The organism is Arthrobacter sp. NPDC080031 (assembly GCF_040702485.1).
GTDB lineage: Bacteria > Actinomycetota > Actinomycetes > Actinomycetales > Micrococcaceae > Arthrobacter.
The window spans coordinates 171,790-224,492 of sequence record NZ_JBFBLA010000004.1; the positions used below are offsets into that span (position 1 = coordinate 171,790).

General features: G+C 61.3%; 61 protein-coding genes. 43 read left to right on the forward strand and 18 right to left on the reverse strand.

Translation table 11 applies throughout. The features are described 5' to 3' along the window. Positions 1-67 precede the first annotated feature (67 nt). From fusA to AB0323_RS05045, 3 genes are all read left to right on the forward strand, one after another. Positions 68-2,182, forward strand: a complete 2,115-nt coding sequence (fusA, locus tag AB0323_RS05035; protein WP_236812282.1) for an elongation factor G — start codon at positions 68-70, stop codon at positions 2,180-2,182. 235 nt (positions 2,183-2,417) lie between these two features. Beyond that, positions 2,418-3,608, forward strand: coding sequence for an elongation factor Tu (gene tuf / locus AB0323_RS05040; protein ID WP_364535082.1), 1,191 nt, complete (start codon positions 2,418-2,420; stop codon positions 3,606-3,608). A 200-nt stretch (positions 3,609-3,808) separates the two neighbouring features. Then, positions 3,809-3,934, forward strand: a complete 126-nt coding sequence (locus AB0323_RS05045) for a hypothetical protein (protein ID WP_364535079.1) — start codon at positions 3,809-3,811, stop codon at positions 3,932-3,934. 36 nt (positions 3,935-3,970) lie between these two features. On the opposite strand, the gene AB0323_RS05050 is transcribed toward AB0323_RS05045, so the two are convergent. Next, positions 3,971-5,398, reverse strand: coding sequence for a GH1 family beta-glucosidase (locus tag AB0323_RS05050; protein ID WP_366176383.1), 1,428 nt, complete (start codon positions 5,396-5,398; stop codon positions 3,971-3,973). 389 nt (positions 5,399-5,787) lie between these two features. Here AB0323_RS05050 and rpsJ point away from each other — a divergent pair, with 389 nt between their 5' ends. From rpsJ to map, 23 genes are all read left to right on the forward strand, one after another. Continuing rightward, entirely contained in the window at positions 5,788-6,096 is a 309-nt protein-coding gene (rpsJ, locus tag AB0323_RS05055; protein ID WP_003803825.1) for a 30S ribosomal protein S10, read from the forward strand. Between the two features lie 18 nt (positions 6,097-6,114). After that, positions 6,115-6,765: a 50S ribosomal protein L3 gene (rplC, locus tag AB0323_RS05060; protein ID WP_306863871.1), complete on the forward strand. Its 651-nt coding sequence runs from the start codon at positions 6,115-6,117 to the stop codon at positions 6,763-6,765. Between the two features lie 4 nt (positions 6,766-6,769). Beyond that, on the forward strand, positions 6,770-7,387 hold the full coding sequence (rplD, locus tag AB0323_RS05065; protein ID WP_364535073.1) for a 50S ribosomal protein L4: 618 nt from the start codon (positions 6,770-6,772) through the stop codon (positions 7,385-7,387). Then, positions 7,384-7,689, forward strand: coding sequence for a 50S ribosomal protein L23 (gene rplW / locus AB0323_RS05070; RefSeq protein WP_059387362.1), 306 nt, complete (start codon positions 7,384-7,386; stop codon positions 7,687-7,689). The genes rplD and rplW overlap by 4 nt, the downstream gene beginning before the upstream one ends. 29 nt (positions 7,690-7,718) lie before the next feature. Further along, positions 7,719-8,558 (forward strand): 50S ribosomal protein L2, encoded by an 840-nt coding sequence (rplB, locus tag AB0323_RS05075; RefSeq protein WP_028265104.1) that lies wholly within the window; start codon positions 7,719-7,721, stop codon positions 8,556-8,558. 12 nt (positions 8,559-8,570) lie between these two features. Further along, positions 8,571-8,852, forward strand: a complete 282-nt coding sequence (rpsS, locus tag AB0323_RS05080) for a 30S ribosomal protein S19 (protein ID WP_018773666.1) — start codon at positions 8,571-8,573, stop codon at positions 8,850-8,852. A gap of 38 nt (positions 8,853-8,890) precedes the next feature. Next, positions 8,891-9,256 (forward strand): 50S ribosomal protein L22, encoded by a 366-nt coding sequence (gene rplV / locus AB0323_RS05085; RefSeq protein WP_028265103.1) that lies wholly within the window; start codon positions 8,891-8,893, stop codon positions 9,254-9,256. Further along, positions 9,257-10,105, forward strand: a complete 849-nt coding sequence (gene rpsC / locus AB0323_RS05090) for a 30S ribosomal protein S3 (RefSeq protein ID WP_306863854.1) — start codon at positions 9,257-9,259, stop codon at positions 10,103-10,105. It begins immediately after the preceding gene. Beyond that, positions 10,106-10,522 carry a 50S ribosomal protein L16 gene (gene rplP / locus AB0323_RS05095; RefSeq protein ID WP_028265101.1) on the forward strand — a complete coding sequence of 139 codons (417 nt, stop codon included), beginning with the start codon at positions 10,106-10,108 and terminating at the stop codon, positions 10,520-10,522. Positions 10,523-10,524: 2 nt separating this feature from the next. Further along, positions 10,525-10,848: a 50S ribosomal protein L29 gene (gene rpmC, locus AB0323_RS05100; RefSeq protein ID WP_059387364.1), complete on the forward strand. Its 324-nt coding sequence runs from the start codon at positions 10,525-10,527 to the stop codon at positions 10,846-10,848. Further along, entirely contained in the window at positions 10,845-11,144 is a 300-nt protein-coding gene (gene rpsQ / locus AB0323_RS05105; RefSeq protein WP_364535066.1) for a 30S ribosomal protein S17, read from the forward strand. Before rpmC ends, rpsQ begins: the two co-directional genes overlap by 4 nt. A 350-nt stretch (positions 11,145-11,494) precedes the next feature. Next, positions 11,495-11,863: a 50S ribosomal protein L14 gene (gene rplN / locus AB0323_RS05110; protein WP_003803789.1), complete on the forward strand. Its 369-nt coding sequence runs from the start codon at positions 11,495-11,497 to the stop codon at positions 11,861-11,863. A 3-nt stretch (positions 11,864-11,866) separates the two neighbouring features. After that, on the forward strand, positions 11,867-12,226 hold the full coding sequence (gene rplX / locus AB0323_RS05115; RefSeq protein ID WP_364535063.1) for a 50S ribosomal protein L24: 360 nt from the start codon (positions 11,867-11,869) through the stop codon (positions 12,224-12,226). Beyond that, a complete protein-coding gene (gene rplE, locus AB0323_RS05120; protein WP_059387367.1) occupies positions 12,226-12,804 on the forward strand; it encodes a 50S ribosomal protein L5 in 579 nt (192 codons plus the stop codon). Before rplX ends, rplE begins: the two co-directional genes overlap by 1 nt. A 77-nt stretch (positions 12,805-12,881) precedes the next feature. Continuing rightward, on the forward strand, positions 12,882-13,280 hold the full coding sequence (gene rpsH, locus AB0323_RS05125; RefSeq protein WP_028265096.1) for a 30S ribosomal protein S8: 399 nt from the start codon (positions 12,882-12,884) through the stop codon (positions 13,278-13,280). 18 nt (positions 13,281-13,298) lie between these two features. Beyond that, the gene (rplF, locus tag AB0323_RS05130) at positions 13,299-13,835 is read left to right on the forward strand and encodes a 50S ribosomal protein L6 (RefSeq protein ID WP_059387368.1); all 537 of its coding nucleotides are present in this window, start codon (positions 13,299-13,301) and stop codon (positions 13,833-13,835) included. Positions 13,836-13,838: 3 nt separating this feature from the next. After that, on the forward strand, positions 13,839-14,222 hold the full coding sequence (rplR, locus tag AB0323_RS05135; protein WP_236812276.1) for a 50S ribosomal protein L18: 384 nt from the start codon (positions 13,839-13,841) through the stop codon (positions 14,220-14,222). Positions 14,223-14,251: 29 nt separating this feature from the next. After that, a complete protein-coding gene (gene rpsE / locus AB0323_RS05140) occupies positions 14,252-14,923 on the forward strand; it encodes a 30S ribosomal protein S5 (protein WP_364535058.1) in 672 nt (223 codons plus the stop codon). A 2-nt stretch (positions 14,924-14,925) separates the two neighbouring features. Beyond that, positions 14,926-15,132 (forward strand): 50S ribosomal protein L30, encoded by a 207-nt coding sequence (gene rpmD / locus AB0323_RS05145; RefSeq protein ID WP_059387371.1) that lies wholly within the window; start codon positions 14,926-14,928, stop codon positions 15,130-15,132. Continuing rightward, positions 15,132-15,620 (forward strand): 50S ribosomal protein L15, encoded by a 489-nt coding sequence (rplO, locus tag AB0323_RS05150; RefSeq protein WP_364535054.1) that lies wholly within the window; start codon positions 15,132-15,134, stop codon positions 15,618-15,620. Before rpmD ends, rplO begins: the two co-directional genes overlap by 1 nt. 188 nt (positions 15,621-15,808) lie before the next feature. Then, complete coding sequence (secY, locus tag AB0323_RS05155) at positions 15,809-17,119, forward strand: preprotein translocase subunit SecY (RefSeq protein ID WP_059387373.1); 1,311 nt, start codon at positions 15,809-15,811, stop codon at positions 17,117-17,119. 5 nt (positions 17,120-17,124) lie between these two features. Further along, positions 17,125-17,694 (forward strand): adenylate kinase, encoded by a 570-nt coding sequence (locus AB0323_RS05160; RefSeq protein ID WP_366176409.1) that lies wholly within the window; start codon positions 17,125-17,127, stop codon positions 17,692-17,694. 233 nt (positions 17,695-17,927) lie between these two features. Next, positions 17,928-18,755 (forward strand): type I methionyl aminopeptidase, encoded by an 828-nt coding sequence (gene map, locus AB0323_RS05165; protein ID WP_366176410.1) that lies wholly within the window; start codon positions 17,928-17,930, stop codon positions 18,753-18,755. A gap of 108 nt (positions 18,756-18,863) precedes the next feature. On the opposite strand, the gene AB0323_RS05170 is transcribed toward map, so the two are convergent. From AB0323_RS05170 to AB0323_RS05180, 3 genes are read right to left on the reverse strand one after another with little or no spacing between them, the layout of a single operon-like run. Then, positions 18,864-20,210 carry an ABC transporter substrate-binding protein gene (locus AB0323_RS05170; RefSeq protein WP_366176384.1) on the reverse strand — a complete coding sequence of 449 codons (1,347 nt, stop codon included), beginning with the start codon at positions 20,208-20,210 and terminating at the stop codon, positions 18,864-18,866. Between the two features lie 58 nt (positions 20,211-20,268). Continuing rightward, on the reverse strand, positions 20,269-21,207 hold the full coding sequence (locus tag AB0323_RS05175) for a carbohydrate ABC transporter permease (RefSeq protein ID WP_366176385.1): 939 nt from the start codon (positions 21,205-21,207) through the stop codon (positions 20,269-20,271). Further along, entirely contained in the window at positions 21,204-22,154 is a 951-nt protein-coding gene (locus AB0323_RS05180; protein WP_366176386.1) for a sugar ABC transporter permease, read from the reverse strand. The genes AB0323_RS05175 and AB0323_RS05180 overlap by 4 nt, the downstream gene beginning before the upstream one ends. 339 nt (positions 22,155-22,493) lie before the next feature. On the opposite strand from AB0323_RS05180, the gene AB0323_RS05185 reads away from it, so the two are divergent. The 8 genes from AB0323_RS05185 (at position 22,494) to AB0323_RS05220 (ending at position 27,829) form a co-directional block, all read left to right on the forward strand. After that, positions 22,494-23,444, forward strand: coding sequence for a P1 family peptidase (locus AB0323_RS05185; RefSeq protein ID WP_366176387.1), 951 nt, complete (start codon positions 22,494-22,496; stop codon positions 23,442-23,444). A gap of 256 nt (positions 23,445-23,700) precedes the next feature. Then, a complete protein-coding gene (gene infA / locus AB0323_RS05190) occupies positions 23,701-23,922 on the forward strand; it encodes a translation initiation factor IF-1 (protein WP_009358723.1) in 222 nt (73 codons plus the stop codon). A gap of 75 nt (positions 23,923-23,997) precedes the next feature. After that, positions 23,998-24,111, forward strand: a complete 114-nt coding sequence (rpmJ, locus tag AB0323_RS05195; protein ID WP_011775570.1) for a 50S ribosomal protein L36 — start codon at positions 23,998-24,000, stop codon at positions 24,109-24,111. Between the two features lie 190 nt (positions 24,112-24,301). Further along, a complete protein-coding gene (gene rpsM / locus AB0323_RS05200) occupies positions 24,302-24,679 on the forward strand; it encodes a 30S ribosomal protein S13 (protein ID WP_011775569.1) in 378 nt (125 codons plus the stop codon). 45 nt (positions 24,680-24,724) lie between these two features. Further along, complete coding sequence (gene rpsK / locus AB0323_RS05205; protein WP_028265083.1) at positions 24,725-25,126, forward strand: 30S ribosomal protein S11; 402 nt, start codon at positions 24,725-24,727, stop codon at positions 25,124-25,126. Positions 25,127-25,268: 142 nt separating this feature from the next. Next, a complete protein-coding gene (locus AB0323_RS05210) occupies positions 25,269-26,279 on the forward strand; it encodes a DNA-directed RNA polymerase subunit alpha (protein ID WP_011692778.1) in 1,011 nt (336 codons plus the stop codon). A gap of 66 nt (positions 26,280-26,345) precedes the next feature. Beyond that, a complete protein-coding gene (gene rplQ, locus AB0323_RS05215; RefSeq protein ID WP_366176388.1) occupies positions 26,346-26,906 on the forward strand; it encodes a 50S ribosomal protein L17 in 561 nt (186 codons plus the stop codon). 32 nt (positions 26,907-26,938) lie between these two features. Further along, positions 26,939-27,829 carry a tRNA pseudouridine synthase A gene (locus AB0323_RS05220; RefSeq protein ID WP_366176389.1) on the forward strand — a complete coding sequence of 297 codons (891 nt, stop codon included), beginning with the start codon at positions 26,939-26,941 and terminating at the stop codon, positions 27,827-27,829. A 183-nt stretch (positions 27,830-28,012) separates the two neighbouring features. Here AB0323_RS05220 and AB0323_RS05225 read toward each other — a convergent pair whose 3' ends face one another. The 8 genes from AB0323_RS05225 to AB0323_RS05260 all read right to left on the reverse strand — a co-directional run bounded on the left by AB0323_RS05225 (position 28,013) and on the right by AB0323_RS05260 (position 35,105). Beyond that, positions 28,013-28,891 (reverse strand): type II secretion system F family protein, encoded by an 879-nt coding sequence (locus tag AB0323_RS05225; protein ID WP_366176390.1) that lies wholly within the window; start codon positions 28,889-28,891, stop codon positions 28,013-28,015. Between the two features lie 11 nt (positions 28,892-28,902). Further along, positions 28,903-29,844 (reverse strand): type II secretion system F family protein, encoded by a 942-nt coding sequence (locus AB0323_RS05230; RefSeq protein WP_366176391.1) that lies wholly within the window; start codon positions 29,842-29,844, stop codon positions 28,903-28,905. 2 nt (positions 29,845-29,846) lie between these two features. Next, entirely contained in the window at positions 29,847-31,325 is a 1,479-nt protein-coding gene (locus AB0323_RS05235) for a CpaF family protein (RefSeq protein ID WP_366176392.1), read from the reverse strand. Next, positions 31,322-32,521, reverse strand: a complete 1,200-nt coding sequence (locus tag AB0323_RS05240; RefSeq protein ID WP_366176393.1) for an AAA family ATPase — start codon at positions 32,519-32,521, stop codon at positions 31,322-31,324. The genes AB0323_RS05235 and AB0323_RS05240 overlap by 4 nt, the downstream gene beginning before the upstream one ends. After that, complete coding sequence (locus AB0323_RS05245) at positions 32,521-33,282, reverse strand: RcpC/CpaB family pilus assembly protein (RefSeq protein WP_366176394.1); 762 nt, start codon at positions 33,280-33,282, stop codon at positions 32,521-32,523. Before AB0323_RS05245 ends, AB0323_RS05240 begins: the two co-directional genes overlap by 1 nt. A 59-nt stretch (positions 33,283-33,341) precedes the next feature. Beyond that, the gene (locus AB0323_RS05250; protein ID WP_366176411.1) at positions 33,342-34,382 is read right to left on the reverse strand and encodes a pilus assembly protein TadG-related protein; all 1,041 of its coding nucleotides are present in this window, start codon (positions 34,380-34,382) and stop codon (positions 33,342-33,344) included. Beyond that, positions 34,379-34,786 (reverse strand): TadE/TadG family type IV pilus assembly protein, encoded by a 408-nt coding sequence (locus AB0323_RS05255; protein WP_366176395.1) that lies wholly within the window; start codon positions 34,784-34,786, stop codon positions 34,379-34,381. The genes AB0323_RS05250 and AB0323_RS05255 overlap by 4 nt, the downstream gene beginning before the upstream one ends. A gap of 127 nt (positions 34,787-34,913) precedes the next feature. Next, positions 34,914-35,105: a Flp family type IVb pilin gene (locus AB0323_RS05260; RefSeq protein ID WP_366176396.1), complete on the reverse strand. Its 192-nt coding sequence runs from the start codon at positions 35,103-35,105 to the stop codon at positions 34,914-34,916. A 1,090-nt stretch (positions 35,106-36,195) separates the two neighbouring features. Between AB0323_RS05260 and AB0323_RS05265 the strand changes: the two genes are divergently transcribed. Together AB0323_RS05265 and AB0323_RS05270 are read left to right on the forward strand one after the other, a co-directional pair. Continuing rightward, a complete protein-coding gene (locus tag AB0323_RS05265) occupies positions 36,196-36,933 on the forward strand; it encodes an IS3 family transposase (RefSeq protein WP_366176412.1) in 738 nt (245 codons plus the stop codon). Between the two features lie 277 nt (positions 36,934-37,210). After that, positions 37,211-37,630, forward strand: a complete 420-nt coding sequence (locus AB0323_RS05270) for a hypothetical protein (RefSeq protein ID WP_366176397.1) — start codon at positions 37,211-37,213, stop codon at positions 37,628-37,630. 672 nt (positions 37,631-38,302) lie between these two features. Here the strand turns inward: AB0323_RS05270 and AB0323_RS05275 are convergent. After that, positions 38,303-38,482: a Flp family type IVb pilin gene (locus AB0323_RS05275; RefSeq protein ID WP_366176398.1), complete on the reverse strand. Its 180-nt coding sequence runs from the start codon at positions 38,480-38,482 to the stop codon at positions 38,303-38,305. 279 nt (positions 38,483-38,761) lie between these two features. Then, complete coding sequence (locus AB0323_RS05280) at positions 38,762-39,415, reverse strand: prepilin peptidase (RefSeq protein WP_366176399.1); 654 nt, start codon at positions 39,413-39,415, stop codon at positions 38,762-38,764. Between the two features lie 295 nt (positions 39,416-39,710). On the opposite strand from AB0323_RS05280, the gene rplM reads away from it, so the two are divergent. Next, positions 39,711-40,154, forward strand: coding sequence for a 50S ribosomal protein L13 (rplM, locus tag AB0323_RS05285; RefSeq protein WP_024817563.1), 444 nt, complete (start codon positions 39,711-39,713; stop codon positions 40,152-40,154). Between the two features lie 36 nt (positions 40,155-40,190). Then, positions 40,191-40,697 (forward strand): 30S ribosomal protein S9, encoded by a 507-nt coding sequence (rpsI, locus tag AB0323_RS05290; RefSeq protein WP_366176400.1) that lies wholly within the window; start codon positions 40,191-40,193, stop codon positions 40,695-40,697. Positions 40,698-40,775: 78 nt separating this feature from the next. On the opposite strand, the gene AB0323_RS05295 is transcribed toward rpsI, so the two are convergent. Then, the gene (locus AB0323_RS05295) at positions 40,776-42,488 is read right to left on the reverse strand and encodes a glycosyltransferase family 39 protein (protein ID WP_366176413.1); all 1,713 of its coding nucleotides are present in this window, start codon (positions 42,486-42,488) and stop codon (positions 40,776-40,778) included. 212 nt (positions 42,489-42,700) lie between these two features. Further along, positions 42,701-43,930, reverse strand: a complete 1,230-nt coding sequence (locus AB0323_RS05300) for a bifunctional glycosyltransferase family 2/GtrA family protein (protein WP_366176401.1) — start codon at positions 43,928-43,930, stop codon at positions 42,701-42,703. A gap of 158 nt (positions 43,931-44,088) precedes the next feature. Here AB0323_RS05300 and glmM point away from each other — a divergent pair, with 158 nt between their 5' ends. Further along, positions 44,089-45,453, forward strand: a complete 1,365-nt coding sequence (gene glmM / locus AB0323_RS05305; RefSeq protein ID WP_366176402.1) for a phosphoglucosamine mutase — start codon at positions 44,089-44,091, stop codon at positions 45,451-45,453. A gap of 207 nt (positions 45,454-45,660) precedes the next feature. Here glmM and AB0323_RS05310 read toward each other — a convergent pair whose 3' ends face one another. After that, positions 45,661-46,521 carry a M15 family metallopeptidase gene (locus tag AB0323_RS05310; RefSeq protein WP_366176403.1) on the reverse strand — a complete coding sequence of 287 codons (861 nt, stop codon included), beginning with the start codon at positions 46,519-46,521 and terminating at the stop codon, positions 45,661-45,663. A gap of 5 nt (positions 46,522-46,526) precedes the next feature. Beyond that, positions 46,527-47,537 (reverse strand): type I pantothenate kinase, encoded by a 1,011-nt coding sequence (gene coaA / locus AB0323_RS05315; RefSeq protein WP_364534983.1) that lies wholly within the window; start codon positions 47,535-47,537, stop codon positions 46,527-46,529. A gap of 134 nt (positions 47,538-47,671) precedes the next feature. On the opposite strand from coaA, the gene glmS reads away from it, so the two are divergent. The 4 genes from glmS to AB0323_RS05335 all read left to right on the forward strand — a co-directional run. After that, positions 47,672-49,564, forward strand: a complete 1,893-nt coding sequence (gene glmS, locus AB0323_RS05320; protein ID WP_364534980.1) for a glutamine--fructose-6-phosphate transaminase (isomerizing) — start codon at positions 47,672-47,674, stop codon at positions 49,562-49,564. 4 nt (positions 49,565-49,568) lie between these two features. Next, positions 49,569-49,916: a holo-ACP synthase gene (locus tag AB0323_RS05325; RefSeq protein WP_364534977.1), complete on the forward strand. Its 348-nt coding sequence runs from the start codon at positions 49,569-49,571 to the stop codon at positions 49,914-49,916. A gap of 14 nt (positions 49,917-49,930) precedes the next feature. Next, positions 49,931-51,475 (forward strand): NAD(P)H-hydrate epimerase, encoded by a 1,545-nt coding sequence (locus AB0323_RS05330; protein WP_366176404.1) that lies wholly within the window; start codon positions 49,931-49,933, stop codon positions 51,473-51,475. Between the two features lie 74 nt (positions 51,476-51,549). After that, a partial coding sequence (locus AB0323_RS05335; protein ID WP_366176405.1) for an alpha-amylase family glycosyl hydrolase occupies positions 51,550-52,703 on the forward strand: 1,154 nt, incomplete at its 3' end.

Here is a 52,703-nt window from a genome sequence, read left to right on the forward strand (position 1 = left end):
CTTCCCGTACGCCGCCGGCTCCGACGAGCCGGCGGCGAACGTGTAGTCCATCCGAAAGGGAGACACCGTGGCACAGGACGTGCTTACCGACCTTAGCAAGGTCCGCAACATCGGCATCATGGCCCACATCGATGCCGGCAAGACCACCACCACCGAGCGCATCCTGTTCTACACGGGTGTGAACCACAAGATCGGCGAAACGCACGACGGCGCTTCGACGACCGACTGGATGGAACAGGAAAAGGAACGCGGCATCACCATCACGTCTGCCGCCGTGACCTGCTTCTGGGACAAGAACCAGATCAACATCATTGACACCCCGGGCCACGTGGACTTCACGGTTGAGGTCGAGCGCTCGCTGCGCGTCCTCGACGGTGCCGTTGCCGTCTTCGATGGCAAGGAAGGCGTCGAGCCGCAGTCCGAGACTGTTTGGCGCCAGGCCGACAAGTACAACGTGCCGCGTATCTGCTTCGTCAACAAGATGGACAAGCTCGGCGCTGACTTCTACTTCACCGTAGACACCATCATCAGCCGCCTCGGTGCCAAGCCGCTGGTTCTCCAGCTGCCGATCGGTGCAGAGAACGACTTCATCGGCGTCGTGGATCTCCTTGAGATGCGCGCCCTGGTGTGGCCGGGCGATGCCAAGGGTGACGTCACCATGGGTGCCAAGTACGAGGTCCAGGAGATCCCCGCCGATCTCCAGGCCAAGGCTGAGGAATACCGTGCACAGCTCGTTGAGACTGTTGCCGAGGCTTCCGAAGAACTCATGGAGAAGTACCTCGAAGGTGAAGAACTCACTGTCGAGGAGCTCAAGGCCGGCATCCGCAAGATGACCATCAACTCCGAGCTCTACCCGGTTCTCTGTGGTTCTGCCTTCAAGAACCGCGGCGTACAGCCGATGCTGGATGCTGTCGTTGACTTCCTGCCGAACCCGCTCGACGTCCCGCCCATGGTCGGTCACGACCCGCGCGACGAAGAGAAGGAGCTCACCCGCAAGCCTTCTGCCGAAGAGCCGTTCTCGGCCCTGGCGTTCAAGATTGCCGCGCACCCGTTCTTCGGCCAGCTCACCTTCATTCGCGTGTACTCCGGTCACGTAGAAGCAGGTGCCCAGGTGGTCAACTCCACCAAGGGCAAGAAGGAGCGCATCGGCAAGCTGTTCCAGATGCACGCCAACAAGGAAATGCCTGTTGAAGGCGCTACTGCGGGCCACATCTACGCAGCAATCGGTCTGAAGGACACGACGACGGGCGACACCCTGTGCGACGCGAACAACCAGATCGTGCTCGAGTCCATGAGCTTCCCGGAGCCCGTGATCTCGGTTGCCATCGAGCCGAACACCAAGGGTGACCAGGAGAAGCTCTCCACGGCCATCCAGAAGCTCTCCGCTGAGGACCCGACCTTCCAGGTCTCCCTCAACGAGGACACCGGTCAGACCATCATCGCTGGCATGGGCGAGCTCCACCTGGACATCCTGGTGGACCGCATGCGCCGCGAATTCAAGGTCGAGGCAAACGTCGGCAAGCCGCAGGTTGCTTACCGCGAGACCATCAAGCGCGCTGTAGAGCGTCACGACTACACGCACAAGAAGCAGACCGGTGGTTCGGGTCAGTTCGCTAAGATCCAGATCGCCATCGAGCCGATGGACACCGCCGACGGCGAGCTCTACGCGTTCGAGAACAAGGTCACCGGTGGCCGCGTGCCCCGCGAGTACATCCCGTCCGTTGACGCGGGTATCCAGGATGCACTCAACGACGGCGTTCTGGCCGGCTACCCGGTTGTCGGCATCAAGGCCACGCTGATTGACGGCGCGTACCACGATGTTGACTCCTCGGAAATGGCGTTCAAGATCGCCGGCCGTATGGCTTTCAAGGAAGCCGCACGCAAGGCGAACCCGGTTCTGCTCGAACCGCTGATGGATGTTGAGGTCCGCACCCCTGAGGAATACATGGGTGAAGTAATTGGTGACCTGAACTCCCGCCGTGGCCAGATGCAGTCCATGGAAGATGCCGCTGGCGTCAAGGTGATCCGTGCGCACGTTCCGCTGTCCGGCATGTTCGGCTACATCGGTGACCTGCGTTCGAAGACCCAGGGCCGTGCTGTGTACTCCATGACGTTCAACAGCTACGCCGAGGTCCCGAAGGCAGTTGCCGACGAGATCATCCAGAAGAACCGCGGCGAGTAATCACCGACGGATAAACCAGGATGCTGGCCCGTTCCGGGAAAGCATTCAGTGCAGGCGCCGGGCTGTGGCCCAGGCCGCAGTCCGGTCCCTGCACGAACAGACTCCAGGCACCAGCATTGGTCCCTGAATCTGCAATTTCACCAAATCCAAAGCCCCCAAGTAGACTTGCTGGAGTTTCTGCCGCGAAAAGCGCGGCCGAGGAGCAACTCACTTGAAATCGTTCTAGGAGGAACCTGTGGCAAAGGCAAAGTTCGAGCGGACTAAGCCGCACGTCAACATCGGCACCATTGGTCACGTTGACCACGGTAAGACGACGCTGACTGCCGCCATTTCCAAGGTGCTGTACGACAAGTACCCCACTCTCAACGAGCAGCGCGACTTCGCGTCGATTGACTCTGCTCCGGAAGAGCGCCAGCGTGGTATCACCATCAACATCTCCCACGTTGAGTACCAGACCGAGAAGCGCCACTACGCACACGTAGACGCTCCGGGTCACGCTGACTACATCAAGAACATGATCACCGGTGCTGCCCAGATGGACGGTGCGATCCTCGTGGTTGCCGCCACTGACGGCCCGATGGCTCAGACCCGCGAGCACGTTCTGCTCGCCCGCCAGGTTGGCGTTCCCTACCTGCTGGTCGCGCTGAACAAGTCCGACATGGTCGAGGACGAAGAGCTTCTCGACCTCGTTGAAATGGAAGTTCGCGAGCTGCTCAGCGCTCAGGGCTTCGATGGCGACGACGCTCCGGTTGTGCGTGTTTCCGGCCTCAAGGCACTCGAAGGCGACCCGGTTTGGGTCAAGTCCGTCGAGGACCTCATGGAAGCTGTCGACAACTCGGTTCCGGACCCCGTTCGTGACCGCGACAAGCCGTTCCTGATGCCGATCGAAGACGTCTTCACGATCACCGGTCGTGGCACCGTTGTTACGGGTCGCGCCGAGCGCGGTACCCTCGCGATCAACTCTGAAGTTGAAATCGTTGGTATCCGTCCGGTCCAGAAGACCACCGTTACCGGTATCGAGATGTTCCACAAGCAGCTCGACGAAGCATGGGCCGGCGAGAACTGTGGCCTCCTGCTCCGCGGTCTGAAGCGCGACGACGTCGAGCGTGGCCAGGTTGTCGTCAAGCCGGGTTCCATCACCCCGCACACCGACTTCGAGGCCAACGTCTACATCCTTTCCAAGGACGAAGGCGGACGTCACAACCCGTTCTACTCGAACTACCGCCCGCAGTTCTACTTCCGTACCACGGACGTAACCGGCGTTATCACCCTGCCGGAAGGCACGGAAATGGTTATGCCTGGCGACAACACTGAGATGACCGTTGAGCTCATCCAGCCGATCGCTATGGAAGAGGGCCTCGGCTTCGCAATCCGTGAAGGTGGCCGCACCGTTGGTTCGGGACGTGTCACCAAGATCCTCAAGTAGTTCCTACTTGTAGATCGGTGAAGGACCGGGCGCCTGGCGCCCGGTAGCAAACCAAAGAAGAACCCCGTCACTATCGTGGCGGGGTTCTTCTTTGCTGCCCAAGGTGCCGTCTCGGACTCAAGCGCCCAGCCGGGGGTGCACGCCTGCACTGCCGGATGCGGAGCACGCCCTGATAGCGTTGCCTCAAAGGAGGATGCTGAATGGGAACGCTGATTTTCCTGGTCCTGGTGGTTGTGGTGGTAGCTGGCGTGATGTGGGGAAGGAAATACTTCCGCCGCGAGATCGAGCGGGCGAAGCGCATCAAACGTGCGAACAGGAAAGACTGATTTAGCACGATCGGTCCACAAAAGGGGGACTCCGAATCAGCTCCGGCGCGCCTTGCTCAAGGACTGGTACCAGTAGTAGGAGTCCTTGGGGGTTCTTTCCAGCGTGTCGAAATCAACGTGCACCAGCCCGAATCGCTGTGAATATCCGGCAGCCCATTCGAAGTTGTCCAGGAGCGTCCAGACGTAGTAGCCCAGAAGTTCGACGTCGTGGGCGATCCCGCCAGGCGCCGTGGCCCTCAAGGCCTGGCCAAGGTGCGAAGCAAGGTAACTGATGCGGTCGGCGTCGTGCACTGGACCCCGGGTGTGGTCCGGCTCCGGGAAACTGGCGCCGCTCTCCGTGATGAAGAGGGGAGGCAGCGCTGGCCCGTACCGGTCTTTGAGTTCCCGCAGCAGGATTCCGAGGTGCTCGGGAGCCACAGGCCAACCAAATCCTGTTGTTTCGTATTCCGGGAAGGCCGCCAGGTGGAACGGCAGCTTGGCCATCATCTCCGGGTTGCTGACAGGGGTGTCCCCGTCGCCGCGGCCCGAGGCTACCTTGACGGGGTAGTAGTAGTTCAAGCCGTAGAAATCCAACGGCTGGTGGATGGTCTTCAGATCCTCGTCCCGGACCTTGCCCAAAGCCCGGAACCAGGGCCTCACCTGCAGTGGAGGCTTCGGGTACCGCCCCAGGAGGATGGGATCGGCATAGACCCGGTTGAAGATGAGGTCGAAGGCCTTGGCCATGAGGACGTCGGCCAAGCGTTTAGTTGCGGGCATGACCGGCGAATGGACATTGGCTACGCCAATAGTTCCCGCCACCCCGGCAGCGCGCAGGGCCTGGACGGCCAGGCCGTGCCCCAACAACTGGTGGTGGGCAGCCGGCAACGCATCGAAAAGCAGCCGCCTGCCGGGAGCGTGGACACCGAGCGCATATCCTTGCAACGCGACCGAAACGGGTTCGTTGAGGGTGACCCATTGCGCAACGCGGTCACCGAAGCGGTGTGCGGCCGCAGCGGAGTATTCGGCGAACCGTTCCGCCGTCGCCCTGTTCAGCCAGCCGCCGTCGTGCTCCAAGGGCAGGGGAGTGTCCCAATGGAACAAGGTCACCATGGGGGAGACCCCGGCCTTGAGGAGCTTGTCGATCAGACGGTCGTAGAAGTCCAGGCCCTGTTGGTTGATGGGTCCCTTGCCGCCGGGCTGGATCCGTGGCCAGGAGAGGGAGAACCGGTAGGAATCCACGCCCAGCTCATGGATGAGGGCAATGTCCTCATCCGTCCGGTTGTAGTGGTCGCACGCGACCGCGGGGGAGTGCCCGTCGACGATCGCTCCCGGTTTCTCGGCAAATGCATCCCAGCTTGATGGTCCGCGTCCATCCGCCGTAAGCGAGCCCTCGATCTGAAAGGCGGCCGCGGCGACCCCCAGGGTGAAGTCCGGCCTGATGCGGTTTGCAAGATCCCCCACAGTGGCAGTATCTTGGACGGTCATGCCCCCATCATCCCGAGCGCGGGAGCCGATGGCAATGGTCGGACGAGGTCCGATTGGCGTATGCCGGAGAATTCCGGCATACTAGGTGAGTTGTTCAAGCGCTTCTTCGCGTCCCGATCCGGATAATGCCGGGTGCCAGGGTCCAAGCTGAAGCCCAAACATAACCCAGATCCCCAAAGGAATGCGGACGTGCGTGCGTGGAAATCGCGACACGCCCGACCGCGGGGGTCGGTTACACCGGCAAGTTGAGGAACCCGGATCCCTCCGGATTCAGCTTGTGCGGCGGGTGGTAGTACTACTTCAAATGCTTCGGCAGCCACATGCAACACGTAAGTGAACAGGGCAGCCTTTAATCGAGGGCCGCACAGACTGAAAGAGAGTCAGGCGACATGGCGGGACAAAAAATCCGCATCCGGCTGAAGTCATATGACCACGAGGTCATTGATGTTTCAGCGCGGAAGATCGTTGAGACGGTCACGCGCGCAGGCGCAACGGTAGTAGGCCCCGTGCCGCTGCCGACGGAGAAGAACGTGTACTGCGTTATCCGCTCTCCCCACAAGTACAAGGACAGCCGTGAGCACTTTGAAATGCGTACTCACAAGCGTCTGATCGACATCATCGACCCCACGCCGAAGGCTGTTGACTCGCTTATGCGTCTCGACCTGCCGGCCGACGTGAACATCGAAATCAAGCTGTAGGGAGGTGCTGAGAAAACTATGACCGCAACCCGTAACGTAAAGGGCCTGCTGGGCACGAAGCTCGGCATGACCCAGGTCTGGGACGAGAACAACAAGCTCATCCCGGTAACTGTCGTCCAGGCTGACTCCAACGTCATCACCCAGCTGCGCAATGCAGAGACTGATGGCTATGTCGCCGTTCAGATCGGCTACGGCCAGATCGATCCCCGCAAGGTCACCAAGCCGCTGGCTGGTCACTTTGAAAAGGCTGGCGTAACTCCTCGCCGCCACGTCGTCGAACTGCGCACTGCAGACGCCGCGTCTTACGAACTGGGCCAGGAGCTTTCTGTTGAGCTCTTCGAAGCCGGCCAGAAGATCGACGTCGTCGGCACCAGCAAGGGTAAGGGCTTCGCCGGTGTGATGAAGCGCCACGGCTTCCACGGCGTTGGAGCCTCCCACGGTGCGCACAAGAACCACCGCAAGCCCGGTTCCATCGGTGGCGCATCCACCCCGAGCCGCGTCTTCAAGGGTCTGAAAATGGCCGGCCGCATGGGCGCAGTACGTCACACCACGCTGAACCTTACGGTTCACGCTGTTGACGCCGAGAAGTCGCTGCTCCTTATCAAGGGTGCCGTCCCCGGTGCCCGCGGCCAGGTCGTCCTCGTACGCACCGCCGTGAAGGGAGCCTAGTTCAATGACTAGCACTGTCAAGGTAGACCTGCCTGCAGAGATCTTCGACGTCCAGACCAACGTGCCGTTGCTGCACCAGGTCGTCGTCGCACAGCTCGCTGCTGCTCGCCAGGGTACCCACAAGACCAAGACCCGCGCCGAAGTTTCCGGTGCAGGCCGCAAGCCGTTCAAGCAGAAGGGCACCGGCCGCGCCCGTCAGGGTTCCATCCGTGCTCCTCACATGACCGGTGGTGGCATCGTCCACGGCCCGACGCCGCGCGACTACAGCCAGCGGACCCCCAAGAAGATGAAGGCTGCTGCCCTGCGCGGCGCCCTGTCTGACCGCGCCCGTAACGGCCGCATCCACGTCGTTGATGAATTGGTCGCCGGCTCCAAGCCGTCCTCCAAGGCAGCACTGGCCGCGTTGCGTGCAGTCTCCGAGCGCAAGAACCTGCTCGTTGTCATCGAGCGCGCCAACGACGTTGCAGCACTGTCCGTGCGCAACCTCGCAGATGTTCACGTTCTGTACGCAGACCAGCTGAACACCTACGACGTGCTGGTTTCCGACGACGTGGTCTTCACCAAGGCTGCTTTCGAGGCTTTCATCGCTGACAAGGCAAAGAACGAGGAGGATGCCAAGTGAGTGCAGCCACCATCAAAGACCCGCGCGACGTCGTCATTGCACCCGTCGTTTCGGAAAAGAGCTACGGCCTGATCGATGAGGGCAAGTACACCTTCCTGGTGGACCCCCGCTCGAACAAGACCGAGATCAAGCTGGCCGTGGAGAAGATTTTCTCCGTCAAGGTCGAATCGATCAACACCATCAACCGTGCCGGTAAGCGCAAGCGGACCAAATTCGGCTGGGGACAGCGCAAGAGCACCAAGCGTGCAATTGTCACCCTCAAAGAAGGCACAATCGACATCTTCGGCGGTCCGCTCGCGTAGCGGAGACCACTTTAACGAGGAAATGAATTATGGGAATCCGTAAATACAAGCCGACTACCCCGGGCCGTCGCGGCTCGAGCGTAGCCGACTTCTCCGAAATCACGCGATCGACTCCGGAAAAGTCGTTGCTGCGTCCGCTGCACAAGACTGGCGGCCGTAACAACACCGGTAAGATCACTACCCGTCACAAGGGTGGTGGCCACAAGCGCCAGTACCGTCTGATCGACTTCCGTCGTCACGACAAGGACGGCGTCAACGCCCGCGTTGCCGAAATCGAGTACGATCCGAACCGTACGGCTCGCATCGCCCTCCTGCACTACGTTGATGGCACCAAGCGTTACATCATCGCCCCGAACAAGCTGTCCCAGGGTGACTTCGTCGAGGCTGGTCCCGACGCTGACATCAAGCCGGGCAACAACCTGCCGTTGCGCAACATCCCGGTCGGTACCACCATCCACGCAGTTGAACTGCGTCCGGGTGGCGGCGCCAAGATGGCCCGTTCCGCAGGTGCTTCGGTTCAGCTCGTCGCCAAGGAAGGCCGTTTCGCCCAGCTGCGTCTGCCGTCCGGTGAAATCCGCAACGTCGACGTGCGCTGCCGCGCAACGGTCGGCGAGGTCGGCAACGCCGAGCAGTCGAACATCAACTGGGGCAAGGCCGGCCGTATGCGCTGGAAGGGCGTTCGCCCGACCGTCCGTGGTGTCGCGATGAACCCGGTCGACCACCCGCACGGTGGTGGCGAGGGTAAGACGTCCGGTGGACGTCACCCCGTCAACCCGAACGGTAAGCGTGAAGGCCGCACCCGCCGCCCCAACAAAGAGAGCGACAAGCTTATTGTTCGTCGCCGTCGTACTGGCAAGAACAAGCGATAGGAGCCTGGACACATGCCACGCAGCCTGAAAAAAGGTCCTTTCGTTGACCAGCACCTCTTTGTAAAGGTAGCCAGGGAAAACGAAAAGGGCACCAAGAACGTCATCAAGACCTGGTCCCGCCGTTCGATGATCGTCCCCGACATGCTCGGCCACACGATCGCCGTGCACGACGGACGCAAGCACATTCCGGTGTTTGTCACCGAGTCGATGGTCGGGCACAAGCTCGGCGAATTCGCTCCCACGCGGACATTCCGCGGCCATGTCAAGGACGACCGTAAGGGCAAGCGCCGCTAGGCGCCTGCACTTACGTCAAAGACGAGAGAAGGAAAGCAATGGAAGCCAAGGCTATTGCGCGTCACATCCGCGTAACGCCTATGAAGGCCCGGCGCGTCGTCAACCTTGTTCGTGGTAAGCAAGCGAATGAGGCTCTGGCAATTCTGAAGTTCGCCGAACAGGCAGCTTCGGAGCCGGTATTCAAGGTAGTTCAGTCGGCAATGGCAAACGCACGGGTCCTCGCGGACCGCGACGGCGTTGCCTTTGACGAAGGAGACCTCTACATCAGCGAAGCGTTTGTTGATGAAGGCCCGACCATGAAGCGGTTCCAGCCGCGTGCCCAGGGTCGCGCATTTCAGATCAAGAAGCGCACGAGCCACATCACCGTGGTAGTCGCTACCCCGGAGAAAGAGGAGGCTCGCTAAGTGGGACAGAAAGTAAACCCGCACGGGTTCCGACTCGGCATCACCACCGATCACGTATCGCACTGGTTTGCTGACAGCACGAAGGCCGGCCAGCGGTACAAGGACTTCGTTCGCGAAGACATCCGCATCCGCCAGCTCATGTCCACGGGCATGGAGCGCGCTGGTATCGCCAAGGTCGAAATCGAGCGCACCCGTGACCGTGTCCGCGTGGACATCCACACGGCCCGCCCGGGTATCGTCATCGGCCGCCGCGGTGCAGAAGCGGACCGCATTCGCGGCGAGCTCGAAAAGCTCACCGGCAAGCAGGTCCAGCTGAACATCCTCGAGGTCAAGAACCCCGAGATGGAAGCCCAGCTTGTTGCCCAGGGCGTCGCTGAGCAGCTGACTTCCCGCGTGGCTTTCCGCCGTGCGATGAAGAAGGCCATGCAGTCCGCACAGCGTGCGGGTGCCAAGGGTATCCGTATTGCTTGCTCCGGTCGACTGGGTGGCGCAGAAATGTCCCGCTCGGAGTTCTACCGCGAAGGCCGTGTGCCCCTGCACACCCTGCGTGCGAACATCGACTACGGCTTCTACGAGGCCAAGACCACCTTCGGCCGCATCGGCGTGAAGGTCTGGATCTACAAGGGCGACGTCACCGCCAAGGAACTGGCTCAGCAGGCAGCTGCTGCTCCGTCCCGCGGCCGCGGTGCCAGCGACCGTCCGGGCCGCCCGGGTGGCGCCGACCGTGGTGACCGCCGTCGTCGTACCGACCGTCCGGCAGCTGACGCGGCACCTGTTGCTGCAGAGGCTCCGGCAGCTGAAGCCGCTACCGCAGGTTCGGCACAGGCAGCAGAAGGAGGACAGGCTTAAATGCTTATCCCACGTCGAGTCAAGCACCGTAAGCAGCACCACCCGGGTCGTTCCGGCGCTGCAACGGGCGGCACCAAGGTCACTTTCGGTGAGTACGGCATCCAGGCGCTGAGCCCGGCCTACGTCACGAACCGTCAGATCGAGTCTGCCCGTATCGCGATGACCCGCCACATCAAGCGTGGCGGCAAGGTCTGGATCAACATTTATCCGGACCGTCCGCTGACGAAGAAGCCGGCCGAAACCCGCATGGGTTCCGGTAAGGGTTCTCCGGAATGGTGGGTCGCAAACGTCAAGCCGGGCCGCGTTCTCTTCGAACTCGCCGGTGTCAATGAAGAGGTAGCTCGCGAGGCACTGCGCCTGGCAATCCACAAGCTGCCGTTGAAGGCACGCATTGTGCGTCGCGAAGGTGGTGAATAGAAATGGCAGTAGGGTCGAAGGATCTCGCACCCGCACAGCTGGACGGTTTCGACAACGAGCGTCTCGTTGAAGAACTCCGCAAGTCCAAGGAAGAGCTGTTCAACCTGCGTTTCCAGTCCGCCACCGGACAGCTGGAGAACCACGGTCGTCTGCGCGCGGTAAAGAAGGACATCGCACGCATCTACACCGTTCTCCGTGAGCGCGAGCTGGGCATTCGTGCCGAGGTTGCCGCACCGGTTGTGGAAGCCAAGGAAGAAAAGAAGTCCAAGAAGGCAGAAGCCAAGGCTGAAAAGGCCGAAGCTGAGGCTGGAGAGGACGCCAAGTGAGCGAACAGAAGGAAACTGTGACGGAAGCAGCAGCCAGCGCTACACAGCGCGGTTACCGTAAGACGCGTCGCGGCTACGTTGTCTCTGACAAGATGGAAAAGACCATCGTTGTTCAGGTTGAAGACCGCGTGAAGCACGCTCTGTACGGCAAGGTTATTCGCCGCACCTCGAAGGTCAAGGCTCACGATGAGCAGAACACCGCCGGCATCGGCGACCTCGTTCTCATCGCCGAGACCCGTCCGCTGTCCGCCACCAAGAACTGGCGGCTCGTGGAGATCCTCGAAAAGGCTAAGTAGTCCCGCGCCTGGCCTTGCGCCCGGCAGCGACATGGATTGGCAGGAAGGCCCGTATCCCGTAAGGGATGCGGGCCTTTCCGCGTTTCGGTGCTTTGCATAAATCGTGCTAGGATATTGAGTTTGTATGGCGTCAGTTGTGCGCCAACAACCACCTCGTAAACAATCGTGCCGCGGCATACTGCCCCGCGCAGTTATTTCCGCAAGGGAAGCTGATGCTGGCGGCACGGGAGTTTAGGCCTGCACTGGCAAAATCCAGGCAGGTCAAGAGACACCCCGATCAACCGTTCCGCAAGGCTCATTCCGTATGCTCCATTTCGGTCTGAGAACCGGCGCGACGCAAGGAGTAAAAATTGATTCAGCAGGAGTCGCGACTGAAGGTCGCCGACAACACGGGTGCTAAGGAAATCCTTACCATTCGCGTTCTCGGTGGATCCGGCCGTCGCTACGCAGGCATTGGCGACGTCATTGTCGCAACCGTCAAGGACGCTATCCCGGGCGGCAACGTAAAGAAGGGTGACGTCGTCAAGGCTGTCATCGTTCGTACCAAGAAGGAACGCCGCCGTGCGGATGGTTCCTACATCAAGTTTGACGAGAACGCAGCTGTGATTCTGAAGAACGACGGCGACCCCCGCGGTACCCGTATCTTCGGCCCGGTTGGTCGTGAACTCCGTGACAAGAAGTTCATGAAGATCGTCTCCCTGGCCCCGGAGGTGCTTTAGTCCATGGCTAAAATCAAGAAGGGTGACCTCGTTCAGGTCATCACCGGAGCCAAGCAGGAGCGCGGCGGCGACCGCGGCAAGCAGGGCAAGGTTTTGCGCGTTTACCCGGATGCCAACCGCGTTCTGGTAGAAGGCATCAACCGCGTCACCAAGCACACCAAGGTCGGTCAGTCGCAGCGCGGCACCAAGACCGGTGGCATCGAGGTCGTTGAGGCCCCGATCCACGTCTCCAACGTTGCTCTTGTTGACCCCTCGACCAAGAAGCCGACCCGCGTTGGTTTCCGTCTCGAGACCGTTGAGAAGGACGGCGTCTCCAAGACCGTCCGTGTCCGCGTGTCCAAGGCATCCGGGAAGGACATCTAATGACTGAGACTCTCGAGACTCCAGCGAAGATCGTTCCGCGTCTGAAGACGAAGTACGCCGATTCCATCAAGCAGACCCTGGTTGAGGAATTCAAGTACGAGAACGTGAACCAGGTTCCCCGCCTGGTGAAGGTTGTAGTGAACATGGGTGTTGGAGATGCCGCCAAGGACTCCAAGCTGATCGACGGCGCTGTCCGCGACCTCACCCTGATCACCGGCCAGAAGCCGCAGGTAACCAAGGCCCGCAAGTCCATCGCCCAGTTCAAGCTGCGCGAAGGCATGCCCATCGGTGCACACGCAACTCTGCGTGGGGACCGTATGTGGGAATTCGTGGACCGCCTCGTGACCCTCGCCCTGCCCCGTATCCGCGACTTCCGCGGCCTCAACGGCAAGCAGTTCGACGGCAACGGCAACTACACCTTCGGTCTGACCGAACAGGTTATGTTCCACGAAATCGACCAGGACTCCATCGACCGCGTTCGCGGTATGGACATCACGGTCGTCACCACTGCAAAGACCGATGACGAAGGCCGTGCGCTGCTCAAGGCACTTGGCTTCCCGTTCAAATCCGAAGACTAACAACTACGTAGTAGGTCCGGCCGCGGCTGCTTTGTAGCCAACGCGGAAACCATTACGAGGAAGGGCAAGAGCCCACAATGACTATGACAGATCCTGTCGCAGACATGCTTACGCGTCTGCGCAACGCCAACTCGGCATACCACGACACCGTGAGCATGCCGTACAGCAAGCTCAAGGCACGCGTTGCCGACATCCTGAAGGCAGAAGGCTACATTGCTGCCTGGAAGGAAGAGGAAGCCGAAGTCGGCAAGAAGCTGACCATCGACCTCAAGTTCGGCCCGAACCGCGAGCGTTCGATCGCTGGTGTCCGCCGCATTTCCAAGCCTGGTCTCCGCGTTTACGCGAAGTCCACCAACCTGCCTCACGTGCTGGGTGGCCTGGGTATCGCAATCCTGTCCACCTCTTCCGGCCTCCTGACTGACAAGCAGGCCGGCAAGAAGGGCGTGGGCGGCGAAGTCCTCGCGTACGTCTGGTAACGGGAAAGGAAGAGAATAATGTCACGTATTGGACGTCTCCCCATCACCGTTCCTGCCGGCGTTGAAGTTAAGGTTGATGGCTCTGTCATCAACGTCAAGGGCACCAAAGGCGAGCTGAGCCACACTGTAGCCAGCCCGATCGAGGTCACCCTGGACGAAAGCACCTTGACTGTCACCCGCCCGAACGACGAGCGCGCTTCGCGTTCCCTGCACGGCCTGACCCGCACCCTGATCGCCAACATGATCGAGGGCGTCACCAAGGGCTACGAAAAGAAGCTTGAAATCGTTGGTACCGGTTACCGCGTTCAGGCCAAGGGTTCTGACCTTGAGTTCGCTCTTGGCTTCAGCCACCCGGTCAATGTCTCCGCTCCCGAAGGCATCACCTTCACGGTGGAGGGGCCGACCAAGCTCTCCGTCGCTGGTATCTCCAAGCAGCAGGTCGGCGAGGTTGCTGCCAACATTCGCAAGCTGCGCAAGCCCGACCCCTACAAGGGCAAGGGTGTCCGTTACGCCGGCGAAGTTATCCGCCGCAAGGTCGGAAAGGCTGGTAAGTAAACCATGGCCATCGCAATTAACAAGAAGCGTACGAACAAGAGCAAGTCTGCTGCACGCAGCCGTCGCCAGCTTCGTATCCGCAAGCGCATCACCGGCACGGCTGCTCGTCCTCGTCTGGTCGTCAACCGCTCCGCACGCCACATCTTCGTCCAGGTTGTCGATGACAGCAAGGGTGTAACCGTGGCTTACGCTTCCACTCTGGAAGCTGACCTTCGTGCATTCGACGGCGACAAGACTGCCAAGGCCAAGCGCGTCGGCGAGCTCGTTGCCGGGCGTGCCAAGGCTGCAGGCATCGAAGCAGTTGTCTTCGACCGCGGTGGTAACAAGTACCACGGCCGGATCGCCGCCGTCGCTGACGGCGCACGTGAAGGTGGGCTGGCACTGTGACCGTTGAGAATAACGAAAAGGACATTCAGGTGACTGAAGCTGCAGCTGCTGAGGCAACTGAGACTGCTGCTGCCACCGACGACCGCCGCGGCGGCCGTCGTGGCGAGCGTGGTGACCGTGGCCAGGGCCGCGGCGACCGTGGTGGCCGTGGTGGCCGCGACGGCGGTCGCGAGGCCGAGAAGAGCCAGTTCGTAGAGCGCGTTGTAACCATCAACCGTGTTGCCAAGGTCGTCAAGGGTGGTCGTCGCTTCAGCTTCACCGCACTCGTCGTCGTCGGTGACGGCAACGGCCTGGTTGGCGTCGGCTACGGCAAGGCCAAGGAAGTTCCGGCAGCTATCGCAAAGGGCGTTGAAGAGGCTAAGAAGTCCTTCTTCCGCGTTCCCCGCGTTGGCAACACCATCCCGCACCGCGTGCAGGGTGAAGCCGCAGCAGGCGTTGTCATGCTGCGTCCGGCTTCCCCGGGTACCGGTGTTATCGCCGGCGGTCCGGTCCGCGCGGTACTGGAATGCGTCGGTATCCACGACGTTCTCTCCAAGTCGCTCGGTTCCTCGAACGCCATCAACATCGTTCACGCGACTGTTGACGCCCTGAAGCGACTGGAAGAGCCCGCTTCCGTGGCAGCCCGCCGTGGCCTGCCGCTGGACGAGATCGCTCCTGCTGCTCTGGTGCGCGCACTCCAGAACCAGAAGGCAGGTGTCTAGTCATGGCTAAGAACCTGACTCCCTCCGACGCTCAGTTGGAGATCACCCAGATCAAGGGCGTCATCGGCGCCAAGCAGAACCAGCGTGAGACCCTGCGGTCCCTCGGCCTCAAGCGCATCGGACACACCGTTGTCCGTACCGCTGATGCCGTGACCGTCGGAATGCTCAACACGGTTCCGCACCTCGTGAATGTAGAGGAGGCGAAGTAATGGCTGAGAACAAGACCGCCGATAAGGCAGAGGCTGCCGACAAGCAGAACACTCTGAAGGTCCACCACCTGCGTCCCGCCCCCGGTGCCAAGACTGCCAAGACCCGTGTTGGTCGTGGTGAAGGCTCCAAGGGTAAGACCGCCGGTCGCGGTACCAAGGGTACGAAGGCCCGCTACCAGGTCAAGGCTGGCTTTGCCGGCGGCCAGCTGCCGCTGCACATGCGCCTGCCGAAGCTTCGCGGCTTCAAGAACCCGTTCCGGGTTGAGTTCCAGGTTGTGAACCTGGACAAGCTCAACGAGCTGTTCCCGGAAGGTGGCGCTGTCACTGTCGAGTCCCTGGTTGAGAAGGGTGCCGTTCGCAAGAACCAGCCCGTCAAGGTGCTGGGCACCGGCGACATCACCGTCAAGGTTGACGTCACCGCCCACGCTTTCTCCTCCAGCGCAGCTGAGAAGATCGCAGCAGCAGGCGGAACCACCACTGCCCTCTAAAGGGCTCCGGGGCGTTCGCCCGCTGTAAAAAGACTCCCGGTGCGGAGGGCTTCGGCCCCTCGCGCCGGGAGTTTTTTCGCATGGCGCACACCCTCGATTGTTCGCATGGCGCATCAAACCGTTAGACTCGGGTGTTGGGTTTCAATGACCCCTTTCGACACCCTTGGACTTTTAACTCAGGAGGACGCTTGCTAAGCGCATTCGGCCGGGCATTTCGTACGCCTGATCTGCGACGCAAGTTGTTGTTCACGCTGGGAATCATCACAATCTTCCGCTTGGGAGCTTTTATCCCCTCGCCTGGTGTGAGCTACCAAAATGTTCAGCAATGTTTGTCAAGCAATCAGGACCAGGGCGGTCTCTACCAGCTCGTCAACCTGTTCAGCGGTGGTGCACTGCTGCAGGTTTCGATCTTTGCCCTGGGGATCATGCCGTACATCACGGCCAGCATCATCGTGCAGCTGCTCCGCGTGGTCATTCCGCGGTTCCAGCAGCTGTACGACGAAGGTGCCTCCGGCCAGTCGAAGCTGACGCAGTACACGCGTTATCTGACCATTGCGCTTGGCCTGCTGAACGCAACCACTTTGGTGTCCCTGGCACGCTCGGGCCAGTTGCTGCCTAACTGCCAGCTGCCGATCATCCCCGACACCAGCATCATCGCCACGATTCTTGTGGTGATCACCTTGACGGCCGGTACGGGCCTCATCATGTGGATGGGCGAACTGGTTACCGAGAAGGGCGTGGGCAACGGCATGTCCCTGCTCATCTTCACCTCCATCGCCGCAGGCTTCCCAACCTCGCTTGGTGCCATCTGGAACTCCAAGGGACCGGGCACCTTCTTCACGGTGTTGGCGATCGGCCTCGTGACCGTCGCACTCGTTGTCTTCGTGGAGCAGTCGCAGCGGCGCATTCCGGTCCAGTATGCCAAGCGTATGATCGGCCGGCGCACCGTGGGCGGCACCAGCACCTACATCCCCATCAAGGTGAACATGGCCGGCGTCGTGCCCGTCATCTTCGCTTCCTCCATGCTCTACCTGCCCGGGCTGATTGCACAGTTCAACCAGCCGAAGGCCGGAGAGTCCATTGCCCCGTGGGTTGAGTGGATCAACAACAACCTCACCAAGGGCGACCACCCCATCTACATGGCGCTGTACTTCGTCATGATTGTGTTCTTCACCTACTTCTACGTCGCGATCACCTTCAACCCCGAAGAGGTCTCGGACAACATGAAGAAGTACGGCGGGTTCATTCCGGGCATCCGGGCGGGTAAACCGACCGCGGACTACCTGCAGTACGTGCTTTCCAGGATCACCCTCCCCGGCGCCTTTTACCTGGGCTTCGTGGCGTTGATTCCACTGGTCGCACTCGTCCTGATCAGTGCCAACCAGAACTTCCCGTTCGGTGGCACGTCAATTCTGATCATGGTGGGCGTGGGCCTGGAAACCGTCAAGCAGATTGATGCGCAGCTACAACAACGTCACTACGAAGGGCTTTTGCGATGACGAGAATGCTGATCATTGGACCCCCGGGTTCGGGCAAGGGAACCCAGGCTGAGCGGATTTCCGAGCGCCTGGGCGTAGTCGCCATCTCCACCGGCGACATCTTCCGTGCAAACGTCAAGGGCGAAACCCCGCTGGGTATCGAAGCCAAGAAGTACATGGACGCCGGCGACTTCGTTCCGGACAGCGTCACCAACAAGATGGTCCGTGACCGCCTGAGCGAGGCCGACGTCGAGAACGGCTTCCTGCTCGACGGATACCCGCGCACCACCGCCCAGGTGGAATACCTGGACCAGATCCTCGCCGACACGGACGAGAAGCTCGACGTCGTGCTTCAGCTGACCGCCGACGACGAGGAACTTGTCAAACGTTTGCTGGGCCGTGCCAAGGAGACCGGGCGCTCGGATGACAACGAAGGTGTCATCCGCCACCGCCTGGACCTCTACCACGAGCAGACCGAGGCCGTCGTGGCCAAATATGCCGAACGCGGCATCCTGACCCAGGTCGATGGCATTGGCGACATCGACGAGGTCACGGATCGCGTCCTGTTGGCCATCGAGGCAGCCAAGGCAGTCTAGTCGCCGCACGACTGTTGAAAGGGTGTGTCCCGCCCCGGAGTGAACTGCTCCCGCGCGGGACACGCCCTTTTCTGTTCCCCTTCGGGGGGCCCGGACCTTGGACAGTTGCCGGGACCGTTTCGGGGCGTTCGCGGCTCCGGTTTCGGGCAGGACCGCCGATGCGGGAAAATAGAGGATCAAAGGGTGATCTGGTTCCGCAGCCCACCACGAGCAGCACACGACAAGAGGAGACCATGGCGTTCGGCCAGCCCCGCATCGAATACAAGACCAATGAGCAAATGCGCAAGATGCACGAGGCCGGATTGGTCCTCAGCAGAGCGCTCGACGCGGCCGTTGAAGCTGCGAAGCCGGGCGTGACCACGCGTGAGATCGACGCCGTGTTCGCGGCGGTCCTCATCGACGCCGGAGCGAAGTCGAATTTCCTCGGGTACCACGGCTTCCCGGCCACCATCTGTACGTCCGTCAACGAGGAAGTGGTCCACGGCATCCCCGGTGACCGGGTCCTCCAGGACGGGGACATCATTTCGATTGATGGCGGAGCGATCGTTGACGGTTGGCACTCCGACTCCGCGCGAACAGTGATAGTCGGTGCGGCTGATCCTGAAGACCGGCGGCTCTCCGATGTCACCCAGGCAGCCATGTGGCGTGGAATTGCCGCCTTGGCCAAGGGCAAGTTTGTGGGCGACATCGGCAACGCCGTGGATGACTATGTCTCGTCCGTACCGGGAAAGCCGCTGGGCATCCTGGAAGACTACGTAGGCCACGGCATCGGTTCCGAGATGCACATGGCCCCCGATGTGTTGAACTATCGCACTACGCACCGCGGCCCGAAGATCAGGCCGGGACTGTGCCTTGCCATTGAGCCCATGCTCGTCCGCGGCGGCATCGAAACAGCGACCCTCGACGACGACTGGACCGTGGTGACCACCGACGGCAAGCGTTCGTGCCAGTGGGAGCATTCGGTTGCCGTCCACGAAAAGGGCATCTGGGTCCTTTCCGCGCCCGACGGCGGTGCAGAGCAGCTGGTGCCGCTCGGCGTCGTGCCCGTTCCGATTCCCTGAACAGACGCGGCTGCCCAACTAGCTCGCATTAGATGTCGTTCTGACCCGTCAAAACGACATTAACTTCGAGCTAGTTGGGCAGCGGGATCGCACTCGGCGCGCAGAGCCCTAGCTTTTGAGCTTGGGCTTGACGTCCTTGGTGTAAATACCGTCGAGGGTTGCCTTGAGGTCCGTCATGGTGGCCTTCACGTCGCCCTGCTGCGTGAGGATCTTCGCGGCAGCCTTGGCCATCTCCTGATCGGCGCCGGGCAGGAATACGCGGGCATTGTCCTGCACCTTGGTCACGGCGAGCTGGTCCATGGCCGTCTTGATCTGGGGAGTCTTGGCGAGGACTGCAGTCATGTCCGCCGAGACGCGGGTGGGCATGTAGCCGGTCGCAGCGGAGAAGGCCGCGGTGTTCTCCGGCTCGGTCATGAACTTCAGGAAGGTCGCGGCTGCGAGCTGGACTTCCTTGCTGACACCGCTGGGAATCCCGAGTCCGGCGCCGCCGGTGGGGCAGACGTTGGTCTCGGCCTTGGGCCCGCCCGGCAGGAAGCCGACGCCGACGTTGAACTTGGCGGACTTCAACACGCCCAACAGGTCCCCGGTGGAGGAGATCGTGGTGGACGTGATGCCTGCGGAGAAGTCGTCCGCGGCGTTCTTGGAGGAGACGCCGGCCCACTTGTCCTTGTAGATGGAGTCCTGTGCCCACTGCAGGGCCGTGACGGACCCGGCGGAATCGCAGTTGAAGGTCCAGCCGTTGGACCAGCTGCCGCCCCAGCCCCACAGGTTGTTCTGCAGGGTCCAGCCGGCGTATCCGGCGAGGGCCGGGTAGATGTAGGCGTACTTCGCGCCCGAGCTGGCCTGGAGTTTGGGCGCCCACTCGGCGAACTCCTGCCAGGTCTTGGGAGCCCGGTCCGGAAGGCCCGCGGCCTTGAAGTGGTCCTTGTTGTAGTAGAAGAGCGGCGTGGAGCGGCCGTAGGGGAGCGCCCACTGCTTGTTGGCGTATTGGTAGTCCGCTACGAGGGACTTCTGGAAGTCGTCGATTTTGACGTCCAGCTGCTTGATGAGTCCGTCCAACGGAATGATGTTGCCGTTGGTGTAGTAGCGGAACCACCAGACGTCGGAGAGCACTACGAGGCCGGGGAGGGCCGACTTCGCGGCCTGGGAGGTCTGGAACTTCTGGGCGATTTCCTCGTAGTTGGCGCCGGCGGTCACGAGGTTCACCTTGATGTCCGGGAACTTCGCCTGGAACTTGTCGATGATGGATTGCTCGACGGCCTGGGACTGTCCGGGGTGGCTGGTCCAAAAGTCGAACGAGCCGGCCGGCTTGACGCCCGTGAAGTCGATGTCTGAAGGGCTGCTGCTCGCAGCGCTGCCGCTGGTCGACGGACCGCCGCACGCTGCCAGGGCGGCGGCGCCGACTCCAAGTCCGGCGAGCCCGAGGAAGTTTCTACGATCAAGATTCATTGCCATGGTTGGTCCTCTCAAGGATGCAAAAGTGGTGAAGGGGTGTGTGGAAGGTGCGGGGTTGCTAGCCGGTGACGCTGCCCTGGGTGAGCCCGGCAACGATGTACCGTTGCAGCGCTGCGAAGACCAGGAGGATGGGGATGATCACCAGGACGGCCCCGGCCATCAGGATTCCCCAGCCGGCGCCGTTTCCTTCAGAGTTCTGGAGCAGGGTCAGGCCGACCGGGAGGGTCATGGTTTCAGGCCGGTCCGTGATGATCAGCGGCCAGATGTAGTCGTTCCACTCGCTGACCACGGTGACGAGGGCAACGGTGGCGATGGAGGGGAGGGACACGGGGACAACTACTTGCCACAACCTGCGCCAATGGCCCGCACCGTCGATTTCCGCGGCTTCGAGGATGGACCCCGGGAGCGTCTTGAAATGCTGACGGAGGAGGAAGGTTCCAAAGGCCGTGCCGAGTCCCGGAAGAATGATTCCCCAGAGGGTGTTCTTCCCGCCGATTCCAGCGATCAGGATGTAGTTGGGGAGGATCGACACCTGCGGCGGCACCATCAGGGCCACGAGGATCACCACGAAGATGATGTTCTTGAACGGGAAACGGACAAAAACCAGGGCGTATGCCGTCAGGATGGCCAGGATCACCTTGACCGTGGAACCGACCACGGTGACGATCAGGCTGTTCAGGAAGAACCGCGCGAACGGCACCGTGGTCATGGCCGTGTGGTAGTTCTCCAGGTTCAGGCCCTGCGGCAGGATCTTGAGATCCGTGGTGACGATCTCGCCGGGCTGTTTGAAGGAACTGAGCAACATCCACAGCAGGGGGAGGACCACCACGAGCGTGGCCACGATCAGCGGGATATAGCCTCCGGCGAGTGTCTGGACGAGGTTTGCGCGGGAGAACGGCTTGTCGCGCCGCGCTGGGAGCTCCGGACCGCCGTCGGGAGCTTTCAGGTTCACGGCGCCGCTTGGGGGGGTGGGGCTGACGGGAGAGAGCGTGCTCATGAGTAGTGCACCTTCCGTTCGACGAACCGCAACTGGAGCACGGTGATGATGAGCAGGATGGCGAAGAGCACCACTGAGATCGCGGCGGAGTAGCCTGCGCGGTTGTAGGCGCCGAAGGCCTGCAGGTAGGCCTCGTAGATCAGCGTGCTGGTGCCGTTGCCCAGCGGGGTCATGATGCGGATCAGGTCAAAGGCCTGCAGTGAGCTGATCATCGTGGTGATCAGAAGGAAGAACGTGGTGGGCGAGAGCAGGGGAACGGAGATGCTCATGAAGCGGCGGAAGCCGTTGGCGCCGTCCAGCGAAGCTGCCTCCATGACGTCCTTCGGGAGCGACTGGAGCCCGGCGAGGTAGACGACGGCGCAGTAGCCCAGGTTCTTCCAGACGTAGACGATGATGACCATCACGAGGGAGAGCTGCGGATCGTTGATCCATTGGGGGCTTTGCTGGCCGATGCCCCGGAGCAGCCATGACAGCACTCCGTATCCGGGGTCGAAGATGAACAGCCACACGAGGCCAACGCCTACGCCGCTGAGGACGTAGGGGGCGAAGACGGCCGATCGCGCAAAGGTGGTGCCGCGGACTTTCGCGTTCAAGGCCAGGGCCACCAGGAGGCCCAGCACCATGGAACCGCCGACAGTGACCACTGTGAAAATGAGGGTGGTGCCAAGTACTTGCGGGGCATCGGAGCTGGTGAAGAAGGTGAGGTAGTTCTCGATGCCCACGACGGTGGCTGAGGTGGAGCCCAAGGTCCAGTCAAGGGTGGAGTAATACATGTTGTTGATCAACGGCAGGTAGGTGAACACCGCGATCAGCGCCAAGTTCGGCAAGGCCAGTGCCAGGAACACAAAGAAGTCTCGTCGGGTTCGGCCGGACCAGCGTCCCCGGCGCCGAGGGGCCGGGACGGCCTGCGCGGTGGCCGCGGGGCTGCCTGTCAGTTGTCTTGTCATGGAGGTCTCTAACGGTTCGCAGATATCGGGGCGCGCCGGACCCGAACTAATGGGTCAAAGAGGGCGGCTAGTTTTAGCTCACCACACGGGAATACCTGTCAAGTCAAAAAGAGGGCTGCTCGCGGGATTGTTGGACAAGCCTTCTGCGCGTGTTTACTCGATGTTTCGTGGCGGATGGGCCCGTGTTTACATTCGAGGCACGACTACCGTTTTGTTCGGAATGCCGGGGTGCTCACGAAATCCTGGGCACGACCAAGTAACTCGAAGTTGTTGTCGTTTAGACGGCTGATAACGACAACAACTGCGAGCTAGTTGGGTAGCGAGGAGCAGAATAGGCACATGACTTCCAAGATCACCGATGTGCCAGGAATCCGGGTGGGACATGTCCAGCGGGTCGGCGAGGGCTGGCTGAGCGGGGTGACCGTTGTCCTCCCGCCGCCGGGGACAGTGGGATCGGTGGACGTCCGAGGCGGCGGACCGGGCACGCACGAGACGGACGCGCTCGACCCCACCACGCTCGTGCCCACGGTCGACGCCGTAGTGCTCACCGGCGGCAGTGCCTTCGGTTTGATCACGGCCCACGGTGCCCAGCGATGGTGCGAGGAGCAAGGGCGCGGTTTCGCCGTGCCCGGGGGAGTGGTGCCGATCGTTCCAGCCGCCGCGATCTTCGACGTGGGTCGCGGCGGTGACTTCGCCGCCCGCCCCGACGAAGCAATGGGATACGAAGCGGCCGCTGCGGCTGCGGCCTCAAGCGAGCACGCCGACGTCGGGCGTGGAAACATCGGAGCCGGTACCGGTGCCGTGATTGGGCGCGGCGCGTTCAAAGGCGGAGTGGGCACCTCGTCCATCACCCTGGACGGCGGCGTGGTGGTGGGCGCGCTCGCAGTGGTCAACGCGCTCGGGATGCCTTTCGGCACATCGTCCCGGCGGGCGGAATCCGGCAGTTCCGAACCGGCGGCGCCTCCGGCGCTGAACACCACGCTCGTCGTCGTCGCCACCAACGCGGTCCTCGACCCCGCCGAATGCAAACGCACCGCCAGTGCGGCACACGCCGGCCTTGCGCGGGCTCTGAATCCTTCCCATACCCTCGCCGACGGCGACACCGTGTTCGCGCTGGCGACCGGCGCCGTCGGGCTTGACCGCAGTTCGGAACAAGCAAGGCAGGTTTCGCTCATCACCCTGCAAAGCGCGGCGGCAGACGCCGTCCGCCTGGCAGTCCTCGACGGTGTCGAGGCCGCCGAATCCATCACGACGGCGGCAGGCACCTTCGCTGCCTATGGCGCGGTCTAGCGGGATCCACGGGGTTCGTCAGCCAGGGAAAGGGTGACACCGTGCCAGTGTCTGCGCTAGCATGGGCGGATTTAACTTTCCCGCCGACTTGGCGTAGAGTTGTCTGTTGGTTGTCTGCACAGCCACGCCCATTTAACAGGTCGCGAGTCCTGCTTCGTGGAGTGGCAGGAGCCGGACAGCCAAACAAACAAAAAACGTCCGCAGATTTTCCGGTGCCTAACCGGAGGGCTGCGGCAAACAACAGTTAGCGGAGGATATGGCCAAGAAGGACGGGGTCATTGAGATCGAGGGCGTTGTGACTGAGGCGCTGCCCAATGCGATGTTTCGCGTTGAGCTCACCAACAAGCACATCGTTCTTGCACACATCTCGGGGAAGATGCGACAGCACTACATCAGGATTCTCCCTGAGGACCGCGTAGTGGTGGAGCTAAGCCCTTACGACCTCACACGTGGTCGCATCGTCTACCGCTACAAGTAATTGCTGGGCGGCAGCCTTGGGAAACCAGGGTAATTGCCGCCTCAGCTGACCAACTGCAACACGCAAAGGAACGCCATGAAGGTCAAGCCGAGCGTTAAGCAGATCTGCGACAAGTGCAAAGTGATCCGCCGTAATGGCCGGGTCATGGTGATCTGCGAGAACCCGCGCCACAAGCAGCGCCAGGGCTAATTCCCCGCAAGGGAACTAGCGCCCGCGAGGGCAACCTGGGTTGCTAACCCACGCAAGTAAATAAAGGCAGCACAAGCTGAATTGGGACGTATGGGCCCGGACAGCTAACCCCCGGTCGGAGGCTGGGGCCGCACTGAAAGTGCGGGTGTACTGCCTACGACCTCCGGTTTATACAAGGAGTACTGCCACTATGGCTCGTCTCGCTGGCGTAGACATTCCCCGCGAAAAGCGGTTGGAAATTGCGCTTACTTACATCTACGGCGTGGGCAAGACCCGTGCACACGAAACCCTGGCTGCCACCGGCATCAGCGCTGACGTTCGCGTCAAGGACCTGACTGACGCCGAGCTGGTCCAGCTGCGTGACTACATTGAAGGCAACTACAAGGTTGAGGGTGACCTTCGCCGCGAAGTAGCAGCAGATATCCGCCGCAAGGTTGAAATCGGCAGCTACGAAGGCCTGCGTCACCGCAAGGGCCTGCCCGTACGCGGTCAGCGTACGAAGACCAACGCTCGTACCCGCAAGGGCCCGAAGCGTACCGTCGCCGGCAAGAAGAAGGCCGGCCGCTAGAAATAGCAGCTGACTTTCCCCCGATAACTTTCTGTAGGAGAAATAATGCCCCCGAAGACTCGTGGCGCGGTTCGCAAGCCGCGTAAGAAGGACAAGAAGAATATCGCGCTTGGCCAGGCGCACATCAAGAGCACCTTTAACAACACCATCGTGTCCATCACGGACCCGAACGGTGCTGTAATCTCCTGGGCTTCCGCCGGTGAGGTTGGATTCAAGGGCTCCCGCAAGTCCACCCCGTTCGCTGCCCAGATGGCTGCCGAGGCTGCTGCAAAGCGCGCCCAGGAGCACGGTCTGCGCAAGGTCGACGTGTTCGTCAAGGGACCGGGATCCGGACGCGAGACCGCAATCCGTTCGCTGCAGGCCGCTGGCCTTGAGGTCGGCTCCATCCAGGACGTCACCCCCAGCGCCCACAACGGTTGCCGCCCGCCGAAGCGCCGCCGCGTCTAATTGGATTCTTGGCTTTGCCGGACCGGTCCGGGGTGGAACAGCGTGACTGTTCCACCCCGTCCGGCCGGCAAAGCCGGAACCAAGCCGATTTCCACCACCTGTGTTGCGTCATATAGCGGATGCTCGCCGAAAGGAAACCTAAGTGCTTATTGCACAGCGCCCCACTCTGTCTGAAGAAGTAGTCTCCGAGAACCGCTCGCGTTTCATCATTGAACCGCTGGAACCGGGCTTCGGTTACACCCTCGGAAACTCCCTCCGCCGTACCCTGCTCTCCTCCATCCCCGGTGCCGCTGTAACCAGCATCCGGATCGATGGCGTGCTGCACGAGTTCACCACGGTTCCGGGTGTCAAGGAAGATGTCACTGAGATCATCCTGAACATCAAGAACCTCTCGGTGTCCTCCGAGCACGATGAGCCGGTTGTTGCATACCTGCGCAAGCAGGGCCCCGGAGTCGTCACCGCTGCGGACATCGCTCCGCCGGCCGGCGTCGAATTCCACAACCCGGATCTGCACATTGCCACGCTGAACTCGAAGGGCAAGTTCGAACTCGAACTGACCATCGAACGCGGCCGCGGCTACGTTTCGGCAGCTCAGAACAAGTCCGGCGACTCCGAGATCGGCCGCATTCCGGTCGACTCGATCTACTCGCCGGTCTTGAAGGTTACCTTCCGCGTGGAAGCTACCCGTGTCGAGCAGCGCACTGACTTCGACAAGCTGATTGTCGACGTCGAGACCAAGCAGGCTATCGCCCCGCGCGACGCCGTTGCCTCGGCAGGCACCACCCTGGTGGAACTGTTCGGTCTTGCACGTGAGCTGAACACCGCAGCTGAAGGTATCGAGATTGGCCCGTCGCCGACGGATGCTGCCCTGGCAGCTGACATGGCACTGCCGATCGAGGATCTGGACCTCACCGTCCGTTCCTACAACTGCCTCAAGCGTGAGGGCATCCACACCGTGGGTGAACTCGTTGCCCGCTCCGAGGCTGACCTGATGGACATCCGCAACTTCGGTGCGAAGTCCATCGATGAGGTCAAGGCAAAGCTGGTTGAACTGGGGCTGTCCCTCAAGGACTCGCCTCCCGGTTTCGATCTTGCAGCCCGCGCCGCAGCCATCGAAGAGGACGACGCCGCTTTCAGCGACGACGAGCTCTAACAAGCAGATCTTGGCCACCGGGTCCGCGTTCGGACCCGGACGGCCTTCATTACAGGAGAAATTACTATGCCTACCCCCACTAAGGGTCCGCGCCTCGGAGGCGGTCCGGCTCACGAGCGCTTGATGCTCGCGAACCTGGCAGCATCGCTGTTCGAGCACAAGCGCATCACCACGACGGTCACCAAGGCCAAGCGCCTGAAGCCGTATGCAGAGCGCCTCGTGACCTTCGCCAAGCGTGGCGACCTGTCCTCCCGCCGTCGCGTGCTCGGCCTGATCAGCGACAAGGGCATCGTCCACGAGCTGTTCACCGACATCGCCGGCGCCGTTGCTAACCGCGATGGTGGCTACACCCGCATCACCAAGATCGGCAACCGCAAGGGCGACAACGCTCCCATGGCTGTCATCGAGCTGGTTCTTGAGCCGGTTTCCCCGAAGCAGGCTGTAGTTGCCGAGGCAACTGCCGCTGCCAAGAAGGACGCTGAGAAGACTGCTCCGGCCGCAGAAGAGACCGCTCCGGTTGTCGAGGAAGAGGCCGTTGAGGCTGAAGCCCCGGAGACCGAAGCTGAGGCTCCCGAAGCTGAAGCTGCTGAAACCGAAGAGGCTCCGGCCGCTGAGGAAAAGAAGTAATTCACTGAATTCTTCACAGTAGACTTAAGTCTATGAACGAACGAAAACCCGCTGCCCCCGTTTTGGGGGGCGGCGGGTTTTTGCGTGTCCGGATGGATCTTTCCTACGACGGCGGCCCTTTCAATGGGTGGGCGCTTCAACCCGGTCTTCGGACCGTGCAGGGATCGTTGGAAGAGGCTTTGGCGCTGATCGTGCGGCGCCCGGTGCGGGTCACAGTGGCGGGGCGGACCGACGCCGGTGTCCACGCCCGAGGACAAGTGGCGCACATTGACCTGTCCGGGCCCGAGTGGGGCGGACTGCCGAGGGGCCACGAGATCGACCCCGCGGCCGCGCTCCTGCGGAGGCTTCGCGGAGCCTTGAGCCGGGTCCTGCAGGACGAAACCGGCGCCATTGAAGTGCACGACGTCGGGCTGGCGCCTGAAGGTTTTGACGCTCGCTTCTCCGCGTTGTGGCGCCGCTACAGTTACCGGATTGCCGACGGCCCGGAACGCTGGGACCCCGTCCTGCGCAGGCTGACCCTTTGGCACAAGGCCGCATTGGACGAGGGGGCGATGAACCAGGGTGCCGCGGCGTTGCTGGGGCTCCAGGACTTCCGAGCGTACTGCAAGCCCCGTGAGGGAGCCACCACGATCCGCGAACTGCAGCGGCTTGAGTTCGTCCGCGGCAGCGATGGCGTACTGGTCGCCAACGTCCAGGCTGATGCGTTCTGCCACAACATGGTGCGGGCCTTGGTGGGATCCGCATTGCGTGTGGGGGAAGGCCTGGAAAGTCCGGAATGGCTGCACGAGCGCCTGCTCGCGGGTGTGAGGGATGCCAAGTCGGTGCTGGCCGCGCCGCACCCCCTGGTACTCGAGGAAGTGGCCTATCCCTCCGATGACGAACTGTTTGCGCGGGCTGAGCTGACCCGGGCACGACGGGAGTAGGTCGGGGCGGGCGTCCTCGCCTTCCCAGACGGGGCTTCGGCGTTGGACGGCCCCCTCCCGGCTCTGGGTACCGTGGAGGGGGCCTGCGAAGACCACCCGCGGGTTCTGGGTATCGCGGATGGCCGGTCGGTAGCGCCCCAGACGCGCTGGTAGGTGCTGTCTCTTAAGTTCGGCAGCCCCGTCCTAGGTGAACGCCGCGATGATGTTGATGGCCGCGGGGCCAAGCAAGACAATGAACAGCACCGGGAAGATACAGAAAATGAGTGGGAATAGAACCTTCACGGGGAGTTTCATCGCCTTTTCTTCAGCCCGTTGCCGACGCTTGACCCTCGCTTGCTTTGCCTGTGTGCGGAGTATCTTGGCGATTCCAATTCCGTACTTGTCTGCCTGAATAACTGCCCTGACAAAACTTCGGACGTCTGGAACAGTGGTTCTCGCCGCAAGCGCCTCGTAGGACTCTTGGCGCGGACGTCCTACCTGGATGTCCTGAAGGGTCCGGGTGAGTTCCTGGGCCAGGGGTCCGCTACCGTTGGTTCCGGCCCTTGCCATGGCCGATTCGAACCCAAGTCCCGCCTCAACGGCGATCAGCATCTGGTCCAGAGTATTGGGGAGTTCCAACTCAATTGCTGCCTGCCGCTTGATCCCTTTGTTGTAGATCAAAAGATCCGGAGCGAAGTAGAGAAAAACCGTAGAGAAAATTGCTATGGCAAGGTTCATGGACGTCGGAGAATTACTAAATAAAAGGAGACCGATCAAAGCTCCGGCCAACGCGGCGATGGGTTTTGAAATGATCAGTTTCTCAAGCGGCATGGACTGGGGACGCCCCGCCATTGCAAGCCAGTGGTCCAATTTGGATTCATAGCTTCTGGGAGTCATCCGCTTGGAAACGCCCAGCAACAAAGATGTGCGCCGCACTTCGGCGTTGCCGGCTCGGCCCAAGCCGGATCCCAGATTGGTTTGGACAGCCAATGCGCCTTGTCTGTCTAACGTGATGAGGACCCACGCGAAGTAGGCCAACGGCAGCACAATCGCCGCAATGATGAGCCAGGCTATGGGAGTCATGGCAGTTCTCCTTAGAACTTAATCTTGATGACGCGGCTCATCCAGAAACCGCCGACGGCGAACAGCAGGAAACTTACCGCAAGCATGATCAGTCCGATGGGCGTCTGGAACAACACTTGGAGGTAACTGGGGTTGATTACGCTCATGAACAGTCCGACGCCAACTGGAAGGGCCATCAGAATGTAGGCAGACATCTTCCCCTCGGCGCTTAGGGAACGAATATGACCCTTGATCTCGCTTCGCTCGCGAATGGTTGCCGCGACCTGCTCAAGGACCTCGGCCAAATCGCCGCCGACTTCACGGTTGATCTGGATCGCTTGGCCGATCCAACGGAAATCCTCACTCTGCATACGGTCAGAGCATTCGTCGATGGCTTGGCGCGCGTCCTTACCGATGCGCGTTTCGTTCACGATCCGGGCGAATTCTTCGGAGCTCGGGACGTCAGCCTCTAGGGCAGCGGCTTCTATGGAGCGCATCACGCTGTGCCCGGCGCGCAGGCCCCCGATCAGCATTTGGATGGAATCGGTGAGTTGACCGTCGAACTTGCCTCGGCGTTTTTCGGTGAGCAGTCCCAACGCCATTCTTGCGAAGAAAGGAGTCGCGACGGCCGCCGCGATGCCGATGAACCAATTGACCGTGAGAGTCCCGAAGACGCCCAGCACAAGAGCACCAGCCGCGACCAGTACCGTGAAATCTGCGGGAGCCATTTTCACACCCGCGTTGTAGAGCAGCCCGCGGTTGTATGGTCCTCCTGATTCGCCGAGAACTCCGGCGACGGCGTCGGCCGTGGATTGGGAAACTTTGCTTATGGCAGATTGTTCGACCTGGTGGCCCCAGCGTCGGCGATTGAGCGGAACCGAACCGTGGCGTGGCTTGAATGCCACAAAGAACAGCAGGATCAGTGCAGCGAAACACAGCGCAAAGCCCAGCACCGGAACAGTTAGAACGGTCATTTCTACCGCCTCCCGAGCGGCAGGGCTTCGACACCGAAGACTGCCGGAGACACAGTGATGCCTAGTTCGGCAAAGCGGTCAAGAAACCGGGGACGGATTCCGGTCGGAATGGGTTTGCCAAGGAAACGACCGTGCTGGTCGATCCCCGCGGAATAGTCGAACAAGAAGGCATCCTGCAAGGTCACGATGTCTCCTTCCATTCCCTGCACCTCGGTGACGTGGGTGACTCGGCGCGTTCCGTCGCGCAACCGGGTGACTTGGACCAGGAGGTCCACCGCGGAGGACACTTGCTCACGGATGGCACGGAGGGGCAGGTCCATTCCTGCCATGAGCACGAGCGTTTCCAGACGTGCGATGGCATCGCGCGGTGAATTCGCGTGCACGGTTGAGAGCGATCCGTCGTGACCGGTGTTCATGGCCTGCAACATGTCCAGGGATTCACCGCCACGCACTTCGCCCACAATGATTCGATCCGGCCTCATGCGGAGGGAATTGCGAACGAGGTCGCGTATGCCGATCGCGCCCTTGCCCTCGATGTTCGGAGGACGGCTTTCCAAGCGGACCACGTGCTGTTGCTGTAGCTGGAGTTCCACGGCGTCTTCGATGGTCACGATACGGTCATCCTCAGGGATGAATGACGACAAAACGTTGAGCAGAGTGGTCTTACCGGTGCCCGTTCCGCCTGAGACGATGACGTTCAAACGCGCGCGAACGCATGCGCTTAGCAGTTCTGCGATTTCAGGCGTGAGCGAACCCCATTCAACCAGGTTCTGCACAGTGAGGGGGACGTGGCTGAATTTCCTGATCGTGAGGGACGGCCCGTTCACTGCGAGCGGAGGAATTATCGCATTGACACGAGAGCCGTCCTCCAGCCTTGCATCCACGAGGGGCGAGGATTCGTCGATGCGACGCCCTACGCGAGACACGATCCGCTCAATGACTTTCCGAAGATGATCATCTGAACTGAACTGGGCACCCGTCAAGGAGAGGTGGCCATGGCGTTCGATGTAAATCTGGTCAAATCGATTAACCATGATCTCAGTGACGGAGGGATCCTCCAGTAGGCGCTGAAGGGGGCCATAACCCATCACCTCATCCGCGATCTCCCGAATGAGGCGTCTACGCTCCTCCGGCGAGAGGGGAACCTGCTCCTGGTCGATAACAATCGAGAGCTCATCAACGGCCAAGGCGCGAAGCTCGTCCTCGGACGACGATGTATCGCCGAAGCGCGTTCCCATCCGCTCAAACAGGGCCTGGGCTGCACGCTGTTTTAGTCCCGCCAGAGCATCAACCGCTGGCGACTCGTGGCCCCCGGGCATTGACAGCGGCGATGCAGTCCGAGCAACTTGCGTCAATGATGGGGCCGCAAGGAGCGCAGGAGCCCCCGCCGATGGCGGGTTGATGCCCTCGGACAAATCCGGGTTGGTGCCGGCCAATTCGCGAGAAGGCTGTGAGCTGGAGAGTCGGGCTGAAAGTTTCATGAGACAACCACCCGTCGGTGTTGTTGGTTGTGGGTGGTTGATACCCACTTTGGATCGAAGCGGTCTACAAGCTTCTTCAAGCCCTTGGAGGCGGCATCCCGTGTGGCGCCCTGCAGAACAGGGATTCCTCGATTAGTCGTGAAAGGCAGTGTCCGTGAACGGGGAATGACCGTGTCGATCGGCACCCCGATGGTCGCCTCGACATCCTGCACCGAGATTCCGCTTCTCCGATCGGCGAAGTTCAACACGGTATGTCTACCCGCGGGGAGAAGCTGCAGCTCCTTCAGCACGCTGAAGCACTTGCGAAGGCCGCGTATGCTCGGGACGTCCATCCCGCATACCCACACGCCGTCCGTAGCCAGTTCCAACGTTGCCAGGCAATGTTCGCCGAGTCCCGGGGCCGTGTCCACGACAACATACTTGAATTCGCCGGCCAACTGATTGATGAGCTGCGAAACGTGATCCGCAGTGATGTAGTCCGACTCTGCCGGCGTCCTTGGAGCACAAAGCGCGTAAATACCCGCGGGGTGCACGGTGAGAAAGGCTTTGAGGACCATGGAATCCTGGGAGGCCGCCCCGCGGACTGCTTCCGTGATCGAGTGCTCAGGTTCAAGCAGCAATCCAGAAGCAACGTCCCCGAACTGCAGGTCAAGGTCAACGATGACGACGCTCATGGGTGCCAGCTTCCCCAACCCGATTGCCAGGTTTGTTGCAACAGTGGTCTTCCCCACACCACCTTTGGGAGACATAACCGCGACCACGCGTCCCCGCGATTGGCCTGGATCTGCGGCAGGGGCCATCCCACGACGACGGCTGGCTGAGGCCAGGCAGGCTCGCTCGAGCAACACGCGGAGTTCGTTGACGTCTATTTCCGGGGTGACCACGTCGCGGATGCCGGAGTGCATAGCTCTCAGGATGAGGTCCGGGCTTGGTTCTGCAATAAGCAACAGGCTGATTTCCGGATACTGGAGATCAAAGACGGTCGCGAGTTTCAGGGCGCTTTCAGGCGTCACGCCCGGGCCGAGAATCAGGACCTCCGGCGGTGCACCATTGAGCTGCCTGAAAACGTCGTCTGGTCCGCCGGACAAGACTTCCGGGGACAACGTCTGCAGTTCTCCGTGGAGCGCACCGGCGATGGCTTGGCGCACGCGACCCTCAAAATCGCGAACTGCAGTGATGGCTACAAAGCGACTCATCAGTACAGCCCTCCGAAGGTGGTGACTGGGGGATTGCTCTTCTTGGTTGTGTCAGTTTGTTTGGCGAGCCACAGAGTGCCAAATTCCGCACTGTAGACCATCTTTGAAGCGTCCGCGTCGCTCCTAGCCACAGTTACGAAGGCAGAACCATTGGGCATGGCCACCGCCGGGTCTGCGGAAGTGGAGCCGGCCTTCTGTGTTGCCGGTGGGGCCTGTTGCACGGCAATCACGAGGACATCGTGGAAGAGAAGTCCTGTTGATTGTTTCGATCCCGCTGGAATGCTCGTGCCCGCGGGCGCCGCCTCGTCGGTCTTAAACGAGGTGTAGACGGTGACTTTGTCGCCTGCGGCAAGCCGACCGCCGAGAATCCGTTCGGGTGTGAGCAGGAAAGTGACTTCCGTCATACCGTCTGGAGCGGGTACCGTTCCCGGAACCAGTTCTCCGGGTGCCACCAACCGGGATGCAATTAGCTGCTCCCCAGGCGCCAGGTTGACAGCGGTAACCTTTCCGTTCTGGGCAGCCAGTTCGTGGAGGGCGCCTTCGGCGACCGCTGACTGCGGCATGGATTTCAGTTGGACCCTACTGCCGAGATCCTCGGCTTTTGTTCCAGCGGGAATCGCATCATTGACAACGAGTACATTTACGGGGTCCAGTCCCTTCACTGCCCTGGCATCGGCACCCTGTACGTACACAACAAGTAGTACAGCTCCGACAACTGCCAGCAGCAGCGCTGCGATGCCTCCCAGTAGGCGTGATTTCATTTGACTAGCTCCTTTTCAAAATCCCAGATCAGTTGTATTGGCGAAGCGAGGTCCAGGAACTACCCCGTAAGCGCGATCACGGATGCCCCAAAGTTGGGAACTCCTCCGCCGAGCGACATTCCCTCTTGGAGGGAAACAAAACGTACGAAATAGCCCTGAAGTCCGCGGCAGTTGCCGGTGCAGCTGGGTGCGGCAGGATCATTAACGCCTCCCGACCCGCTGAACTTGTAGCCCGTTACTTGGAATGCGCCAAACCCGACGAGGGTGTAGGTCGCATTGCTCCCGTTGCCTGTGGCTGAGCTGAAGAGAGGAACCAGCGCGGGCTTGTCCATGAGGGCGGAAAGAACCGCGTTGCAGGCAGGGTCGTTCGGGAAGTGATTTCCGGGCTGCCCGTTGACTTGTGCTGAAATGCTGATGTTGGTAGAGCAGCCCGTATTGGTAACTAGCCAGCCAAATCCGCCCGGCTCGTAGCCATTCTGTGCGGCACATCCCGGATACGTCGGGGCGTTCGTGTCGTAACGCAGCAGGATATGGGTCGGCACCGGATCGCCAGTGAAACTCCCGGTGGACTGCAGTTGTGACAGTTGGCTAGGGGTGAGGTACTTCTTGAAGACGCACTCACTCATCGTCCAAGGGAGGGTCGTCCCCGAAGAAGGCGCCCCCCAGGACGCTTGGGCAACGGCTCGAACGTCGGCGGAATTGATCCCGAGCACTCTCGCGAAGAACAAGGAGAAGCTGTTCGACCCAGTGCCGGCGTCGCGGGAATTTGTTTCGACACGCACCGTGGTCGCCTGCGGGAAAGTGATTGATGAGACTCCGCTTGAGCCGTCGTTGGCGTTACCGTTGGCAAGCAGTGATGCTGTCGTACTGGTACTCCCGCAACTGCCGGCGGCGCAATCGCGGGCTATCGCGAGGGCCGAAGCGTCGGCCCCGTTCTGCAGTTGGGCCTTTTCCGCATATAGGGCGCCGACGTCGACGGCGAGAGCTGCGAACCCGAGCAGGACCACGAGGAGCATCGCTACGATCAGAGTCGTTGCTCCCTGCTCCCTGCCACCGGAAGCATCAACGTTCCGACGAGCAGTTGAGCGGATACTTTTCAGCCGCCGCATCTCATTACCCCCACTCCAGTCATGGCCAATGGAAAGATTCTCGGTGCCCCGAAAAATCCGGCGTCCAGGAATCCCGTCAAAGACGTAAGGGTGATCTTGGTGGTAACTGTGACGTTCGAACCCGGCGCGCAACTTGAGGCGTTATTAGTGACCGTCATTCCCAGTCCATTTAGTGATGGCGCAGCATTCTGCGCCGCGCCGGTGACGTCGGGGTTGGAGTCCGCGTAGTGGATGGCTGCATATCTTGCGCCTTCCCGGGCGGCCTCTGTCAAGGAAACTTGAACGTTCAGCACCCGCCCAAACTCAATGATTCCCATGAGAATCAGCAGCAGCAGCGGGAGGACAATCGCCAGTTCGACGGCTACTGCACCACGTTCTTTCTGTTTCGCCTTCAAGAACATCTCCCAGAGTTAGTTCCAAATAACGGGAATCGCCCAGTGGTGACAGTGGGGTCTTCGTATTAACCTGTTTGGCTCCGGCTGCGGCTCTCGCCACAACCGGAGCCAAACGACGAAATGCAGACTAGAGTTTGCCAGTGACGTTAGTGAACAGTGCAGCGATCGCCGTTCCCAGCGGACCGACGGCCGCCAGGACTACGACGGCGATAAGAGCGACCATGATGCCGTATTCCACCATCGTCGCCCCCTTTTCGGAATTGATCCGCTCCTTGACGCCGGCGATGAATGAAACAACGGAGAGCATGAGAGTTGACATTGGATGAACCTTCCCAGATAAGTGAATTTTTCTACGAATTCCAACCGTCCACATATCCCGTTTGGCGGTTCGGTTTTCGTTAGGACAAGAATTGCCCGCGGAAGGGTTAACAAACAATGCGTAGTGGTACTCGTCTTTTTAGCGAAGAGTCGGGACAACTACTCGAAGCGGCGGCGAGGGTACTTGGTTTTTCTGGCTAAGTACTACTCAAGCCACGAGGCAGTGGTGGCCTGTGGGCCTGAAGGGGTCCGCGAAGATTGCCCGCATGTCACGAAACGAGGAGTACCACTCCAATTGCCGTGGCGAACATGAGTCGGCCTGTAAACGACCTTGGAAAGGCTTGATTCTGCGCTTCAGCAGCAACATCAGCACTTTCGTAACCCCGACCACCATGAAGCCCCTCGGTCCCCCGCAGAACAGCTATGTCCATCCCAAGTAGCCCAGGTGCATCCCGAGTGGTGCTGGGGGGCCTCACGTCGCCCGTCCGAGGCCGCCCGGAGAAACTAGTCCAAGAAATATGTACCAAAACACAGAATGACGCGGCCGCTGCCGCGCGCATCAGTTCAGGCCCATGAATCGCAGCGGCAAATGGTCTGGCTAATTTGCTCATGCCGCGAGCGATGGCCGGCGAAAATGATGCTTCTATGTCTGTCAAGTAGTCGTAGGACCTGGGGAACCGCCGGTCAGCTTTGTCCCGTCGTCCAGCCAGGTTCGGGGGATGCCAAAGGAAAATCGCTTCTTGCCGTACACCCGTGGGCGAGGGGCCAGGAACGGTTCCGGCGGAAGTTTTGCGGTCCATTTTCGCGGCAACCTATTGTGAAGCCTTGACTCGTAGTCTGATTTGAACCGGACGGAGAAGCCATGGCCGAACGTCAGATGCACGGTGCCTGGGTGCTGTATCTGTTGCCGTCCTCTGCTTTCGCAGCCTTCCTCGCCTGCCTCATAAGAGACGTCTGGCATTGGTTCTGACGGGGCCTCCAGTGTCGAGGCTGGTGGCGTCGGGTTGAGGATGTGCATGATCGCGCCGGCCACTACCCCAATAGTGATCCGGAGATTGTGTACAGCCGGTCAAGTGGTCCACGTCTGCGGGATGGTTTGGCGGGCTTTGCCCGAATCGGACAGTTGCATCAGTGTGAACCGTCCCGGGTTTGATGCCGCTATCTTCTCCGTGGGCCGGTTCATACGCGAAGAAGGCATGAACGGCCTCATTAGAGGCCGCAAGACTCGCATCACAATCCTCGGCAAGGACGGCCGGCGTGCTGGCGACCTGCTGAATCGCGACTTCACCGTCCCGGCCCCGAACCAGATCTGGGTGACCGATTTCACCTACGTGCCGGTCTACTCCGGATTCGTCTACGTCGCATTGATCATCGACCTGTACTCCCGGGCAATCGTCGGGTGGGAGACGCCAACGATCAAGGACACCGCGTTCGTCGAACACTGCCTGTGGATGGCACTGTGGCGCCGCGAGCACACCGGCCGGCCGGAACCGGCAGGACTGATCCATCACTCGGATGCGGGCAGCCAGTACACCTCCATCCGGTACACCGAGACCCTGGCCCTGGAGGGCCTGCAGCCATCCATTGGCAGCGTCGGTGATGCCTATGACAACGCTGCCGCGCAGACCGTGATGGGGCTCTTCAAGAACGAAGCTGTCGCGAAGGATTCACCGCTCCGCGCCGGGGCGTTGAAGACCGAAACCGACGTGCTGGAGATCGTCTTCGAGTGGGTCCATTGGTACAACACCGAAAGCCTGCAACTATGGAGTATGAATGGGTCCTTCGGCAGGCTTTCGAGAGGCTTGGACCCATGGAGCGCGATGTTTTGACGTTGTGCGTAGTCGAAGGACTGAGTATCAGAGAAACGGCCACCGCCCTCAAGGTCGCCGAGCACAGAGTAATCGAGGCTGGACCGGGCCAAAGCAAGGCTCGGAATTTGTACCGGGAAGTGTCCAACGAGCATGCCATTGATGATGAGGCTGTTCACTGACGGAGGGAATCACAGGGGCATACGAGTTCCAGAGTGACAGGAGCGAGGTGCTTCGACGCCAGCTCGTGGAGATGACGTCGACGCCCGCACGGACATCGGCCAAGGAGTGAGCGACAATGCACTTGGCGGGTTTCGTTCATGCCACGCCAGGGATGCCGCCGGAGTCGAGCCGGACGCAGCGAGCAGTCGTGATGCTGCGCAGGCTACCCACCAAGATCAAAGCAGTGTTTCTTGGGTTGGTCCTTGTGGGCGCTGCTGGAGGTGAGGCCGCCCTGGTTCTGGCCCCTGTGGACAATTCCCTGGACGCGTCGAGGATCATCGAGTCGCTGTCCAGACCACAACAGGAAACGGACAAGCTTCCCGGCCCGGCGCTGGCCATCCTGCCCAAAGACCTGAACATCGATCCCTCGCAGACTGGGCTCTTGGGAAAGAGCAATGACTACACGTATTACGGTGCGCCTGCAAGCGGCAAAGATCTGTATTGTCCCTGTCAACTCCACTGGGCAGGGCCGAGCCATGGGGGTGCACGCTCCTGAGAAGCTTCGAAGCCTACGGATTGAAGGTGGAATCACCGGAGCGGACCGAAGCCGGTTGGTTGGTCGTTCCTGACAGTGCGAAGAAGGCCTTGGAGTCCGCCAAGAGTGAGGGCAGGTGGAGCGAGCAGGCGCCGAACTTCCTAGTGCGAACGAACCACTAACCGCTCTTATCTATAAGTGGATCCAGGGCCTCCGATCCCTAGGCTGCCAAACTACAGTGATTTGCATCGGCGAAGAGGAACTGCAAGGTGACCGGCATACATATTGATCTCGCATTGGACGCCATCGAAAAGACGATCTGGTCCCGCGAGAGGCCCCGGAATCGGGACGATACTCAAAGAAGAACATCGCCGCGGTCAGCCTGCATGGGGGCCAGTGACTTGGCCTCGTGGCAATCGGAGTAGGCGGAAACACAGGAGTAGGGTTAAGCACCGAAAGGGCGCTCTTAGCTCGGGTAAACAACGGTCTCGACGACCACAATTTTTCCCAAAACCAGAGCGCCCTTGTTCGGCACGTCGAGCAATCCTTCCGGAGGAGCAAGACAGACCTGCGGGCCTCGCGAATGTTCGCCCGTCATCACGACGCGGCACGCGGCCAAGATACACCCAAGATTGTGTTCTGCGCGCGCTCTAGCCGAATGAAACAAGTCAGGACAAACGATGAAGTGGCGGACTATATACCGGCAGTGATGCCATTGAACATTGCAGCGATTGCCGTTCCCAGCGGGCCGACGGCCGCCAGGACTACGACGGCGATAAGAGCCACCATGATGCCGTACTCCACCATCGTCGCCCCCTTTTCGGAATTGATCCGCTCCTTGACGCCGGCAATGAATGAGACAACAGAAAGCATGAAAATGGACATTGTAAAGACTCTCCCCAGATAGGTGAATTTTTTTATGAAAACCGGTCGCCCAGATACCCTGATGGGCGGTTCGGATTCGGTAGGACAAGAATTGCCCGTGGAAGGGTTAACAAACAATGGGTAGTGGTACTCGTCTTTTCACTGACCGGTAGTGAGGACTACTCGCTCGCGTGGCGTGACTACTTGGTTTTCTGGCTAGCTAATACCCGAGCTGAGGGGCAGCAGTTGCTCGGGGGCACGATGGGTAGCTTGCAACCGGCTCAAGCTTTACCCCGCAAGTAACACCGCTCCAATTGCAGCGGCGAACATGGCCGGTCCATGAGCTACCTCGGAGGGCTTGATTCCGCGCTTCAGGAGCAAGAGCAGCACCGTCATCACCCCACCCACCACGAATCCGAGCAGACCCCCGTAGAACACGTGGCTCCAGCCCAAGTAGCCCAAGTACATTCCGAGTGGCGCTGCGAGCTTCACATCGCCCATTCCGAGGCCGCCAGGGGAAATTAATCCAAGGATTAAGTATCCGAGGAACAAGATGACGCCTCCAGCAGCTGCGCGAAGCAGGGCAGACCAGTCCGGAACCAGCACAGCGGATGTGGTTAACAGGACAAAGCCGGCAGAAAGCAGCAACAGCACCAGGGGGTTCGGGAGTAAATGGTATGCAACGTCCAAGCGCGACAATTGCACCGCCAGTGTCGCTAAGAGCAGGTAGGCAGGGAGGGTCGGTGAGAAACCAAACCGGAGCGTCAGGAGGGCAAACAGCGCCGCGGTAGCCACCGCCGTCGTGATCCGGGTAATGAGGGAGGGGAGCCCGCCGAGCCGCGGCAGGGACCGAGTGATCAGAACCTCCGCCAGAGGGCTCGTGAGCAGCCCTAGGAGCCCGAGGGCGGCCACAAGCAAGGGCTGGGCGGCAGTTACTGTCATGGCATCTCCTAGGAGCTTAGAATGGGCCTCAGTTGTTCGCGCTGGTTGCCAGCCTATTTTGACCCTGACGCTCCTTGCCGCTATTGTAGATAGTCGTTGTGCGTGTCCTTTCTCGATGACACATGCCCGCTTGGGGATCCAGTTGCAGGATCGTCAACCCGACAGGCATATCGGGACTTCGGGATGACTGGTACATAGAGCCCTCACCTCTGCTCCGGTAACGCATACCTAGTAGGCACACGCTTCAAGCGTGCCGCCTAAAACATGAACGCCAGAACAAGAACGAGGCAAAACCGTGCGTACGTACACCCCGAAGCCCGGCGATATCAACCGCCAGTGGCACGTCATCGATGCCACCGACGTTGTCCTTGGTCGTCTTGCCAGCCAGACCGCAACACTGCTGCGCGGAAAGCACAAGCCGACCTTTGCGTCCCACATGGACATGGGCGACTTCGTCATCATCATCAACGCTGAAAAGGTCGCCCTGACCGGCGCCAAGCTGGAGCAGAAGCGCGCATACCGCCACTCCGGCTACCCGGGCGGCCTGACCTCCGTCAACTACGCGGAGCTGCTGGAATCCAACCCGGTCCGCGCTGTGGAGAAGGCCATCAAGGGCATGCTCCCGAAGAACTCCCTCGCTGCACAGCAGCTGGGCAAGCTCAAGGTTTACCGTGGTGCAGAGCACCCCCACGCAGCCCAGCAGCCCAAGACTTTCGAAATCACCCAGGTCGCCCAGTAGTCCTGGCCACCAAACAACTTTTAATCAAGGAGAATCGTGGCTCAGAACGAAGAACTGACCGCCGAAGCCGTCGAGGCCGAGGAAACCCTTACCAGCTACACCTCTGAAAGCTCGGCTGCCGAAGCCGCGCCGAAGAAAGAGCGCCCGGCACTGACCGTTGCCGGTGCTGCTGTTGGCCGCCGCAAGGAAGCCGTTGCACGCGTTCGCGTTGTACCCGGCTCCGGCAAATGGATCATCAACGGCCGCGAGCTGTCGAACTACTTCCCGAACAAGCTGCACCAGCAGGACGTCAACGAACCCTTCAAGATCCTTGACCTTGAAGGCGCCTACGACGTCATCGCCCGCATCCACGGCGGTGGCCCCTCCGGCCAGGCCGGTGCTCTGCGCCTCGGTGTTGCTCGCTCGCTGAACGAGATCGACGTCGAGAACAACCGCGCCACCCTGAAGAAGGCCGGCTTCCTGACCCGTGACGCACGCGTCATCGAGCGCAAGAAGGCTGGTCTCAAGAAGGCACGCAAGGCTCAGCAGTACTCCAAGCGCTAAAAATGCTTTGGGCGCTTCCGGCGCCTTACGACAGCCCGTCCCGCCGTTTGGCGGGGCGGGCTGTCGTCGTACTTTGAACTACTTGGTGAGGAGGTAGAAGGACGCTCCATCGACGGTCTCGGGCTGGAAGTTGCCTTCCACCCACCGCACGATACGCGCCGATTCCCCTCGCCCCTCAACCGTCAAAGGTGGGAGGTTCTGGATCACAAACGATCCGACACTTCCTTGGCGGACCATCGTTTGGAATTGCTCCAGCGTCGGGAAGGGATCTGTGCCGTCGAAACCACCCACTGCCAGGATCGCCCTGGAGCTGTCCAGCTGATAGTTGGCGGCCGTCTCCGAGCCGACGACTGCGGCCGACCACGGCACTGACGCCGGGCTTGCCTTAATCCTGCTGAGGACTCCCTTAGCCGGCACGTCGCCAAACATGACCGCGGTGAAGGTCGGTGGCGTCCCCGGCGGCAGTTGAGTCCGATCAGGATGATCTGATCGAATGCCCAAGGTGCTGGGCCCGGCGACAACTCCTGCTCCGACGTGCGGACTCAATACCGTGTTTACAGACCAGATCGCGGGACCCAACAAGATTGAGGCCCCTATTAATAGAGCGGGTACCGTTTGACGTTGCTTTTTGACGGGTGGAAGCAACGCGATGGCGACTGCCAGGCTTCCTGCGGCCAACAAAGCCGGGGGCACCCAAGGGAATTCCGAGACGGACCGGGATACCGTAATGAACCCCAAGATCAGGCAGGTGGCCAACACGAGACCAGACGCCAGGCGGACTGATCCGCTTGCTAAGCGGCGCGCAAGATGGGTTGCCGTAAACGCGGCTAGGCAACTGAGCGGCGGTACGGTTGAGATGGCGTAATAGGGATGGACGATGCCTGTCATCATGGCGAGGACCGTGGCCGAACAAACAAACCACGCGGCGCAGAGGACCAAAAAAGAGCGCTGTTGCGACGTGCCAAGTCGACGAATAACGAACCATAGGGTGATACCGACTCCAGCAATCGCGAGCGGGAGAAACCATGCGAACTGGGCCGAGAACTGCGGTTGTAGGAAGCGAGTGATCCCCGGGTCAAGCTTCTGGTAGAGATCCGCACTAGGGCCAGATAGCGTGTGACTGGCATCCTCGCCGGTCAGCCGATCCAGCCCGTTGTATCCCAGGGTCAACTCCCAGATGCTGTTGGATCGGGAACCGCCTATGAAAGGCCTCCGGGCAGGATCAGCCGTCTGCGCGATGATGAACCACCAGCCCGATGCCACGACTGCGGCGAGCAACCCGGCCCCAAGGTGGAGCAGTCTGACAAGTACGGAGAACCTGGCGAAAACAACGTATGCCAGTACGATCGCCGGCAGGATCAGGGCAACTTGTAGCTGCTTCGCGAGGAACCCTGCGCCGACCAGGGCGCCTGCAATGAGCAACCAGCGCAGCTTCCCCCGGTCGATTGACTCCAGGGTCGCGAAGGCCGTCCCGATCATGAGCAGAGTCAGCAGCGCATCCGGGTTGTTGTACCTGAACATGACGGTGGCCACGGGGGTAACCGCGAAGAAAAGCCCTGCGAGCAAGCCAGTTGCTGGGTCGGTCCGCTTCGTCACCATCCGATACAGCAAATAGACGCTGAGTACTCCCATCAGAGCTTGGGGCAGGAGGATGCTCCATGAGTTGAGGCCGAAAATCCGCACGGAGAGGGACATGATCCACAATGACAGTGGAGGTTTGTCAACGGTTATTGCATTTCCCGGGTCTGAGGAACCGTAGAAAAAAGCCGTCCAATCTTCCGAACCCGCCATGGCGGCGGCCGAGTAGTAGGAGTTTGCCCAACCGTTTCGGTCGAGTCCCCACACATAGAGGAGTGACGCCAAAGCAAGAAGGCTCAATAGAGCCGGCCGCTGCCAGGCAGGACTCAGGGGATTCCCACGAAACCACTCCCGAATGACCTGGGAACGGTCTCCGACGACGGCATCCGGGGCTAATTGTCCGGGAAGTCGGCTGGTTTTGTTGCTCAAACTGCCAGCTGCTTAATGGTGGCCACGCCGCGCCGTTCCTCCGACTGCCGAACCCGGAAAACCCAGATACGGAGCAGAACGAAGCGGACAAGAGTGGCGAATATGTTTGCGCAGGTCAGGACAAAAAGCTCAGTGCTGGGCGATGCGTCCGGGTGAATGGCATGTAGCAATACCAGGGAAGAAGAAGTGATCCCCCAGGCGACCAGGAAAACCACCAGGCCTTGAAACTGTTGGGTGAACTGCCGCTCGGGTCCGTGAATCCTGAAGGTGAAGCGGCGGTTGGCGGCCGTGTTTGCGATGGCCGTGAGCAACAGGGCCAGGAAGTTTCCCTGCTGTGGGCCAAACGGGCCCTGGAATAGCAGATACAGCAAAGCAAAAGCGAGAGTGGAGAACGCGCCGACGATTCCGAAACGTATCACTTGGCCGAAAAAACTTGGCCGTGTTGGCATGGCGATAGGTCCTCGCCCCAGCTCCGCGTATATCGCTTGCAAAGGGATATTTCCCTTCATCATGGAACCGGCGACGCGTACGAGGCCCTTGATATCGTCGACGGCCGTTTGGCGGATATCCACCCTGCTGTCTGGATCGTCGATCCAGTCGACTGGAATCTCGTGGATTCGAAGCCCTGCCCGCTCGGCCAGGATCAACAGCTCGGTGTCGAAGAACCAGCAGTTGTCCTCCACATAAGGAAGCAACCGATGCGCGACTTCCGCCCTGACAGCCTTAAAACCACACTGGGCGTCGGAAAACTGGACCTGCATGGTCCGTTTAAGAATCAGGTTGTAGCTCCGGGAGATGAATTCCCGTTTGGGGCCCCTGACCACCCTGGATGTGCGGCCAAGCCGGGTGCCGATGCTGACATCCGAGTGTCCGGAAAGCAGGGGAGCGATGAGCGGAGGCAAAGCCGCCAAATCGGTTGAGAGATCGACGTCTACATATGCCAGAACTTTGGCTTCGGACGATGTCCAGGCGTCGCGGAGCGCGAATCCCCGCCCTTTAGTCTCGAGGCGCCGATAACTGACATTCGGAACCTCATCAGCGAGCTTCCGCGCAATTGAACCGGTCGCGTCAGTGCTCGCGTTGTCGGCAATCGTGATTTTCCAGCTGTACAACAATTCCCGGGAAAGATAGTCGACAAGCCGGTAAATGCTTCTTTCGAGTATGGCGGACTCGTTGAAAACGGGGACAATTATTTCGAGCGCCAAGCCCCCAGAGCTAGGTGTCATGCGGCAATCGTAGATTCTTGTTAAGGTGCATTACTAGAGTGGAGCAGAAAGCGCAAGTCAAGTAGTTCCACTCTAGCGATCGCGCGGCTGAAGGGGTATCAAAGGGCTCCGGGACTCGTTCCTTCGACCCCTGCAACCGTCGTCTAGACTGGGACGCGATGGCTAGATTATTTGGAACAGATGGCGTGCGTGGTCTCGCCAATGGATTGCTCACCGCGGAGCTTGCTCTTCAGTTGGCCCAAGCAGCTGCGGTGGTCCTTGGCCACGAACGTGCAGCCGACGGAAAGCGGCCCCGCGCCGTGGTGGCCCGGGATCCCCGCGCCAGCGGGGAGTTTATCGCTGCAGCGGTGGAAGCCGGACTTTCAAGCTCCGGTATTGACGTCTACGACGCGGGGGTGCTGCCTACGCCAGCGGCGGCCTACCTCATCGCCGATCTCGATGCCGATTTCGGGGTGATGATCTCGGCCTCGCACAACCCTGCACCGGACAACGGCATCAAGTTCTTTGCCCGCGGCGGCCAGAAGCTCCCGGACGAGGTGGAGGACGCAATCGAGGCCCAACTCGGCAAGGAACCTTCACGTCCTGTGGGCGGCGACGTCGGCCGCATCCAGCGCTTCTCGGACGCCGAGGACCGCTACATCGTCCACTTGCTCGGCACCCTGCCGCACCGCCTCGAAGGTCTCAAGGTTGTCCTGGACTGCGCCCACGGCGCAGCCAGCGGTTGTTCCCCGCAGGTCTTCGCCAGCGCCGGCGCCGAAGTTGTGGTGATCGGTGCCGAACCCGACGGTCTGAACATCAACGACGGCGTCGGTTCCACCCACCTTGGCCAGCTCAAGGAAGCGGTCGTCAAGCATGGTGCGGACTTCGGCATTGCGCACGACGGCGACGCCGACCGCTGCCTGGCCGTGGACCACGAAGGCAACGAGGTTGACGGTGACCAGATCATGGCGATTCTGGCCCTCGCGCTGAAGAAGTCCGGAAAACTGAAGGACGACGTCCTGGTAGCCACCGTGATGAGCAACCTCGGACTCAAGATCGCCTTGCGCGAGGCTGGAATCAGGCTCCGCGAGACCGCGGTGGGGGACCGGTACGTCCTGGAGGCAATGCGCGAAGGCGGCTTCAGCCTTGGGGGAGAGCAGTCGGGCCACGTGATCTTCTCCGATTACGCCACTACCGGCGACGGTGTCCTGACCGGTCTGCAGATTGCCGCCCAGGTGGCCGGCACGGGCCGGACCCTCCAAGACCTTGCCCGCGTCATGACCAAGCTGCCGCAACTCATGATCAACGTGAAGGGCGTGGACAAGTCACGTGCCGCCACGGATGAAGGCGTCGCCGCTGCAGTGGCTGCCGCCGAACTCGAACTTGGTGACACCGGCCGGGTGCTCCTTCGGCCATCGGGCACCGAAGCGCTGGTGCGTGTGATGGTGGAGGCGGCGGACATGGAAACCGCCACCCGCATATGCACTGAACTGGCCGGCGTCGTCGAAGACCGCCTCGCTATTCCGCGCGAACTGGCCCTATAGGTCGAAAAAGCAGCAAACAACTGTGGCCCGTCTCCGTGAGGAGGTGGGCCACAGTTATTTCAATATGCCTACCGTTGGACCAAATTGTCCCGGATCTCGGTGAGGAGCGTGACGGTGGGATCGGCAGCCGGCTCTTCTTCCGAGATGCCCAACTTTGGCGTTCCGGCGCTCGATGAGGTGGTGCAGGTCTCCCTGGTTAATCAACCGCTAGGGGTAGCCTGGCGCCGCTTCGAGCCCAAAGTACTCCTCGAGGGTGCCGATACCACGGTTGGCCATATCCGTTGCAGCCTCAATCCCGATAAACCGCAAATGCCACGGCTCGTAGTAATAGCCGGTGATTTCATTGAGCATCCACGGGTACCTGACAACAAATCCGTACTTGTACGCGTTGGCCTTGGCCCAAACGGCGGCTGGCTGATCAGCGAAGCAGGGCTCGAAGCTGCACGCCCCGCCGCCGTCGCCGATATCGAATGCCCATCCGGTCTGGTGCTCCGAGAAGCCGGGACGCGCGGAGGCCGTGTCCGCCGAGGCCTGGCCGCGCGTGCTCACATAGCCGTTGTACGTGGCGGTCTGGGTCTGGAAGGAACGGTATCCAGAGGCCAAGGTCATGGTGACTCCGGCCGAGGCGGCCGCGGCAAAGAGCTTTTCGGCTGCTCCGGCGGTGGTGCTGTTGAGCAGGGACGCCTCTCCGCTGACCGCGAGTTGCACGCGGGGCTGTGCCAAGTCGGCAGGGACAAACTGCAAGGGGCTCAGTGGCCGGTGCTTATTGACGATGACCCACTGGCTCGCGGGGTCGCTCAGGGAAAACTGTCGGGACAGAACCGCTGAGGGCGGAGCCTTCGACGGCGGTGCGCCCGACGGCGGCCCGCTCGCCGCTCCGGAGGGCACCGCCGTCGTGGTCGCTACTGTCGGCGTCGGCGTCGCGGTTTGGGGACCCGAGGGAGGCGGTGAGGCCGTGGGCGGGGCGGCCCGGCCATCCGGGGTGCAGGCCGCCAAGGCAGCCATTCCCGCACCTGCCGCGAGCAGCGTCGCGAACGACCTTCGGCTGGGGGCACGGTTATGGCACATCCGTGCTAGACCTTTCGGAGCAGCATGCGGCGGATGGAATGGTCCGCGTCCTTGGTGAGGACAAGTTGGGCCCGGCCACGGGTAGGGAGCACGTTTTCCTCAAGGTTGGGTTCGTTGATGCGCTTCCAAATGCCGCGTGCGGTAGCTTCCGCTTCGGCGTCGGAGAGCGTCGCGTAACGGTGGAAGTAGGATTCGGGCTGGGCGAACGCAGTGGTCCGAAGCTTGCGGAAACGGTCCACGTACCAGTCTTCGATGTACGAGGTCTTGGCGTCAACGTAAATGGAGAAATCAAAGAAGTCGCTCAGGGCCAGGCCTTGCCGGCCGTCCTGCCGGGGACGGGCGGGTGCCAACACGTTGAGGCCCTCGACGATGAGGACGTCAGGCCGCCGGACCACCACTTCCTTGTCCGGGACGATGTCGTAGGTGACGTGCGAGTACCAAGGAGCGCGGACCTCTTCGGCGCCCCCCTTGATCGCACTCACGAATCGAAGCAAGGCCCGGCGGTCGTAGGATTCCGGAAAGCCCTTCCGTTCAAGCAGATGCCGGCGCTTCAACTCGGCGAGGGGGTACAGGAAACCGTCGGTGGTGATGAGTTCGACGTTCGGGGTGCCGGGCCAGCGGCGGAGCATTTCGCGCAGCACGCGGGCGATTGTGGACTTGCCGACAGCTACCGAACCTGCGACGCCGATCACGAAGGGCGTGCGCTGGGTCTGCTCGCCAAGGAAGGTGGTTGTGGCTGCATGAAGCTGTTGTGATGCCTGGACATAGAGGTGCAACAAACGGGAGAGCGGCAGGTAGACCTCCCGGATTTCCTTCATGTCCAGGGGATCACCGAGGCCGCGAAGCCGAATGATGTCCTCTTCGTTAAGCGGCTGCTCCATCTGTGCCGCCAGCCGGGACCACGTCTGCCTGTCCAGCTCCACGAACGGAGAGGAGCTGTCGCCGTTCGCTTCATTGCGTTGCAAAGTCACTATAGAGATTCTGCCCCTCTGGTGGCTGATCCGGAAATACAGCATGAACTCTGGGCAGATTTTTGTGTGAGGATGCTCTCCGGAAAAGGTACGCGGTCCGGCATATTCCGCGGCCTGGCCTGCTTGCGGGCCCGGATATCCTACCTCCGTTCCGCGGGGCTACCGCTACTCTAGTAGGCATGTGTGGAATCGTAGGTTACGTTGGCAATTCATCCCGCCGGGCAGATGCCGGGCACTCAGCCCTCGATGTCGTGCTTGAAGGACTCCGGAGGCTCGAATACCGGGGCTATGATTCAGCCGGAGTTGCAGTGGTGGCTCATGGAACCATCACAGCCCGGAAGAAGTCCGGAAAACTGAGCAATCTACTGAACGAGCTCGAGGACAATCCGCTCCCCGACTCGCTGACGGGCATCGGCCACACCCGTTGGGCCACCCACGGCGGACCCACCGACCAGAACGCCCATCCGCATCTGGCCGACGGCGGACGACTGGCCATGATCCACAACGGAATCATTGAAAACTTCGCCGAGCTCAAGCAGGAGCTCATCGCCAAGGGTGTCACTTTCGAATCGGAGACGGACACCGAGGTAGCGGCAGCACTTCTGGGCGATATTTTCCGCAACCAGCTCAACGGTGACTCATCCAACGGCAAGCTCACCAAAGCGATGCAGCTTGCCTGCCAGCGGCTCGAAGGCGCGTTCACGCTCCTCGCCGTGCACGCAGAGCGGCCGGACGTGGTGGTCGCCGCCCGTCGCAACTCCCCCCTTGTCGTAGGACTGGGGGAAGGCGAGAACTTCCTTGGATCCGACGTCTCCGGTTTCATCGACCACACGCGCCGCGCCGTCGAGCTGGGCCAGGACCAGATCGTCACCATCACCGCCGACACCGTGGAGATCACGGACTTCTTCGGGGCCCCCGCCAAGGGCAAGGAATACCACGTTGACTGGGACCCGGCTTCGGCGGAAAAGGGCGGCTTCAGCTCTTTCATGGAGAAGGAAATCCACGACCAGCCCGACGCAGTCACCCAGACCCTCCTCGGCCGCTCGGACATTAACGGCCAGCTGACTTTGAGCGAGCTCCGGATCGACCCCGCGCTGCTGAAGCAGGTCAACAAGATCATCGTCCTGGCTTGCGGCACGGCCGCATACGCCGGAATGGTCGCCAAGTACGCCATCGAGAACTGGTGCCGCATCCCCACCGAGGTGGAGCTCGCGCACGAATTCCGCTACCGCGATCCGATCGTAGACGCGAACACACTGGTGGTGTCCATCAGCCAGTCAGGCGAAACCATGGACACGCTGATGGCCGTCCGTTACGCCCGTGAGCAGGGCGCCAAGACGATCTCCATCTGCAACACCAACGGATCCACCATCCCGCGCGAATCCGACGCCGTTCTCTACACCCACGCCGGCCCGGAAATCGCAGTCGCCTCCACCAAGGCGTTCCTGGCCCAGATCACCGCCGCTTATCTCCTTGGTCTCTACCTGGCCCAGCTTCGCGGGAACATCTTCTCCGGCCAGATCAAGGACGTCCTGGCGGACCTTGGCAAAATACCCGCACACATCCAGAAGATCCTCGACAACGCAGGCCCCCTCCGCGAGCTCGCCCGCAGCATGAAGGACGAGAAGTCGGTGCTCTTCCTGGGCCGCCACGTGGGCTTCCCGGTGGCACTCGAGGGCGCGTTGAAGCTCAAGGAAATCGCGTACATCCACGCTGAAGGGTTCGCCGCCGGTGAGCTCAAGCATGGTCCGATTGCGCTGATCGACGAGGGGCAGCCCGTCTTTGTGGTGGTTCCGTCGCCGCGGGGCCGCGATTCCCTCCATGCGAAGGTGGTCAGCAACATCCAGGAAATCCGCGCCCGCGGTGCGCGCACCCTGGTGATCGCCGAGGAAGGCGACGAAGCCGTGCGGGCTTACGCCGAGCACGTTTTCTACGTCCCTCAGACGCCCACGCTCCTGATGCCGCTTCTCACGACGGTTCCGCTGCAGATTTTTGCCGCAGAGCTGGCCAAGGCCAAGGGGTACGACGTGGACCAGCCGCGCAACCTGGCCAAGAGCGTGACCGTAGAATAGCCGCATGATTGTTGGCATAGGCGTAGACGTCGTAGACATAGAGCGTTTCGGGCGCCAACTTGAACGGACCCCGGGCCTTCGTGACCGTTTGTTCGTTCCCGCGGAGCGCGAACTCAACACGCGGTCCTTGGCCGCCCGTTTCGCGGCCAAGGAAGCAGTGGCCAAGGTGCTCGGAGCTCCAGCGGGCATGAACTGGCAGGACTGCTGGATCGGCCTGGACCAGAACGGCCCCACTATCCAAGTGAAGGGCACCGTACTGGCTGTTGCCGAGTCCATCGGCGTGAAGCGCTGGCACGTGTCCATGAGCCACGATGGCGGAATCGCCACTGCCATGGTCATCGCGGAAGCCTAGCAGCGCAAGCAACCATGATCAGCGCCTTCACCGGGACACAAATCAGGGCAGCGGAACAACCGCTCCTCGATACCGGCGAAGGCGCTGTTCTCATGCAGCGCGCGGCACACGGGCTGGCAAACGCCGTCGTGCGTGAACTCCGCTCGGCAGGCCGCAGCCTTTACGGCTCGAGCGTTACGGTGCTGGCGGGCAAAGGCAACAACGGCGGGGACGGCCTCTACGCCGCGGCAATGCTCGCGAGGCGTGGCATGCGCACGACGGCGGTACTCACCGCCGGTTCCGCCCATCCTGACGCGCTCGCGGCTTTCGGGGCTGCCGGCGGACGCGTCCATGTTTTGGACGAGGAAAACCCCGAAGAACTAGCCGTGCTGACTGCCGGCGACGACGTTGTCATTGACGCGATCCTGGGCACGGGTGCCCGGGGCGGCCTTGGCGGCTCTGCCGCGGAATTGATTGCTGCCTTGGAGGAGCTAAGGCCCCAATTGGTTGTGGCCTGCGATATCCCCAGCGGAGTGGACGCCGACACAGGCGAGGTCCACTGGCCCGTATTGACAGCGCGGCTGACCGTGGCATTCGGGGGAGTCAAAGCCGGACTGATGGCCGACCCGGGTGAGGGCTGTGCCGGCAAGGTGTTGATCGTACCTATCGGCATCGAGGAGTATCTTCCGGCACCTGCGCTGCGCCGCTTCACCGCCCTTGACCTGGCTGCCGTCCTGCCGGACCCGGGGCGCCGGGCCCAAAAGTACACCAGGGGAGTCCTCGGCGTCGTGGCAGGTTCCGAGCGCTACACCGGAGCCGCGGTGCTCTGTGTCGAGGCCGCGTCCGCGGCCGGTGCGGGAATGGTGCGGTACCTCGGCCCGGAAGTCGTGGCGCGGCAGGTCCTGGCTCGAACGCCCGAAGCCATCTGGGAGCCAGCCGAGCCCGGCAGGGTCCAGGCGTGGTTGCTCGGTCCTGGCCTGGACGGAGCCGGGCAACTCGACCGTGCCCGCGACGTATTGGACGCCGCGGCCGGCGCCGGCCAGCCCGCCGTCGTCGACGCCGGAGCCTTGGAGCTCCTGCCGGAACGCTGCCCGCCGAACTGGATTCTCACCCCGCACGCCGGGGAACTCGCGGCACTTCTTGGCCGGGGCGAAGTGCGCGTCACGCGCGAGGACGTGGAATCGCGGACCATGCACTTCGCCCGGCTTGCGGCCGAGCACACCGGTGCCGTCGTCCTGCTCAAAGGTGCCACAACGGTGGTTGCTTCGCCGTCCGGGGCGGTCTTCAGCCAGTCGGACGGATGCCCGTGGATGTCAACGGCAGGCAGCGGGGACGTCCTTGGCGGGATAGTCGGCGCGCTGGCTGCAGCCTACGCGGAATCCGGGCTGGACGACGACGGGCCGTTCGCCGCGCTGGGAATCTCCCTCGATGAGCGCTGGGCAGCGGTAGCCGCCGTCGGCGCCAGCATCCACGGAATGGCAGGCAGCGCAGCCTCGGCGGGTGGGCCATTGGCCGCTTCCGATATCGCCCGGGCGGTCCCGGGCGTCTTCCGATTTCTCGGTGAACATCGCGCCGGATGACTCTGGATGTTCCTTGAAAGTCACATAGTCTCGCTAGGCTGGCAGAAAGTTATCCGGCAATTGAAGGAGAACACATGGACGTTTGGCCAGGAAGCGCATACCCGTTGGGGGCCACTTTCGATGGCACGGGAACCAACTTCGCGCTGTTCAGCGAGAAGGCGGAAAAGGTGGAATTGTGTCTCTTTGACGACGATGGGGACGAAATTTCCTACACGGTCAACGAGGTGGACGGCTATGTATGGCATTGCTACCTGCCGCACGTCCAGCCCGGACAGAAGTATGGCTACCGCGTGCACGGTCCGTATGACCCTGCCGCCGGGCAACGCTTCAATCCCAACAAGCTCCTCCTGGACCCTTACGCCAAGGCCGTCCACCGGCAGATCGACTGGGACCCGGCGCTCTTCTCTTACAACATGGGAGATCCGGATTCCCGGAACGACAAGGATTCGGCGCCGCACATGATGTTGGGCGTGGTCATCAACCCGTTCTTCGACTGGGCCGGCGACCAGCAGCTGCGCATCCCGTACCACCGCTCCGTGATCTACGAGGCGCACGTCAAGGGCCTGACCCAGCTCCACCCCGAGGTTCCGGAGGAGCAGCGCGGCACGTACGCCGGCGTGGCCCACCCGGCCGTGATTTCCCATCTGCAGAAGCTCGGGGTGACGGCCATCGAACTCATGCCCGTCCATCAATTCGTCAATGACGGCATCCTGCAGGACAAAGGGCTGAACAACTACTGGGGCTACAACACGATCGGGTTCTTTGCCCCGCACAACAGCTACAGCTCCAAGGGCGACACCGGCCAGCAGGTCCAGGACTTCAAGGCCATGGTCAGGACGTTGCACACGGCAGGCATCGAGGTCATTCTCGACGTCGTGTACAACCACACCGCCGAAGGCAACCACCTTGGCCCGACGCTGTCCTTCAAGGGCATCGACAACTCCGCGTACTACCGTCTGATGGAGGGCGATCTCAAGCACTACATGGACTACACGGGTACCGGCAACTCGCTGAACGTCCGCAGCCCGCATTCGCTGCAGCTGCTGATGGACTCCCTGCGGTACTGGGTCACCGAAATGCATGTGGACGGCTTCCGCTTCGACCTCGCCTCCACCCTGGCCCGGGAGTTCTATGACGTGGACAAACTGTCGACCTTCTTCGAGCTCATCCAGCAGGATCCGGTGGTTTCGCAGGTCAAGCTGATCGCCGAGCCGTGGGACGTCGGCCC

Excerpts from the sequence above, each read along its gene's own strand:
- AB0323_RS05045 (WP_364535079.1), top strand. The coding sequence starts at position 3,809 with ATGGGAACGCTGATTTTCCTGGTCCTGGTGGTTGTGGTGGTAGCTGGC.
- AB0323_RS05050 (WP_366176383.1), bottom strand. The coding sequence starts at position 5,398 with ATGACCGTCCAAGATACTGCCACTGTGGGGGATCTTGCAAACCGCATC.
- rpsJ (WP_003803825.1), top strand. The coding sequence starts at position 5,788 with ATGGCGGGACAAAAAATCCGCATCCGGCTGAAGTCATATGACCACGAG.
- rplC (WP_306863871.1), top strand. The coding sequence starts at position 6,115 with ATGACCGCAACCCGTAACGTAAAGGGCCTGCTGGGCACGAAGCTCGGC.
- rplD (WP_364535073.1), top strand. The coding sequence starts at position 6,770 with ATGACTAGCACTGTCAAGGTAGACCTGCCTGCAGAGATCTTCGACGTC.
- rplB (WP_028265104.1), top strand. The coding sequence starts at position 7,719 with ATGGGAATCCGTAAATACAAGCCGACTACCCCGGGCCGTCGCGGCTCG.
- rpsS (WP_018773666.1), top strand. The coding sequence starts at position 8,571 with ATGCCACGCAGCCTGAAAAAAGGTCCTTTCGTTGACCAGCACCTCTTT.
- rplV (WP_028265103.1), top strand. The coding sequence starts at position 8,891 with ATGGAAGCCAAGGCTATTGCGCGTCACATCCGCGTAACGCCTATGAAG.
- rplP (WP_028265101.1), top strand. The coding sequence starts at position 10,106 with ATGCTTATCCCACGTCGAGTCAAGCACCGTAAGCAGCACCACCCGGGT.
- rpmC (WP_059387364.1), top strand. The coding sequence starts at position 10,525 with ATGGCAGTAGGGTCGAAGGATCTCGCACCCGCACAGCTGGACGGTTTC.
- rplX (WP_364535063.1), top strand. The coding sequence starts at position 11,867 with ATGGCTAAAATCAAGAAGGGTGACCTCGTTCAGGTCATCACCGGAGCC.
- rplE (WP_059387367.1), top strand. The coding sequence starts at position 12,226 with ATGACTGAGACTCTCGAGACTCCAGCGAAGATCGTTCCGCGTCTGAAG.
- rpsH (WP_028265096.1), top strand. The coding sequence starts at position 12,882 with ATGACTATGACAGATCCTGTCGCAGACATGCTTACGCGTCTGCGCAAC.
- rplF (WP_059387368.1), top strand. The coding sequence starts at position 13,299 with ATGTCACGTATTGGACGTCTCCCCATCACCGTTCCTGCCGGCGTTGAA.
- rplR (WP_236812276.1), top strand. The coding sequence starts at position 13,839 with ATGGCCATCGCAATTAACAAGAAGCGTACGAACAAGAGCAAGTCTGCT.
- rpmD (WP_059387371.1), top strand. The coding sequence starts at position 14,926 with ATGGCTAAGAACCTGACTCCCTCCGACGCTCAGTTGGAGATCACCCAG.
- rplO (WP_364535054.1), top strand. The coding sequence starts at position 15,132 with ATGGCTGAGAACAAGACCGCCGATAAGGCAGAGGCTGCCGACAAGCAG.
- AB0323_RS05160 (WP_366176409.1), top strand. The coding sequence starts at position 17,125 with ATGCTGATCATTGGACCCCCGGGTTCGGGCAAGGGAACCCAGGCTGAG.
- map (WP_366176410.1), top strand. The coding sequence starts at position 17,928 with ATGGCGTTCGGCCAGCCCCGCATCGAATACAAGACCAATGAGCAAATG.
- AB0323_RS05170 (WP_366176384.1), bottom strand. The coding sequence starts at position 20,210 with ATGGCAATGAATCTTGATCGTAGAAACTTCCTCGGGCTCGCCGGACTT.
- AB0323_RS05175 (WP_366176385.1), bottom strand. The coding sequence starts at position 21,207 with ATGAGCACGCTCTCTCCCGTCAGCCCCACCCCCCCAAGCGGCGCCGTG.
- AB0323_RS05180 (WP_366176386.1), bottom strand. The coding sequence starts at position 22,154 with ATGACAAGACAACTGACAGGCAGCCCCGCGGCCACCGCGCAGGCCGTC.
- AB0323_RS05185 (WP_366176387.1), top strand. The coding sequence starts at position 22,494 with ATGACTTCCAAGATCACCGATGTGCCAGGAATCCGGGTGGGACATGTC.
- infA (WP_009358723.1), top strand. The coding sequence starts at position 23,701 with ATGGCCAAGAAGGACGGGGTCATTGAGATCGAGGGCGTTGTGACTGAG.
- rpmJ (WP_011775570.1), top strand. The coding sequence starts at position 23,998 with ATGAAGGTCAAGCCGAGCGTTAAGCAGATCTGCGACAAGTGCAAAGTG.
- rpsM (WP_011775569.1), top strand. The coding sequence starts at position 24,302 with ATGGCTCGTCTCGCTGGCGTAGACATTCCCCGCGAAAAGCGGTTGGAA.
- rpsK (WP_028265083.1), top strand. The coding sequence starts at position 24,725 with ATGCCCCCGAAGACTCGTGGCGCGGTTCGCAAGCCGCGTAAGAAGGAC.
- rplQ (WP_366176388.1), top strand. The coding sequence starts at position 26,346 with ATGCCTACCCCCACTAAGGGTCCGCGCCTCGGAGGCGGTCCGGCTCAC.
- AB0323_RS05220 (WP_366176389.1), top strand. The coding sequence starts at position 26,939 with ATGAACGAACGAAAACCCGCTGCCCCCGTTTTGGGGGGCGGCGGGTTT.
- AB0323_RS05225 (WP_366176390.1), bottom strand. The coding sequence starts at position 28,891 with ATGACTCCCATAGCCTGGCTCATCATTGCGGCGATTGTGCTGCCGTTG.
- AB0323_RS05230 (WP_366176391.1), bottom strand. The coding sequence starts at position 29,844 with ATGACCGTTCTAACTGTTCCGGTGCTGGGCTTTGCGCTGTGTTTCGCT.
- AB0323_RS05235 (WP_366176392.1), bottom strand. The coding sequence starts at position 31,325 with ATGAAACTTTCAGCCCGACTCTCCAGCTCACAGCCTTCTCGCGAATTG.
- AB0323_RS05240 (WP_366176393.1), bottom strand. The coding sequence starts at position 32,521 with ATGAGTCGCTTTGTAGCCATCACTGCAGTTCGCGATTTTGAGGGTCGC.
- AB0323_RS05245 (WP_366176394.1), bottom strand. The coding sequence starts at position 33,282 with ATGAAATCACGCCTACTGGGAGGCATCGCAGCGCTGCTGCTGGCAGTT.
- AB0323_RS05260 (WP_366176396.1), bottom strand. The coding sequence starts at position 35,105 with ATGTCAACTCTCATGCTCTCCGTTGTTTCATTCATCGCCGGCGTCAAG.
- AB0323_RS05265 (WP_366176412.1), top strand. The coding sequence starts at position 36,196 with ATGGTTTGGCGGGCTTTGCCCGAATCGGACAGTTGCATCAGTGTGAAC.
- AB0323_RS05270 (WP_366176397.1), top strand. The coding sequence starts at position 37,211 with ATGCACTTGGCGGGTTTCGTTCATGCCACGCCAGGGATGCCGCCGGAG.
- AB0323_RS05275 (WP_366176398.1), bottom strand. The coding sequence starts at position 38,482 with ATGCTTTCTGTTGTCTCATTCATTGCCGGCGTCAAGGAGCGGATCAAT.
- AB0323_RS05280 (WP_366176399.1), bottom strand. The coding sequence starts at position 39,415 with ATGACAGTAACTGCCGCCCAGCCCTTGCTTGTGGCCGCCCTCGGGCTC.
- AB0323_RS05295 (WP_366176413.1), bottom strand. The coding sequence starts at position 42,488 with ATGGCGGGTTCGGAAGATTGGACGGCTTTTTTCTACGGTTCCTCAGAC.
- AB0323_RS05300 (WP_366176401.1), bottom strand. The coding sequence starts at position 43,930 with ATGACACCTAGCTCTGGGGGCTTGGCGCTCGAAATAATTGTCCCCGTT.
- glmM (WP_366176402.1), top strand. The coding sequence starts at position 44,089 with ATGGCTAGATTATTTGGAACAGATGGCGTGCGTGGTCTCGCCAATGGA.
- AB0323_RS05310 (WP_366176403.1), bottom strand. The coding sequence starts at position 46,521 with ATGTGCCATAACCGTGCCCCCAGCCGAAGGTCGTTCGCGACGCTGCTC.
- coaA (WP_364534983.1), bottom strand. The coding sequence starts at position 47,537 with ATGCTGTATTTCCGGATCAGCCACCAGAGGGGCAGAATCTCTATAGTG.
- glmS (WP_364534980.1), top strand. The coding sequence starts at position 47,672 with ATGTGTGGAATCGTAGGTTACGTTGGCAATTCATCCCGCCGGGCAGAT.
- AB0323_RS05325 (WP_364534977.1), top strand. The coding sequence starts at position 49,569 with ATGATTGTTGGCATAGGCGTAGACGTCGTAGACATAGAGCGTTTCGGG.
- AB0323_RS05330 (WP_366176404.1), top strand. The coding sequence starts at position 49,931 with ATGATCAGCGCCTTCACCGGGACACAAATCAGGGCAGCGGAACAACCG.